Genomic DNA, 57,671 nt, shown 5'->3' with positions numbered 1-57,671 from the left:
CTCCGGCGACGTTCGCGGTCACGTTGCTCGCGTACGCGCTGTTCTTCATCTATACGATGGCCGCGGTCGTGATCGGCGGGCGCTCGCCGGTCGCGGCGTTGGTCGAGTCCGCGAGCACGGCGCTGGCGAACGTGCTGCCGACGCTCGGCGTCGTGGCGCTGATCGTGGTGATCGCCATCGCAGGCGGCGCGCTCGGCTCGCTGGCGGGCCGGTTTTCGCAGTTGGCCGGTTGGCTGGTGGCGGGACTCTTGCAGCAGGTCATCGTAGCGTACGCCTCCCTCGTGGTCGCCGGGGAGTATCTGCAACTAACCAAGCGACCCACCTTGTTGTAAAGAAGAACGCTATGGCCTCCGGTCTCGACTCCATCGTTATTAAGGGCGCGCGCGAGCACAACTTAAAGAACGTCGATCTCACGCTGCCGCGCAACGCGCTCATCGTCGTGACCGGCCTCTCGGGCTCGGGCAAATCCTCGCTTGCCTTCGACACGATCTACGCCGAGGGTCAACGGCGCTACGTCGAGTCGCTCTCGTCGTATGCACGGCAATTCTTGGGTCAGATGGAGAAGCCCGACGTCGATTACATCGAGGGGCTCTCTCCCGCGATTTCGATCGATCAGAAGTCGACCTCGCGCAATCCGCGCTCGACGGTCGGCACGGTTACCGAAGTCTACGATTACCTGCGTCTGCTCTACGCGCGCGTCGGCACGCCGCATTGCTACAACTGCGGCCGGGAGATCAGCTCGCAATCCAGCGAGCAGATCGTCGATTCGATCATGGAGCTGCCCGAGGGCGCGCGCATTCAAGTGCTTGCGCCGTTGGTGCGCGGTCGCAAAGGCGAGTACGCCAAGCTCTTCGAGGAGATCGCCAAAGAAGGCTTCGCCCGCGTGCGCGTGGACGGCGAGATCAAGGAACTGCGCGAGAAGATCGTCCTCGACAAGAAGCGCAAGCACACGATCGAGGTCGTGGTCGATCGTCTGGTGATCAAGCCCGAGATTCGCAAACGTTTGACCGACTCGATCGAGACGACGCTGCGGCTCTCGAGCGGCATCGTCACGATCCTCATGGACGAGCGCGAGCTTACGTTCAGCGAGGCGTTCGCCTGCGTCTACTGCGGGCTCTCGTTCGAAGAGCTCGCGCCGCGTCTGTTCTCGTTCAATTCGCCGTACGGTGCGTGCCCGGCATGCAGCGGTCTGGGCGAGAAGATCGAGATCGATCCGTGGAAAGTGATTCCGGATCGCACGAAATCGATCGCCGGCGGCGCGATTCTCCCGTGGAGCAAGAACATGGGCAGCGGGCGCTTCCCGTCGATGAACCCGTATTACATGCAGCAGCTCGAACGCGTGCTGCGCAAGTACCGGGTCAAGACGTCGACGCCGGTCGAGGACCTCTCGGACGAGGTACTCGACGTCATTCTCTACGGCACCGACAAAGAACAGGACTTCGCGTATACTTCGCGTGCCGGGAAGACGTGGGAATACCGCTCCTCGTTCGAAGGCGTGATCAACAACCTGCAGCGGCGTTACAGCGAAACCTCGAGCGAGTACGTCAAGGAAGAGATCGAGAAGTACATGTCGGCCTCGATCTGCCCGGTCTGTCACGGCGCCCGGTTGAAGCCGGAAGCGCTGGCGGTGACGGTCGGCGGCAAGAACATCGACGAAGTGACCCGGATGTCGATCGAGAACGCCGAAGCGTTTTTCCGCGCGCTCGAGTTGACGCCGCGACAGGAGCAGATCGCGCACCAGATCGTCAAGGAGATTCGCGCACGGCTCGGGTTCTTGACCAACGTCGGATTGAACTATCTTACGCTGGCGCGCTCGGCCACGACGCTCTCGGGCGGCGAGTCGCAGCGCATCCGTTTGGCGACGCAGATCGGCAGCGCGCTGGTCGGCGTGCTCTACATTCTCGACGAACCGTCGATCGGCTTGCATCAGCGCGACAACGACCGGCTCCTCGCGACGCTCAAGACGCTGCGCGATCTCGGCAACACGCTGATCGTGATCGAACACGACGAGGACACGATGCGCACCGCCGACGTGATCGTCGATATCGGTCCCGGTGCGGGCGCCGAAGGCGGCGAGATTCTCACCGCCGGGACGCTCGAGGCGATCCTGGCCAATCCCCTCTCCGAGACCGGTGCCTATCTCTCTGGCCGCAAATTCATTCCGATCCCGAAGATCCGGCGTACGCCGCGCGGCTGGCTCGACGTGCGCAAGGCCGCCGCAAATAATTTGCAAGGGGTCGACGTGCGCTTTCCGATCGGCGTGTTGGCAGCCGTAACCGGCGTGAGCGGCAGCGGAAAGTCGACGCTGGTCAACGCGGTGCTCGTGCGCGCGCTCAACCAGCACCTGCACGACCAGCCGGCCGGCGGAACCTACGGTACGGTCAAAGGCGCGCAGCAGCTCGACAAGCTGGTCGTCATCGACCAGTCACCGATCGGCCGCACGCCGCGCTCGAATCCGGCCACGTATACCGGCGCGTTCGATCACATTCGCGAACTCTTCTCGATGGTGCCGGAAGCGAAGATACGCGGCTATTCGCCGGGGCGCTTCTCGTTCAACGTGAAGGGCGGACGGTGCGAATCGTGCGAGGGCGACGGCATCATCAAGATCGAGATGCACTTCCTCCCCGACGTCTACGTGCCGTGCGAGGTGTGCAAGGGCAAACGCTACAATGCGCAGACGCTCGAAGTAAAGTACAAGGGCAAGACGATCGCCGACGTGCTCGAGATGCGCGTCGACGAAGCCTCCGAACTCTTTGCGAGCATTCCGCGGATCCACAACAAGCTCAAGACCATCTGCGAGGTCGGCTTGGGTTACATCAAAATGGGGCAGCCGGCCACGACCCTCTCGGGCGGCGAGGCGCAGCGGGTGAAGCTCGCGACCGAACTCTCGCGGCGCTCGACCGGGCGCACGTTCTACGTGCTCGACGAGCCCACGACCGGGCTGCACTTTGCGGACATCCACAAACTGCTCGAAGTGCTGCAGCGCCTGGTGCAAACGGGGAATACCGTGCTCGTGATCGAGCACAATCTCGATGTTATCAAGACCGCGGACTATCTGATCGATCTCGGGCCCGAGGGCGGTGATCGCGGCGGGACGGTCGTCGGCACGGGGACGCCCGAGGAATTGGCCGCCAATCCGGCCTCGTATACGGGCGCGTATCTCATTCCGGTGCTCGAAGACCAGCGCGCCGTCGGCCATCACCGGCCCGACAGCATCGCGCTCGAGCGGTTGGAACGGGAAAACATGCAGGCGCTCGGCGAGCTGGCGAAGGGTGACCGCGTCGCCGTCGAAGCGTAGCTTTCGTGTTCTCGGTGGTGATGCTGGTTTGCAACGACCTCGCGCGCTCGCGCGACTTTTATCGGAACGTCATGGGGCTGCGGGTTCTCGTCGACCGCTCGCCCTATTGGATCGAGTTTGCACTGGCGAACGGCGTCAAATTCGGGCTGCATCAGCGCAGCGATCTCCTCGCCGTGCGGCCGGGGTCGCTCCAACTCGGCTTTACGGTCGAGAGCGTCGATAAGTTCGTCGCCGACTGCAGCGCGCTCAACGTGCCCGTGCTCCAATATCCTTACGACGAAGAGGGCATGCGCATCTCGGTGATCAGCGATCCCGACGGCTATCCGATCCAAATCGGATCCAAGAATTAGTGCCCTCCCTCCGCAAGCGCGCGGAGGAGTTGCGCGCGCAGATCGAGGACGCCAACGAGCGTTACTACATCCTCGACGATCCGGCGATCAGCGACGCCGAATACGACGGCTTGCTGCGCGAGCTGATCGAGATCGAGAGCGCGCATCCCGAGCTGCGCACGCCGGATTCGCCGACGCAGCGGGTCGGCGCAGCACCCTCGGAGCGCTTTGCTCCGTTCGAACATTCGGCGCCGATGCTGAGCCTGGCCAACGCGTTCGACGAAAACGAATTACGCGCGTTCGACGAACGCGTGCGCAAGCTCGCCGGTGAGCCGGTTTCGTACGTCTGCGAGCTGAAGATCGACGGTCTTGCGATCGCGCTGGATTATCGCGACGGTGTGCTTGCGCGCGGCGGAACGCGCGGCGACGGGCGGACCGGCGAAGACGTCACCGCCAACCTGCGCACGGTCGCGAGCATCCCGCTGCGCCTCTTCCCGTCCACCCCGAGCCGCTCGAAGGGCTTTCTCGAGGTTCGCGGCGAGGTCTACCTCAAGAAGAGCGATTTCGAGAAGCTCAACGCGCGGCGCGAGCGCGCGGGACAACCGGTCTTCGCGAATCCGCGCAACGCGGCGTCGGGCGGCGTGCGTCAACTCGATCCGAAGCTGACCGCGCAGCGCCGTCTCTCGTTCTTCGCCTACGCGGTCGCGCACGGGCCGGCGCTGAAAACACAGAGCGAGGCGCTGGCATACCTGCGCGCGGCGGGTTTCAGCGTCAACGATCACATCGAGAGCGTCGCCGACGTGGAGGAGGTGATCGCGTTCTGCCGCCGCTGGGAGCGCGATCGCGACAGCCTCGACTACGAGATCGACGGGGTCGTCGTCAAAGTCGACGATCTCGCGTTGCAGGAGCGGCTCGGCGCGGTCTCACGCGATCCGCGCTGGGCGATCGCGTTCAAGTTCAAACCGCGCGAGGCGCGAACGAAGTTGCTCGGTATCACGATCACCGTCGGCCGCACCGGAACCCTCAATCCGAATGCGGTGCTCGAGCCGGTGCAGATCGGCGGGGTCACCGTCAAAAGCGCGACGCTGCACAACGCCGAGTACATCGCGAGCAACGACATTCGCATCGGCGATCGGGTGATCGTGATGCGCGCGGGCGACGTCATCCCGCGCGTCGTCGCGCCGATTCCGGCCGAACGCACGGGCCAAGAACGGCGTTTCGAAATGCCCGATACCTGTCCGGTCTGCGGCAGCGCGGTCGATCGTCCGCCGGGCGAGGCGATGTCGCGCTGCACCAACGCCGCCTGTCCTGCCCAAGTCTACGAACGCGTCCGCCACTTCGCGTCGCGCGGCGCGATGGACATCGAAGGATTGGGCGACGTGCTGGCCGAGCAATTGACCTCACTGGGTCTGGTACACGACATCGCCGACATCTATGCGCTCGATACGGCCGCACTCGAATCGGTCCCGCGGATGGGCGAGAAGAGCATCGCCAAATTGCTCGCAGCCGTCGGCGGCTCGAAATCACGCGGGCTCGCGCGCGTGCTCACGGGCCTGGGCATCCGGTTCGTGGGCGAGCAGACGGCCGCGATTCTCGCCGGAACCTTCGGTTCGATCGACGCGCTCGCGCAGGCCGGCGAGGCGGATTTGCAGCGGGCGCCGGGGATCGGACCCGAAGTCGCTGCCAGCGTGCGGCTCTTCTTCGAGCAGCCCGCCAACCGGGCGATGATCGAACGCTTGCGTGCCGCGGGGGTGGTGATGGAGGGCGCACGGCGCCCGGCCGCGACCGGCTCGCTCGCCGGAAAGACGTTCGTCTTGACCGGGACGCTGCCGACGCTCACACGCGAGGCCGCGACGGCGTTGATAGAATCACGGGGCGGCAAGGTCACCGGGTCGGTCAGCAAGCGGACCGATTACGTGGTCGCCGGGGACGAAGCCGGAAGCAAGCTGGCGAAGGCCCGCGAGTTGGGAATTGCCGTCATCGACGAGGAGGGGTTGCGGGCAGCATTGGAGGAGTAGCCTGCTTACGACCTGTCAGTGCGGGGGTGGAGTACCATGGTCGCAACAAGATCGGAAATTTCGCAACGGCACGCGCAGCTACACGAAGGTGCGGCGTGCCTTTTTCGCGCGCTCGACGAGCACGACGGCCAGACCGTTACCACGGCGTTTCGCCGCTTTACCGATGACTTGGAAGCGCATCTGAGCATCGACCTTGCGGTCGGTTACCGGTTGCTGCTTCGGCATCCCAGCGATTCCGTTCGTCGAATCGCCGAACGCGTCATCGACGAACAAGAACATTTTCCGCAGCAGTTCGAGGTGTTTTCGGCACGCTGGCGGCGAGCAGATCGTCACATGTTTCTCACCCAAGCGTTCCGCGACGAACTCGAGACGCTGGTGAGCAATCTGCTCAAGCGGATCCGCATCGAAGAGCGCTTGTTGAGCGCGCTCTCAAGCGTAGCGTAACAGACTCGAGGGCGGAACGCGCGGCGGAAGCGCTCCCGCGAGCGCTTCGGGTAAGTCGCCGGCAATCACGCCGACCGGCCGCTGCGCCGCGCAGCGCCGGGCCGCCAAGCCGTGCCAGTACGCGCCGGCGCGGGCTGCGTCGACCGGTGAGAGCCCTTGCGCGAGCAGCGTTGCGATGATGCCGGTCAGCACGTCGCCCGTTCCCGCGGTGGCGAGTGCACTGGTCCCGGTCGGATTGATATGCGTGACGTTGCCGTCGTCGATCAGCGTCGCCGGCCCCTTCAGCAGCGTGGTAATGCCGGTGCGCGCCGTGAATTCGCGCAGCCGCTGCACGCGCGTTCCGGGCGCGATCGTTCCCAAACCGGATAGGCGCGCGAACTCTCCCTCATGAGGTGTGAGCACGCAGCGTTTGCCGCGAAGAAGTTCGAGCGCTTTGGAAAAATGAAAGAGCGCGCTCGCATCGATGACCATCGGCAGCTCGCAGCGCTCCGCGAAACCGCGCACGATCGCTCCGGTTGCATCGTCGAGCGCAAGCCCGGGTCCGATGCCGGCCGCGCTGTTGCGCTTGGCGGTATCGAGCAGATCGTCGCGCGCCGCTTCGACCGGCTCTTTCGCAAACGTCACCACGACCTGCTCGGTCAGGTGCGCGTGCAGCGCCGGCGCGGCTTGCGGGGTGCTTGCGACCGTCACGTAGCCGGCGCCTGCGCGCGCGGCGGCGCGCGCGCAGAGCACGGCCGCACCGGGAAACTGCGCTGAGCCGGCGATGATCAGCGGCGCGCCGGCGCTGCGTTTGTCGGCGTCGCGGGCGCGTTTTGGAAGCAGCTCGAGAAATGCGGCGTCATCGAGCGCGGCAAAGGTCTTTGCGTGCGCGCGCAGCGTCGAGGCGTCGATACCGATGTCGGCGACCCAGAGTTCGCCGCAATACGCGCGTGCCGGTTCGAAGAGCAGCCCGGGTTTCATCGCGGCCAGCGTGATCGTCGCGGCGGCGCGCACGGCTTCGCCCGGAACGGCACCGGTGAGTGCGTCGACGCCGCTCGGAATGTCGAGCGCGATCACGCGCCGTTCGCGGGCGTCGAGCGCGCGCACGGGCGCAAGGTAGCGCGATTCCAGCGGCAGACGCGCGCCGGTTCCGAAGAGCGCGTCGATTGCGCAGGCGCAGCTCTCGAGCGCCGCCCGCGCGGCGGCGTCGGTTTCCGGTAACGGACGCAGGACGACGCCGGCCGTTCGCGCCGCTTCGATCGCTTCGGCGCGCGCCGGCGATCCGGCGATCTCGTGCGGGCCGTAGACGATGCGCTCGTAACCGCCGTCGAGCTGCGCGAGCGCCGCATAGGCGTCGCCGCCGTTGTTGCCGGGACCCGCGAACGCGACGATACGTCCATTCGCCGCCACGCCGCGAATGTAGGCGGCGACGTGCGCTCCGGCTGCCCGCATGAGCACGGGCGCGCCGACGGCCGCGGTCGCTTGCGCGTCCGCGTCGCGCATCTCGCTGGGCGTGAGAACCTCGATCACGATTCGAGGATGACGACCGCCGCTGCCGTCGTGACCGAGTGCGTGATGGTCAGATGAACCCGAGTGAGGGAGCGCGCCGCGGGAAGCCGCTCCGCATCGCCGTAAAAGCGCACCACCGGTTTTCCGCTGCGCTCGTGCGAAACGCCGACGAGCCGCCAGGGTATCGCGTGTCCGAACGCTTTACGCGCGGCTTCCTTCGCGGCAAAGAATCCGGCCAGACGCTCGGGCCAGTGGCGCTTGCGCATCGCGTACGCCATCTCTTCTTCCGTATAGACTTTGCGCGCGAACCACGCGAGTTCGCGCTCGTCGAAGCGATAACGTTCGACCTCCGCGAGATCGATGCCGATGCCGACGATCATCAGGACGCCCTTCGCAGCCGGGAGGCGCGCACCTTTTGGTCGAAGCGCCGGGTGAAAATGGAGTCGCGTATCCGCATCGTCCCGATCAACGCCATGGATGGCCTTTTTCTCGACCGGCTGGCCCCGTGTTTGGAAGAGCGGTTTCTTTCGACCGTGCAGATCGAGCGAGCGCTCGCGGTGCCGCGCAGTTCGCTCAACGCGACACGCGCGCAGTTGTTTCTCTCGACCCTCGTCGCTCGCGTGCGCCGTGCCAATCCCGACGGCGCCGGCACGTACCTCGCGCTGACGGAGTACGATCTCTACAAGACGTCCCATCGCTTTATCTACGGCGACGCCGACGAGGCACAGGGTGTTGCCGCCGTATCGCTGCACCGGCTGCGCTCGGAGTACTACGGCGAAGAACCCGACCCCAACGTGCTCTTCCAACGCACGCTCAAGGAATGCGTGCATGAGCTCGGCCACGCGTTCGGACTGCGCCACTGTTACAACGCGCGCTGCGCGATGTATTATTCGAATTCCATCTTCGAAACCGACAATAAGATGTCGCATTTTTGCGAGGCCTGCGACAAACGCATCTCGCGGGCGCGTAACGAACGCTGAACGTTCCGTTAAGGTTGCGATAACGCCGGCTTATCGGCGCCTTCACGTCGCACCACTACGCTTCTTGTGTCCTGAGTTAGAAGTTCGCATATGAGGTGCTTGGGTGGTGGGTCTTCGCGCGCGTCTGATCGCGATGCTCGTAATCGTCATGGTTCTCGCGTTCGTCTTGCTGCTCGTCGGTGTGAACTTCGGATTGCGCAACGACGTCAAGGCGCTGGCCTCGCAAAGCGTCGAGGCGGGGTCGAACGCGCTCTCGAGTGCGGTGGCCTCACGGGTCGAGCAAACGCGCACGCTGATGCTCCAGGCAGCCGCGCAACCCTCGCTCGCGCGGGCGCTTGCCGAACGCGACGTGAATGCGTTGCAATCGATCGTCAACGATACCGCGATCTCGGGCGGGCTATCGTTCGTCGTGGTCACCGATGCCAAGGGGAAAGTGCTCGCCGGAAATCGCCCGGCCGCCGGTTCGCTTGCCGGCGACGGCGTCGTGAAGAGCGCGCTCGGCAATTTTTTGATCGGCGGCCCCAAGCTGCTCGACGGCCCCGAGCTGATCGCGCTCGGTGTGTCGGCGAACGCGCCGGCCTTAGCGATCGTCACCGCCTCGCCGGTGAACCTCAACGGCGTGGTTCTCGGCACGCTCTACGGCGGCACCGTTCTCGATTCGACGACGAAGTTCGTCGATGACGTGAGTCATCTCACCGGCGGTCAGGCCGGCATCGCGGTCAACGGGTCGCTCGTCGCGACCTCGATCGCGACGAAAGAAGGCGTCAAAGAAGTCGGGCTGACCGTTCCGAACGCCAACGCGGTCGCGAACCGCAACGATTTCACCGGGGAACAGAAGATCGACGGTGTCGATTACTACGTGATGATCGCGCCGCTCGCTTCGTACGACGGCAGCGTCATCGGCGCATACTGGTTCGGGATCCCGTTCGCCCAGTTCGATGCGGTGGTCAACCACACGCTGGGACAAATCGTGCTGTGGGGTGCGATCGGTCTGGTCTTCGCGCTGATCGCCGGGATGTATTCGGCCTCGCGCATCGGGCGTGCGATCATCCGGCGCAGCGAAGAGGTCAACGAGTCGGCCCAAGAGCTCAAGGTGTTGGTGGTCGGCGGCGAAGTCTCAGGCGATCACGTGGTCAAGACGCGCGCCACCCTGGAGGAGATTCGTTCGATCGTCGTGGCCGAAGCGGGCGACGGGGCGCGGATCACGCAGCTGCGCGACCTCGCACATCGAGCCGTCGACGACGTCGTGGTCATCGACACGCTGACCGCGGAGCTTGCGGCCCGCATGCGCGATGCCGCCGCCCGGGTGGAGCGGCTCAGCGAGGTTGCTCGGGCGCTGGACGAACTCGTTGCCGGCGCGCGGCCGAGCAGAAATTAGCCTAAAGGTCACGGCGTTTTCGACCGTCAATCCTTAGTATCCGTCGATTCGCCACCCGGAAGGGGGAGTCGTGATCTCTGGCTACCTTGCCGGTCTCCGGGCGCAGATGAGTCTGCCCGCCCGTGTAGTCTCGGCACTTCTTGGCGTCGTGGCGTGTGGGCTGGTTGCCTGGTTCGGGTCCTCCTTCCCGATCGAAGCCCCGCTCATCGTCATCGTCGCGCTCGTCGCGGCCGCAGCCGGATTCTGGGCCGGCTTGCCGCTCTCATTGCTGGCGGCCGTCGCCGATTACACCTCGCGCCAGCAGCACGGCGGCGGCGATCCGCTGGTGAGCGCGCTCTTCGTACTGATCCCGGGCGTCGTCGTCAGCGCCCTCTTCTACGGCGAGATCGAACCGCCTGACGGGTCGAGCGAGACGGCTCCCGGCCAGTTGGCATTCCGCGCGACCACCCGCGTGGCGCTTCCGCGCGGTGAGACCAACGGCAGTTCGTCCTCCGGCAGCCTGGCGGCGCTCGCCGCCGGCATTCGCGAAGTTTCACAGGGCGACTTCACCAAGAACATCGCGGTGAGCGACGCCGCGCTCCAAGATCTCGCGATCGCGCTCAACAAGCTGATTTTCGGGATGCGCGAGTTCTTGCGCCAGCTGCACGCCAACGCGGGCAACTTGGGCGAAGCCGGAACCGAACTGCGGACCACCGCTTCGACCGCGCTTGCCGTCATCGAAGGCGCGTCGGTCGCACAAGGTCAACTCGATGAGGGGATTCAGGAGCAGTCGCGCATCGTCGAGGAAGCGACCTCGAAGGTGGGCGTTCTGACCGAGGCGATCACCACGATTGCCGCGGCGGCAGAGGAACAGACGCGCAGCCTCGACGAGACGGCGCTCGCCGTTTCCAACATGGCAAGCTCGATCGAAGAGGTCGCCGCGCAGGTCGATTCGCTTTCGAGCATCTCGACCGAAACCTCGCGCACGGCCGAACGCGGCGGCACCGCGATCGGTACGATCATCGACGGCATGCACACGATTCGCACGACCATCAGCGACCTGGGCGAAGACATCAGTCAGCTCGGCAACAATTCGGAGCAGATCGGCGACATCGTCAAAGTCATCGACCGGATCGCCGAGCAGACGAATTTGCTCGCGCTCAATGCCGCGATCGAAGCTGCGCGCGCCGGCGAGCATGGCCGCGGGTTCGCCGTCGTCGCGAGCGAGATTCGCAAACTCGCCGACGGCAGCGTGCAGGCAACAAAAGAAATCGCCGGGCACATCACCTCGACGCAGGCGGTGATCTCGGAAGTCGTCGGCGCGATGGAACGGTTGACCGAGCGCGTCGAGGAGAGCACGGGCAGCACGAATTCGGCTTCGGGAGCACTGCAAGAGATCGTCTCGGCCGTTCTCACCGCCAACCAGCAGATCAGCGAGATCAGTTCGGTGACGCGCGCGATGAGCGCAAACTCGTATCAGGTGATCCGGCAGATCGAAGAGATCACGAAGTCGGTTTCGCTGAACCTGAAGGCGACCCAATCGATGACGCGCCAATCGGACGACGTCAGCAAGGCGTTCTCCGACATCTCGTCGATTTCGCAGCAGAACGCGTCGTCGGTGGAAGTGCTGACCTACGTCAACAAGGAAGTTACCGATGCGGCACAACGCATGATGGAGTCGGTCGACCAAATGAACGATCTCGCCGGGAAGATCGATTCGCGTCTTGCCCAATATAAAGTGAGCGAGTCCGGCACGGAGGGGGTAACGGCATGAGGATGAGTCTACGGGTACGCCTCCTAGGTACGATCGTCGCGACGATCGTCTTCTTTTTCTTGGTGAGCGTGATCGCGTCGCGTGTCGTGCTGCAGCGCGACCTTACCGCGCTCGGGAAGACGCAGGTGACGAATGGATCGGGCGCGTTCCAAGGCTATTGGGACTCGCGTAAGGACCAGATTCGTCTGCTTGTCGCACAAGACGCGGTAAGCGACACGCTGCGCAAGAGCGTTCAATCGCATAACGTCGGTTCGCTGACCGATCAACTCGCCAACGCGGCGCGTACCTCGGGACTCTCATTTCTCACCGTCACGGACGTGAACGGAAATGTGATTGCGCGCGCAAACGGTGCGCAACCGGGCTCGCTCAAGAACGATCCGCTCGTTCAGCGCGCGCTGACCGGCGAAACCGTGAGCACGGCGACCATCCTCGGACCGAGCGTCTTGGCGGGCGAAGGTCTGGCGCCGCAGGCGCAGGCCAGCATTCGCTCGAGCGACGGGAAAGGCACCGCGGAGCAGATCGACAAGGGCCTGGCGATCATTGCCGCGGCGCCGATCAGCGACGAGAACGAGCGCACGATCGGCGTGGTGTACGGCGGCGTTCTGCTCAACCACTTCTACGATTTGGTCGATCAGACGACGGCGGCGCTCGGCGGCGCATCGGCGATTCTGGAAGGCGATGCGATCATCTCGAGCACGATCCAAGAGCCGGATGGGACCCGCACGGTCGATCAGCAGGTCGCCCCCGCGGCCAATGTGGTCGCGAGCGGCCAGCCGTACGTTGGGGTCGATACCGAGGGCGGCACGCAGTATCTCGTGCGCATCGATCCGATCGTCGACGATCAGCAGCACGTGCTCGGCGCGCGCTGGTACGGGACGCCGCTGGCGAACCTGACCGGTATCATCAATCACACCACGACCACGCTCATCTTATGGGGCGTGATCGCGATGATCATCGCGATCATTTTCGGCGTGCTGGTCGTGCAAGTGCTCTCGAATACGCTCGATCAGCGCAGCAAGCAGGTTCGGCGCGCCGCCAAGGAGCTCGGCGTGGTGATCGTCGGCAGCGAGGTTTCGGGCGACCACGTTGCGATGACGAAGGCCGCGGTCGAACGCGCCGGTGCATTGATCGATGAAATGGCAGCCGAAGGAAATCCGTCACCGAAGCTCGGGGAGCTGAAAGCGGTCAATCAGGAGATCGAGAGCGACGTTACCGTGATCGATACGCTTTCGCAAGAGATGAGCAGCCGCATGCAACAGGCCGCAAATCGCGTCTCGGAGCTGAACGAGGTCGCGGCCGCGCTAACACAACTCGTAACCGGAGAGGCGGGCTAGGTTCCAAGGTCATGGCGGACTTGATTTTGTTTTTCGGCAGCAATGCCGATACGATGATTGCCACCAAGGCGCTCAAGGATGCGGGGATCTCGGCCAAGATGATTCCGAAACCGCCCAGCGTCAACACTCCTTCGAATCTTTGCCTCTCGATCGACGGCGGCGTGGAGGTGCAGGCGAAGTCCGCGCTTTCGGGTGCAGGCGTTTTGTTGGGCGGCGTCGTTAAATAAACGGAAGATATGCAAGCACGACATGTTCTCGCCGCTCTGGTCGGCGCGCTTTTCGCTGTCTCGTCGGTCGCACAGGCGGCTGACGCGCCGGCCACACCCTCTCCGTCGGCGCACGTTCCGCGCTCGGAGACGGTATCGACGCACCACGACGTCACGATCGGCGGCCGCACGATCGCGTACACGGCGACCGCGGGAACGATTCTGATCAAGACCGACAAAGGTGCGCCCGAAGCCCGCGTCTTCTACATCGCCTACACCGAAGACGGCGCCGATCCGAATCGGCGTCCGGTAACCTTTCTCTACAACGGCGGCCCGGGTTGCGCCAGCGTTCCGCTCGACATGGGCGCGCTCGGCCCGCGCCGGGTGGAGTTTCCCAACGCCGGGCACAACATCGGGCCGCCGTATCATCTGGTGAACAACGAGTACAGCCTGCTCGATAAGTCGGATCTGGTGTACATCGACGCGCCCGGTACCGGCTATAGCCGCTTGATGCCGAAGGTCGATCCGAAGACGGTCTATGGCATCGATCAGGATGCGGCGGCGTTCGGCGCCTTTATCTACCAATATGTGACGCGCAACGGCCGCTGGAACTCACCGAAGTTTTTACTCGGCGAAAGCTACGGAACGCCGCGCTCGGCGGTGCTCGTCAACTATCTGCAGAGCAACGATTCGATGGCGTTCAACGGCGTGATCTTGCTCTCGTCGGTGCTCGATTTCGACACGATCATGCCGGGCCCGGGTAACGACCTCGCTTTCATCACCTACCTTCCCACCGAAGCGGCGGTGAACTGGTATCATTCGAAATCGCCGAACAGGGGCACGCTGCAGAGCGTCGTCGATCAGGCGCGCGCGTTCGCGAACGGGCCGTATGCTTCGGCGCTCATGCAAGGCGATCGCCTCTCGCACGGGCAGTTCACGCAGATCGCGGCGCAGCTTTCACACCTCATCGGCCTGAGCACGCACTACATCGAGCAAGCCGATCTGCGCGTGCTGCCGTGGCGCTACGAGAAGGAGCTGCTGCACGAAAGCGGTCAACTGACCGGGCGGCTCGATGCGCGCTACGTCGGGTACGACATCGACCCGCTCAACGATTCGGCGACCTACGATCCGGCCGACGCCGCCACCGATCCCGGATTCCAGGCGGCATTTCTCTCGTACGTGCGCGACGAGCTGGGCTGGAAGAGCGACGAGACGTACACAGAGTGCGACGGCGACATCAATCAACAGTGGGACTACACCCGCAAGGGAACCTTCCCGTGGATCGCACCGACCACGAGTTCGGACCTTCAGCAGGCGATGACCCAGAATCAGAATCTGCGCGTCTTCGTCGGCGCGGGCTACTTCGACATGGCCACGCCCTTCGGCGCCGCCGAATGGACGTTCTCGCATCTCGGGCTTGAACCGGCGCTGCGCTCGCACGTGCAGTTCGGGTACTACGAATCGGGCCACATGGTCTACTTGCATGTCCCATCGCTCGCGAAATTCCACGGCGATCTCGACCGCTTCTTCGATCAGACGCTCGGGCAATAGCCCTTGTTTAACGCAAAGCGCGCGCGTCGGCGAGCGAAATGGTTTCTCGACGACCGTCGTCATGCTGGACGATGAGTCCGCCGTTATTCGAGAGACCGAGAGCGGTGACGTCGATCGGTTCGGTTTCGCCGTCTTTGAGAATCGAATAGCGCTTTGGCAGCCCGGCCCAGCGTTCCCAGACGCGGGCGATGCGCTGCGGCATCTCGAGCTGGTCGCTCCACACTTCGTAGTTCAGCAGAACATCGCGCAGGAGCGTAGCGCGATCGACGTTCGGGTTGACGTCGTCGCAGAAGGCCGGCGGGGGCGCGATCGAGGCATCGGCATCCGCCGGGCGATGAACGTTGATGCCGACGCCGGCGCCAACCCACGCCTCGTCACCGGCGATGCGCGAAACGCAGAGGATACCGGCGATCTTCTTCCCGCCGGTGAGCAGATCGTTGGGCCAGTGCAGGTCGCTGGGAATTCCACTCACGTGCAGCGCGCGGCGCACGCAGATTGCGACGCCGAAGGGAACGACCCAAAGGTGCGATGCGGGGATCGAGCGGGGCAAGATCGTGGTAACGAGCAGCGAGCTGCCCGGCGATGCGATCCAGCTGCGGCCCTTGCGGCCCGCGCCGTGCGTCTGTTCTTCGGCGACGACGGACGTTCCGAACGCGCCGGAATCGCCGAGCAGCGCGGCGGCATCTTCGTTCGTGCTCCCGGTACGGCGCAGGTAGCGGATACGTGCAAAGGCGGTCCCACGCAATTCGCGCTCGACGCGCTCGTACGGATGTTCGGCCGCCTCCATAGGTGGAGCTTGCGCCTGCGACGTATTCGGGGCCTGCTATGGCATTAGAAACAACGCTGATCCTCTGTAAACCCGACGCCGTTTCGCGCGGACTCGTCGGCGAAATCATCTCGCGCATCGAGCGCCGCGGATACATCATCATTGCGATGAAGCTCATGCAGCTTCCGGGCGACAAAGCGCGGGAGCACTACGCGGAGCACAAGGACAAACCGTTCTTCGGCGACCTGGTGAGCTTTATCACCAGTGCTCCGCTGGTGGCAATGGCGGTCGAGGGCGAGAACGCGATCGAAGCGTGCCGCCAATTGATCGGCGCCACCAATCCGGTTACCGCAGCGCCGGGATCGATTCGCGGCGATCTGGCACAAACGATCGGCCGTAACCTCGTGCACGGCAGCGACAGCAAAGGCGCGGCCGAACGGGAACTGAAGATTTTCTTTGCCCCCAACGAGCACGTCTCGCGTAAGCACGATCTCGAACGCTGGATCAAGGAGTGAGTGAACGATGACGATCGAATTGCTCCGCGGCGGCGGGCGGCCGCTGATCGAAGGCGTTCACGCGCGTGAAGTGCTCGACTCGCGCAGCAATCCAACGGTCGCGGTGAGCGTCGCCACCAGCTTCGGCTCGGTGGAGGAAGCGCTCGTGCCCTCGGGCGTGTCGACCGGTGCCAACGAAGCGGCCGAATTACGCGACGGCGATCCCAAGCGCTACAACGGTAAGGGCGTCCGCCGCGCGGTCGCCGCCGTCAACGAGACGCTCGGGCCCGCGCTCGAAGGCCTCGACGCGACCGCGCAGCGCGAAATCGACGAGCGGCTGATCGAATTGGACGGAACGACGAACAAATCGAACTACGGTGCGAACGCGTTGGTCGGATGTTCGCTCGCGGTTGCGCGCGCGGCCGCTTCCAGTCTCTCGCTGCCGCTCTTCCGCTATCTGGGCGGCCCCACCGCGGCGACGCTTCCGGTTCCGCAAATGAACGTGATCAACGGCGGGAAGCATGCCGATGGCGCGCTGCAGTTTCAGGAATGCATGATCGTGCCGCTCGGTGCGCCGACGTTCGCCGAAGCCGTCCGCTACGGCGCCGAAGTCTTCCACACGCTGGGCGGACTCTTGCACGAGCGCGGGCTGCCGACGCTGGTGGGCGATGAAGGCGGCTATGCACCGCCGCTCGATTCGATCGACGATGCGCTGCAGCTGCTCGTGCTCGCGATCGAACGCGCGCACTACAAACCGGGAACCGACGTCGCGATTGCGCTCGATCCGGCATCGAGTGAGTTCTACAAAGACGGCAAGTATTACGCCCACGACAAACAGCACGGCTTGAGCGCGAGCGAGATGGTCAAGCTATATACGGAGCTTTGCGCGCGCTATCCGATCGTGTCGATCGAAGACGGCCTGGCCGAAGACGACTGGAGCGGCTGGCATACGCTCACCGAGGCACTCGGCTCGAAGATCCAATTGGTGGGCGACGACATTTTCGTGACCAACACGGAGTTTCTCTCGCGCGGCATCGCCGAGGGCGTGGCGAATTCGATTCTGATCAAGGTCAATCAGATCGGCACCCTTTCGGAAACGTTCGACGCAATCGAGATGGCGCACAAGGCCGGTTACACCTGTGTCATCTCCCATCGGTCCGGCGAGACCGAGGATACCACGATCGCGGACATCGCGGTTGGGTCGAGTGTTGGCCAAATCAAGACCGGGTCGCTCTCGCGGAGCGACCGCATCGCGAAATACAATCGCCTGATGGCGATCGAGGAGCAACTCGGCGCCGCGGCGCGCTACGCGGGGCGTTCGGTCTTTCGCAGATGACCGCCGGTGAAGCGAAGGCGCTGCGCAAGCACGTTCCGCGCGGCGCCTTCGCGCAGTGGAAGCCGGCTCCCGACAGGCGCGATCCGGTCGAACTGCTGCACGAAACGGAGCGCGGGCGCATTCCTGCGCTCCTCGCGCTTCGGCACGAGCGCATGCGCGCCGACGTGTTTGGATTTTATCGCGGTGGTGCGGCGCTGATGGCGGCGGATCTTGCCGGGCGTCCGGTGACCGGCCTGCGCGTGCAGTTGTGCGGCGACGCGCACTTTCAAAACTTCGGCGGCTATGCAACGCCCGAGCGCAACCTGATTTTCGACGTCGACGATTTCGACGAGACACTGCCGGGCCCGTGGGAGTGGGACGTGCTGCGGTTGTGCGCGAGCGCACCGCTCGTCGCGGCGATTCGTTCCTTTGGAAAACACGCGGGCGATGAGGCCGCGTACGCGGCGGCGCGCGGCTACCGCCGCTACATGGCGAAGCTCGCGACGCGATCCCCGCTAGAGATCTGGTATTCGCGCGTCGACGTACGCGGAGAGCTGGCCGAGGAGCTCACCCCGCCGCGCACGGCCGAGCACGTCAATCCCACGCCCGAGCACGTCGAACTCGCGCACAGCATGCTGGCGATCTATCATCAGTCGCTTCAGCCGCACGTGCGAATGCTGCTCGAACGCTATCATGCGGTCGAGCTGTTCGAACATCCCGTGGGCGTGGGGAGCGTCGGGCTGTTGACGATGGTCGCACATCTCGAAGCGCGCGAGGGCGAAGCGCTCTACCTCCAGATCAAAGAGGCGCAGGCGTCGGTGCTCGAGCCCTACCTGCGCCGCTCGGTGTACGATAATCACGGCGAGCGGGTGATCGCCGGTCAGCGGTTGATGCAGGCTGCGACCGATCTCTTCGTTGGGTGGACCAGCGAAAATGGTCACGATTTCTACGTCCGTCAGTTGCGCGACGGAAAGGCGTCGCTCGATCTCGAGAACATCGACGCGGAGCAACTCATCGACTTTGCGCGGCGCTGCGGAACCGTACTCGCGCGCGCCCATGCCCGCACCGGAGATCCTCAGGCTATCGCCGCGTACCTGGGCCGGGGCGACGCTTTCGAAGAGGGGATGGTCGGCTTTGCGCGCGCCTATGCCGCGCAAGTGGAACGCGACTACGAAGAATTCTGCCGAACGTTTTCATAAGCGTACGGTGCCAGAACCATGGCCTCGCCCGGCATGTTACCGATATCGGGTCACGCTCGATGTACGTGTTACGCTATGATACGAGCAACCTTGCGCGACACGGAGGCAATCATGCGCTCGACGTTCACCGTGCTCTCAACCTTGGCGTTTGCGGCCCTGATAGGGGCCGGCGCAGCGAACCCTTCACCCGCTTCCGATCCGTCGACGAAGCTCGGAATCTGGTCGGGCCGCTGGAACTTCAGCGGTCAGATCTACCAAACGAAATACAGCAATGCTCATCCAGATACGGGCGTTGCCGATTGCACGTGGACCGCGAATAAGGGCTACGTCATATGCGATTACTTTTCGGATAACCCGCCGCACGACGATCTAGCCGTGATGAGCTACAGTCCGTCGGCCAAGACATACACGCTCGTCCAAGTCCATAAGGATAGGCCGGTCTCTTCGGAAAGATTGACGCAGAACGGAAACACGTGGATCACCTTGCGCAACGCTCCCGACAACGGGAAGACGCTGGTCGTCCGGACGACGTTTGTCTTTCTCACACCCGACAAACAAACGACGACGGTTCAGCTCTCCGCGGACAAGGGCCAAACCTGGACCACGACCGTTCGGGTTACTGCCGTGAAATCGGCTTGAGCCGCCCTGACGCGGGAGGATCCGGTGGGCTTATGGAACCTCGCGCGTCGGTGCCTCGTCGATTGCTTTTGATACACGTCTCCGCAGGGGCCTGTAGCTCAGCGGTAGAGCGGCCGGCTCATAACTGGTTGCGCGTAGGTTCGAATCCTACCAGGCCCACGTGTCGCTACGTCGCGATGGAGTTACGAAATGATTCATGTCGGCGATCACGTGATCGTGAAAGATCAGGACGAAGAGGCGGTGGTAACCGCCGTGCATCCCGACTCGCAAGTCGAAGTCGAATTCCTCGAGGCGTCGGAAGGCGGACCGCATCGCCGGCGCTACGCGGTTGAGGCGCTCGAAAAAGTTCGATGAAGATCGGCACGCTCGAGATGAAGATCGCTCGGGTCGAGGGCTTTCAAGTGCGCGTGTCTTATCCGGACGGCCGCAACGTCCGCTCGGATCGCGAGGGCATGCCGCCGTGGAATTGGGAGAAGGCCGCGCGCGATAACTGGACCGTCGCGCGCTGGAAGCAGGAACGGTTCAAGAGCGTCTATCCCGGCTTCGAAGTCGAAGTGCTCGACGGCGACGGAAATTTCGTTGAGTACGGGAACACGCTGCTCGAAACCGTTCGCGACAGCTACGACTAAACCGCGGTCAATTCTTTTCCGCGCGTTTCCGGTAAGAAGAGTACGGCAAAGACGGCGATCAGATAGGCGATGATGGCAACGATCGTCATTGCGTTGCCGATCGGCGCGACCTTCGCGAGCCACCCGATCAAGAACGGCCCGAATCCCGCCACTCCGCGCCCGAGATTGTAGCAAAATCCTTGAGCCGCGCCGCGCACGTCGCTCGGGAAGAGCTCGCTGAGGTACGGTCCGAAACCGCTGAAAATTCCCGAGGCGAAGTAGCCGAGGATCGGACCGGCGATGATCAACTGCCAATCGGCGACGACGGCATAGAGATAGAGCGGCACCATCGCCGCCGAACAGAGCGAGAAGATGATGAACGTGCGCTTGCGTCCGATCGCGTCGTTGATGTAGCCCGCGGTGATGTAGCCGACGTACGAGCCGGCGATCAAGAGATAGAGAAGCGATCCGCTGGTGACGGCGGAGATGTGCCGCTGGGTGGTGAGATAGGTCGGCATCCAGGCGAAGAGCGCGTAGTATCCGCTCTGCACGCCGATCGCCAGCAACGAGGCGAAGAACGTCGTGCGCGCGACCCGCGGTGTGAAGATTCCGGCCAACGACCAGCCCGGCGCCTTGCGCGTGGACGTATAGACCGGCGCGTCGGTCACGCCGCGACGAATGTAGAGGATCGAAAGCGCCGGGATGATGCCGAGGAAGAACAGGTACCGCCACCCCGCCTCGAGTCCAATCGTCGCCGCGATGATCTGGAAGGCGAAGTTGGCCAGCAGCCACCCGATCGCCCACGATCCTTGTACGAATCCGAGCGCGCGGCCGCGCTGCGGCGCGTTCGCCCATTCGGCGATCAACACCGAACCGACGGCCCATTCTCCGCCGAAGCCCAAGCCTTCCAGCGTACGATAGAGCGCGAGCGTGCCGTAGTTCTGCGCGGTGCCGCTGAGGAACGTGAAGATGGTGTAGCACGCGATCGAGATGATCAGCGCGTTGCGCCGTCCGATACGATCGGCGATCGTTCCCATCGCGATCCCGCCGATCGCGCTCGCGACCAGCGTGTACGTCGCTAAGAGCCCGCCCGCGGCCTTACTGAGCGAGAACGCCGTCAGGATTGCCGGCAGCGCGTACACGTAGAGGTAGAAATCGAACCCGTCCAGACCCCAGCCTAGCCCCGACGCGAGCATCGCGCGTCGCTGCGGCGCAGTCGTTGTCAGTGCAGCGGACATGGAAACCTCCTATTTGAGGCGGTCGTCGACTTGTGAAAACCCCGTGAGTGAGAGCGTTGCGGTGATGCCATGCTCGGCCAGATTCGCATCGAGCATCCCATAGGTCACGCGCAGGTCACCTTTGCCGGCGCGCATCGCTGCGAGCAGGTCGGCACTGACCGTGCCGGTTGCATAGCAGCCCTGCGGCGAGCACGTCAAAAATGGGAAATTCTGCGAGGGTCCTCCGTTCACGCTCACACCGACCGGCGTTCGCACCGCGGCACCGAGCGGGACGTTCATGGTGAGCACGGTCTTGCCGTCGGCCGCGGCGGAGAAATTGAGGCTGATGACCAGCGCGCCGTTGGAGGCCGAGACGATCGAATCGAGGACCCGGCACGCGAGGGCGGCCTTACCCGGATCGCACTCCAATCGCCACCCGGTGATGGTTACCCGCGCCGACGACGTGGAAGGCGTCGTTGCCGCGTAGGCGGGCGCGGCGAAGCACACGATCATGAGGGCGGCGATAAGGCTTCTCATGCGACCGCCTTCGCGCTCGGGAGGGGGCGCCCTCTGGCGTTGACAGGCCTTGCCCGGTCCGGTAGTGTACCTCGATGGCACGGCGCCATCGTCTGGCCCGAGCGTGTCATCCTGAGGTGCCAGCACGTCATCCTGAGGTGCGAGCGAAGCGAGCCTCGAAGGACGGAAATCACGGCGCCATCGTCTATCGGTTAGGACATCGCCCTTTCAAGGCGGAAAGACGGGTTCGATTCCCGTTGGCGCTACCACTTGGACCCTCGATTTTTCAAGGGATTCCGCTGATTTAGACGATTGTTGGACCCTCCGTCTAACAATCGTCTAACAGAATCTAACGAGACGCCTTAGCTGGCGAGCTGTTCGAACACAGCCGCCGCCTCGGCGTCTCGTTCTTTATAGACGTGCAGATAGCGCTCGGCGGTGATACCGATTGTTGCATGGCCGAGTCGCTTCGATATGACCTCCAGCGGCACACCGTGCTTGCCGAGTAGACTCGCATGCGTGTCGCGGAGATCGTGGAGGCGAATGTACGGAACCTTCGCCCGATCCACTAGATAGCGGAACGACGCGGTGAAGCTCCAGGGTAGGACCGGCGATCCGTCGGGCGCGGCGAAGACGAGATCGTCGTCTTTGTATGCGCCCTTGAAAACCTCGCGATCTTTCTGCTGCTCGCCGCGGTGCTTGCGCAGCACCTCGACGAGTGATGTGGGGAGGACGATCGTGCGGTGCTTACCGTTCTTCGGTTCTTTGAATTGCACACCGCCGGCTTTCGTCTCCGTAAGCGAGTGACGGATGGTTGCCGTTTTCGCTTCGAGGTCGAGATCACGCCACCGAAGCGCAAGCGTCTCGCCGCGACGAGCACCGGTATAGGCGGCGAACCACACCGCCGGTGCAAACCATGACTGCGCGCTCACGACTCCGTGCTTGCGCGCCCAATCCGTCGGCTCCCATGAGGATGCAAGCAGTTGCTTCAGCTGCTCCTCGGTGAGCGCCACCGGCTCGGGCTTCTTTACTTTCGGAAGATCCTCCGCGACGAGCGTCGCGACGTTGTGATGGATGAGCCCCTTGCGAAGAGCATAGTTGAGCATCGTTCGAATCAGATCGTGGACATGACGAACAGTTCGCGCGCTCAACGCGCGACCGCTCTTGCCCTTCGAGAGCCAGGACGCGTATGCGTCCGTCAGGTGATGCTGCTTCAGCTTGCTCAACGTCATCTCGCCGAACCTTGGATCGATGTAAGCTGCGTAGAGCGTTCCGTAGCGTTCGATCGTCTTTGGAGCGCGCTGCGCGACCGTCTTGGCTCGGATGAACCTTTCGAAAAGCGTTGATACCGTGACGTCGTCGGCAACGAACTTGCCGATCGCAACGGCCTCTTCGCGCTTCGCGAGGATCAGCTTCGCCTGCGCCTTGGTGACTGGAAAGAGCGTTTCGGTTTTTTGACGTCGCCGTCGTCCGTCGGACGGCGTCGCGTCATAGACTATTCGCCATTTTTTCTCGCCAAGTTGTTTGAGGTATCCCACGATTGTTTCCTTACCGTGGGGCCCCGGCCCCGGCGTCTTCGTCGCGGCACTCGATGAAGTCCCGCAAGGCGCACCTGGGGATGAGGAATTTTTGGCCGACTCGGCGATTGCGAATGCGCTGGCTGTTCAGCAAATCGTAGACGGCGTTGCGCCCGAAAATACCGCGTAGGTATGCGACCACCTCGGCGGCGGTCAAAACCTCGGGCAATTCGTCGAGTTGTATTCCTCTATTCGGGCGCATGGTTGCAATGATGGTGCGGTTTTGCCTGAGTTGCTGAAGCGAACGACGCCTAGGACACTTTCCACTTGGCGGCGATCACCGAGGAGATCGCGTCGTCGATGGTGAGTCCTTCGGGCATCGAAAGGCGGAAGTGCTTACTCAGCGACAACGGAACCTTCGTCGGCGTGGTGGTGACGTTGGGATGTTGGAGAAGGAACGTAAAGCCGAGTGCGACGCGGAACATGCGTGCCTTCTCGCGATCACTCGGCGTGAACATTTCACGCTTTCCCTTGACCGTTGCGTTCATGCTGCTGCGCCACTGCAGGGCACCTGTGCGCCGATCGAAGTCGACGCCCCACGCGCGAATGTCGACACCGTTGAGCCCCGGGCCAGTCGCCGAGACGCGTTCCACAACGAGCGCACCGTGGTTTGCGAATCCGGCGAAGAGTAAATCGGTCCGGTATTGGTAGCGGTTGTCGTCGATCGTCGAGAACCAGGCGTTTCCGTCCACGTAGATGACGAAGGCTTGGTCATTGGGTATCCATCGCGTGTCGATGCGATCCCACATGGCCCCTTCGAGTTCGAAATATTGCTCTGCCGTGAGGTGGTACGACGGTGTAATGGGGACGATATCGTCGAAGACGGCTGCGAGCGTCGGGTGGCTGAATGCGCACACGTTGCCGGAGGGTCCGTCGAGTTGACGGATCATGCTGGCTTGCAGGTCGTTCCAGCGTTTCGGGTCGGCGTCCTTGAGCGACTCGCCGTCCGATAGGACGGGATAGTTGCCGAAATACTCGACCGTGTGTTTCCCCGTCCATGCCTGATCGGGCTCGGTGGTGTTGTGCTTGTGTACCTCGCGTTGCAGATCTTCGAAGAACTTCTTCGCGGGCGAGGTATCGGAGCGGATGCCATACCACAGGCCATCTAGGCACGTACCGGTGATGAGGAGCGCGCGCCCAACCGAGTAGGCTGATTTGGTGTCCTTCAGACCGTCCATGCGCTTGATGCCGGTCATATACCGTTCGCAGGGGCCGTTCGTATCGGTGATGACGCCCATGCTTTCGAGTTCCATAATGTCAATAAAGCGTTGTCCGGTGATCCCGGCGCGAAACGCTTTGTCGATCATGTGCGCGAGGTTATCGTGATCTCCCACTTGTGACTTTCTCTTTCTCTTCCAATACCTTGAGGCGAGCTGAAAGCTGGAAGAATTGGCGGCGGACATCGGCAATCTCGCCGTCCGTAGATTCGGTGGGAGCCACAGCGGCGTCGCTTTCCGCGTCGCCCTGACATAACAGGGCGAGGAGATCGTCGGTCGTCACGCCTAGCGCTTTGGCGAGGTGAAAGACCAGCTTGGACCCCGGATCAGCGATGAGGCCGTTTTCCAAGCGCGAAACGACAGCTTGATCGACGGTGCCGCCGATTTTCTTCGCGAGTTCATCCTGCGACCAGCCGTGGTGCTGGCGCTGCTGTCGAATCATCATGCCAAGTAGTGTTGCGCTCATAGCTGTTTCCGTGCCGTCCTCCGGAACGGGTATTTCAGCGACGCCGGGCGCCCCCTTGCCAGCAGCATAGCACATGATGTATGGTTAATCAACATAAATTATGCGTTTGCTTGGCCGTTTGAGTTTACAGTCAGCTAGGCCTAACGCCGTTCGGCCTAAGTATGGGGAAGCAAGGTAAGCGTTTGGGGTATCAGCCCAGGCTCTCCCGAGCCGAATCGGAGGAGGCTTTTCGCCTTATTCACGATGTGATGGCTCGGATCGGGGTTCGTTCAGTTTACGCGCTCGTCGCGATCACACCCGATCTTAACCCGTCGACGATGTATCGGTGGTTTGCGGATGTTGAACTTGGAAGGGTAGTTGAGTTGCCGATACGAGCGGTCCGCGAACTTGCGGACGCGTTGATTGCCAAAAATGAAACTGAGGGCCGCTCCGGCGAGCTAGAAGCCCTCCTCGAAACGGCCGAGCGCCGCGAATCGCGCAGTGCGGAATTGATAGCCGAGTTCCGAGCTCACCGAGTACCGTACGGTCGCGCATTGGCGGCGATTCGTGCTGCTCGTCATCGCCTCGTTCCCATCGACGAAAGCGTTCAAGAGTAGCTCGCCATCGTAACTCTTTAAGCCCGCGCGCTCATAATCGCTCGATCCTAGCCCGGCGTCGCTCTTCCGACGCAAGGGCCGCTTACGCTGTGAACCCCTTGCCGTCGTCGCTCCACCAGGCTTGTCCCGGCTCATCACGAGTCGGCCGCAGGCCAAGGAGTTACGATGGACAGCAACCTCTACAGCGCACTCATCCCTTCGAGCACCGCGAAGGTGCAAGCGCAAATCGTTTCGGTGCTAAGCGCATTCCCCGAACCGATCGTTCGCCGCGTAGCCGACGTCGGTTCCACCGTCCGAGCGCTAAAGCCGCATGAGCGCTATGCAGATGCTTCCCCAGCTTTGCGACGTCTCGGCATCGACGTTGATGCGTGGCTGGCACCTCCGGCAGGGCTGTTCGTCGTAGAAGAGCGGACGGTGTACCTCCGTGGCCGCTCGCCCATGACGATCGCGCACGAATTCGGTCATGCGATCGACTGCGCGCTGGGCGGCGGTGTCTACCTCTCCGGAGTCATGCCGGAGATTCGCAGCGCCTTCCTCGGTGCGCGCAAGTTCGTTACCCCATATGCCGCGACGGGCATCGACGAATACTTCGCCGAGTCCGTTCGCGCGTATGTCGAGGTGAACGATTCCTCATCGCAGTGGCCGGTGGCCACGAAGGCTCGCTTGAAGGGTGCTGACCCGGCGATGTACGGCATCGTCGACACGTTGCTCCGCTGCGCGACGTAGGTCGCGCAGCTTTCTACAGACCGTAGTGCTCCGGTATCGCCGTCACGATGCTCTCGCTCGGGTCGAGGGATCCGAGCGTAACCACATCGGTCATCATACCCTCGTCCGTGCGAATGAAGGCGATAGCAGTCGCCGACTCGCGTTGCGCTCGCAGCGTCCGCCAGATGGAACCATCGAGGGCATCCTCACGCTGTTCGCTCGTGCTCTCGCTTTGCGAGGTTCCGCGCGAGCTATGCGAACCGCCGTTCAGCGCTCCGGTCGCGGAGGTTCCACTCGTCTTCGTCTTGCCTTCGCTCGTGCCGCGGCGGATGACCGTCGTTTTGCCGACAATCTCGTTGGCGAGCTCTCGCGTTGCCTTGTCGTCCGTATCGAAGAAGAACTTATTCGAGAAGTTAGCGACGATCGCATCAGCAGCACGTTGATCGCCGATCTGTTTGGAAAGCGCGCTAAGGCTCGTCAGACCAACCGTCGCGATGAAGTTGCTTTCGCGGATCGTATTCCATGCTTGAACGTGGCCGCCAGCTGCGTAGTTTGCGTACTCATCGCAGATCAAGAGAACCGGGTCGAGGCTGCCGACGCGATTGCTTGCCGTGCGTTCGCGCGCCATCTGCACGACGCGCCGAAAGAGCATGCGGACGACCGTGTTGACGGCCCGCGGATGCTCGGCCTCGTCGATTTCCACAAGGACGATATGCCCTTTCTCCACGAGCGCGAGGTCGATACCGTTGCGATCGCAGAACGCCCGGCGGACCTCGCCGCGGGCAAAGGGCTGAAGCTGCGGGAGGGCCGATTGGCGAAGTTCCTCGGCGAGCTTCGGATCGCGCTTCAAGAGCGGAACCACGCGACCTTTCACCTCACGGAGCAGCGTGCGGAGTTTGGTCGCTTCGTCACGATCGGTGACTTCGAGCTGCGCGGCGCGCTCATGCGCGTACGCGAAGACGGCGTCGAGGAGGCGCCCGTCAAGCGTGATGAGGTCGAGCAGCGTCGGCAACGTGTCGCCAAAGTCGAAGGTGTAAGCATCGCCCCCGGGTTCGAGCTTTCCGTCGTCGTCGGTAGCGCCTGGAACATTGATGGTCGCCGGGCGAAGTGCTTGAATCAGTTCTACGAACCCCTCGACGAATGCGGACGGTCCCTGCCTCCAGAACTCCGAGTGGGACTCGCCGAGACCATCTCTGATCGCATCGCCGATCGATTCATGGCTCATGCCCGCCGTGACGTCCGTCGTCGCGCGACCCGGGCCGATGCCCACGACATGAATCTGATCCGGACGCCGGAAGGTTCGCGCGATGGCGAGGAAGTCGTCGGTCGCGCGTTTCTTGGTGATGAAGACGATCGCGCCGGCGCGTTTCGATGTGCGGAGTCCCCAGTAGAAATCCGGGTAAACCTTAGAGCGGGTTTTCGATGATCCGGGCGCACCTACGACGAGCGTTCCGCGATTCGCGCTGCGCTCGCCGTACAGGAGGATCGCGCCCTTTTCCGGAGCACCGGTCGCGAGGTTGCGCTCGCGAAACACGCCTTGCGCGACTCCGCCGCAAAGCGCAAGCTGACCCGTAAGGGAGCTCCAGCGTCTACGGTTTCTCATCGCGACACTCGTGTTCGTCGCTGCAGCACCCATCGCGCCCCAGGCCGCGACGCCGAGATCATGTAGGCCGAAGCATATCGCGAAAGCGGCCAGGACTAGGAGTACGATCGTCCCGTCGTAGTCGGGGAACCGATCCTGGATCGTAACCCATTGCATCGCTACGGGGACATGCGATGCAATGACGAGCGCGATGCCCGCCCAGAACGCAAGGTAGCGCGGTTTCGACGCTTTGAAGAACTCTCGATCGACGCCGAAGCCCCGGGATATCGGGATGACGATCGCCATGACGCTGGAGGCGATCAGCGCGTAGCCGACCCACAGAGTTACGGCCCAAGCTACGTAATGGAAAGGCTGCTGCCGCATCCATGACTCGATAATCGGGCGCAGCTTCGTTAGGAGCCAGAGGCCGGCGAAGACCGTAAGGATGGGATCGATAAGGGCAAGGCAGAGCGCGGTGAGGCGATCGTGCGATTCGCGGAGGTGGTAGGCGGTCATTTGCGATTCCTTTCATAGATGATTCCGTCGTGGTAGCCGGAGCGGTAGCCCAAGTCGAACCCGTATCCGGAACCGGCGTTATAGCTCGTCCAAATCGCTCCAAACGCAACGACGAGCGCGAGTGCGAAGGAGAAGACGAGTGATGAAACTGGCGCGAAGGCGCGTTTGCGCGCGGTATTGCGCTGCTCGGATTCGAGTGAACGGATGGCGCGCACCGATGCATCATGGACGCCGGTGATGCCATCCGCTAAGGCTCCAATGACGCGCTGATCTTTAGCGATACTCGAGCCGACCGCCGACGAGAGACGATCGGCAAATGCCTCGTTGGCGAGAACGGTGTTTGTACCGCGCGTGAACTCGCGTACCGACTGTTGCATTTCATAGAGGAGCAGCCACATCGGATCGTCATCGGGGATGCGGGAACGCTCGGCCAGGCGCCGCGCATTCAGCTCGGCGTCGGCGCCGAGGGACGACAGGTACAGATCGCGTGCAGTGCCGCTCACCGCGGCACCATGTGCTCGGGGAGTTTGCCGTCGAGATCGAGGGACGAATCGCGAAATGCCTCGGCGACTGACGAGAGGTACATCTGCACGCGTGCGGCACCGAGGCGCCCCATGCGTCCGACACCGTCCGCGCCGGCAGCCTGAATGAGGCGAAGCCGTTCGGCGTCCGCCTGGGCCAAGAGCCTGGGCGGCATGGAGGGGAGGAACACCGTCTCGGCGCCGGCACTCGCGGCGAGATCGCTCGTTGCGCCATATCGGCGCATGCCGTTCTCGTTGATGCCGTCGTAGATCACGAAGTCATCGGCATTTCCAAAGCGGCCGTTCTTGACGATGACGATGCGCGCGGCGGTGCCGGAAAATGTGTTGAGGACTACCTGTGCCGTCAGGGTTTCGGCCACCATTGCGCCGATAGGGTTGACGACGACGAGCTCTCGACCCGACGCTTTGACCGCCGCCACGAGTGCTTCCGTTCCGTTGTTGCCGAACGTGCTCAACAGATCGTCGATGCGGCCGCCGGGAACGTCGATGAGAACATCGTCGAAATCGGCTTCGTAGCAGTCGTCGAGCCATGACTGTACGCTGCTGTTTGCGTTGAGATCGAACGTCTTAATCGCGTCGTGGTAGACCGCGAACGTTCCGGTAGCTGCGTCGAGGTCCCACGAAGCCACGCGGCGTCCGTGGGTCGGAAGAAGATCGTGGAGAAGCTTCGAGATGAACGTTTTGCCGACGCCACCCTTTGGGGCAACGGTCGCTACCACTCGTCGTGCGCTCATAGCTTCAACCCTTTTGCGCCGAAGCTCGCGTTCGTGGTCGCGGACAGAGCGGGCTTTGCCGATGTCTGCTGCTGCATCGGATGCTCCGTTACCGGTGCGCCACTCACACGACGCGAGCGTCGACGCGGCGACCGTTTCATGCAGGCCGCGCGCAGGAGATCGGCGCTGATACTCTCGCCCATCGCTGTCGATAGTTCTCGGGCAAGGGAACGCCACGAATACCCACGCTGGTGCAGCGTTAGGATAAGTTCGCGCGCATTTACGAGGAGCTGTCGCTTCGCGCTAACGCGCGATGACGGAGCGGCTTCCTGGAGCCGTTTTAGAATCGCTTCGAGTTCAGATGCTGTCACCGTGTACCTCAGTCAGAAGGTGCGTAGTGGCGACAGTTTAGCGGATTTGCAGGACGGATTGAGTCCCGCATTATGTGTACTCGCTGGATTACTCTCACCGAGCACACGCTCATCGGACCCATCTTTGCTTCATGCTGTGCGATAATCCACGCCATCGCAGTAACCGGCACGCAACAAGACGTGCGGAGCGCATTCACAACGACGTCAAATAAGGATGCAGGATGGTGCCCAAGGGCAGACGAGAATCAAAAACGCAACGACACGGCGGGCGCGTCGTACTATCGCTCGATGTAGAGCCGCGCGTGCGCGACGCACTACGCGAACGCGCGGCGCTAGCTGGCGTTTCGATGGCGGAATATGTCAGCGTCGCCCTCGCTCAACCGAGTCGCGCGTTCGCGACGACGTCGGCCGAGGTAGTGCAGCCGCTCGCGCAGCTTTCATATCGAATCTCGCGTGCACAGCACGCTGCCGCGGCAGGCGATCATCAGGCCGCAGCTACGGAGCTTGAATGCGCAAGGCGCATTGCCGCGGAGGCTATGCGTCCGCTAGCTGCCCCGCATGCCGACGAGGTCCGATCGGCCGACCGGCGACGCGCTGGCGGCTGGAGCGGCTGATGGTTGGCAAGCTTTGTGCGGCTCCCGCGAAAGGCGGCGCAGCGTCAGGCTTGATCGAATACCTCGTCGGGTACGCGATAAGCGAGAAGGGCGCGACGCGCCAAGAGATCGCCGACGCGCTCGACGGCGTGTACGCTGAATCGGAGCAGCGCCCGGACCTTGGGGTAGACGCCGTGTGGCGCCCGGAAGTCGGCGGCGGAACGCGGCCATCGTCCATACTCGTGCGGAACTGCGCCTCGTTCTCGACCGCGAGCCTGGAAATCGACGCGGACGGAGCGCGGAACCCCGGCATCCGATCGAGCGCGATGCACTTCGTTTGGTCGTGGAACGAACGCGAGAGCGGCTTGCTGACCGATGAACAGGCGCACACATATGTTGGACAGATTCTCGAAAAGCTTGAGTTGAACCATTATCGGAGCGTAGCTGTCGTTCACCGCGATACCGACAATCTGCACGTCCACTGCGCTGCTGGTGCTGTCGACCCGGGAACGGGGCTCGCTTACGATCGCACGGGCCTTCACCGGAAGATGGCGTGGGCCGAACGCGAAGTCGAACTCGCCAACGGCCTCGACCACGATCGCGGCCTAGCCGTCGTTCAGGACTCCGGGCTTTCTACCGCTCATGTACGCTGGGCCGATAAATTCGAACTTGCTGCGTGGCGAGCGGAACGACGCGAGGAGCGCCTCGTTCGTCAGGAACGCCGTTCGTTCGAGGGGTACCGCGAGCGCGACGGAGCATTCAGTCGTTACGTCGATGCGACGTTGGGACCTCGTCTATTGACGGCGCTTGACCTCGATCGACAGCGCGGCGTTACTGATTCCTGGGCAACGCTGCATGCCGTTGCAGCACGCTATGGATGCGAGCTTTCGGCGGGGCAAGATGGCGCCGTAGTTGCAAGGGATGTCGGCGTTGGCGCGATGCGCACAGCGCATGAACAAGAACGACGCGATGTGCGCGCGGCGCTGCTCGCTGAGGGGTTAGATAGCGGCGAGGTCGACGAACGGCTTGCGGAGTTGCGGGCGAAGCACGTGGCGGAAGAAACCATTGAGCGCGATCGCAAGAAGGTCTCGGGAGTCGTCGCTGAGTTGCCATCATCGCTGCGAGAACGGCTGCGGGATCTTCCGGGATTTCAAGATGCCGAGCAATCGGAGCGATCCGTCGTCGAGCGGGTCGAGCGCAAGCCGGCGCTTGTCCTCACTGCGATTACTGCTCAAAGCAGCACCTTCACGCGCGAGGACATCGATCAATGGCTCTCGGCCCGATTATCTGATCCCGATGAGATCGAACGTTTAGGGGACCTAATCGTCCGCGCGGATGAGGTTCGGGTCCTGTCTGCCGATCCGGTGCAGCCGCTGATGACGACGACGGAAATCGTGGCGATCGAGGAGGCCTTGAATGCGGATGCTCGTCTCCTGGCGGCGACGGCATCGGGTATCACGCCGTCTGCGGTCGACAACGCGATTCGCTGCTACGAGCAGCAAGAAGCCTCGCGTCGCGGACACGCCTTCCGGTTGTCCGATGAGCAACGTGCCTCATTGCAGCAAATCTCGCGCGCTTCGCTCGTCGCCATCGAAGGTTTGCCGGGAGTCGGCAAGACCACGATTCAGGGCGCGGTTCGCGTGCTCGGAGAGCAATTGGGCCGCGAGGTGGTTGGACTCACGCTATCGCAGGCAGCCGCGGAGCGTCTCGAAGCTGAGGCCGGCTTTCGGTGCGTCAATACGGCACGAGCTCGAATACTTGAGGAAGGCCACAATCCGGTAATCCCGCACAACGGTATCGTGGTCGTCGACGAGGCCGCGATGGTGGATTCGCGCGCGAACGGAAAGATTTTGGAGTTGGCGCGCACGCGCGGATGCGTTGTGGTGGAGATTGGCGATGTGCGCCAACTGCAACCGATCGACTTCGGTGCGTCCTTCCGAATCGTCAGAGATGCGGCGCGCGACGTTGGGACGTACTGCGAGCTTCGCGATATCCAACGACAGGAGCGCGGATGGCACCGTGAAGCGGTGGTGCAATTGGCTGATGCGATTGCCGAGCGCGACGGAAACGCGCGTCTCGTTAAGGTCGGTGCTGCACTTCGGCTCTTAGAAGATCATGGCGCCATCACGTGGACCGATGATCGTGACGCTGCGATCGACGCGGTTATCGAGTGTTCCCAGATGCGTCGCGGAGCTGGTCTCGATACGTTGACGCTCGCTTCCGATAAGGACAGCGTTCGCCATCTCTCGGAAGAGGATCGGCGGCGCGACGGGCGCGATGGGAAGGGGCGACGATATACGGCCGATGGTGGTCTTCGGGAGTTCGCGCCCGGCGATCGGTTGATGTTCTTGGAGAACAGCCTCGGTCGTAACGGTCTCGGTGTTCGTAACGGAGATCGCGGGACTGTACTTGAGGCAAAGCCCAACCGAATTACCGTGCAACTCGACGGCAAGAACGAGCAGACGATGACGTTCTCGCCGAAGGCCTATCAGGCGTTTGATTACGCGAACGCCTGCACCGTTCACAAAGCGCAGGGAGCCAGCGTCGATGCCTGCGTTTCGTTGATCGATCGAAGTGCATCGGCTGAGTTGCTGTTTGTTGCGGCAAGCCGATCGCGACGAGAGCTGGATATGATCATCCCCCGCTCGGCATTCCGGGACGTCCACGAATTAGCGGAGCACGTCGCCGAGCGGATATCTCTGAAGACGACGACGAGAACATACGACGAACTGCTAGAGCGAACCGGCGGCAGGCAGACGATTCGTGTACAGAACATCGAAACGCAACGCGAAGCACTGCCGCTTCGTCGCGTCTATGAGGCAGACGTCGTCGAGCCGCTTCGGGCCTTGCAGTTGGAACGCGTCGAGCAGGCTCGCGAAGCCTATCGGGAGCGCAAGAGCGAGATCGAGGAGTCCGGGCTATCGATGGAAGATCGGTTGGACGCCGGCCGGGATGCGCTGCGCGCAATGAGGACCGCGATGATTGCCGCCTACCGCGAGCTTCGTCCGCAGCCATTCGGCGAGTGGCTCCAAGAGCGCGAAGAGCGCCGGGAGCGGGTCCGGCCGTCGGTCGACCGGCAGCAAGAGCAGGCGGTTCACCGGGATCGGCGTGAGCGAACCATGACCGGCGTGTTCTCGCAAGCGGAGGAGATGTCGCAAGGCACGGGGATCGATCGAGGGCGATAGCGATCGCTCTAAATAGCAAAGCCGCCTTGCGGCGGCTCGCGCCCTCGCTCCTAGGATTGAGGGGGGATACCCTATTACGATATCAGGGTGGTCAAGAGTGGGACTTGCCATGTCACGTTTTTATATAGTAAAATGTGACAATATGGCCGCCAAGACCGCAGCGGACGCCGTCCGCCAATACCTCAAGAGACTCGAACCTGGGACCGTTTTCACCCCGGCGGAGCTGGTCCATGCTCGGCTCGGCTCTGAGGATGCGGTTCGCCAGACACTACGCCGGCTCGCGACCACCGGGGACGTCCGGCGCCTATCCAAGGGCTACTATGATGTCCCACGGGTCAGCCCGCGGATCGGCGTCCTTAGTCCGACCCCTGAGGCAATTATCGCTGCCCATGAGCGCAAGACGGGAGCTACCATTGAGCGCCCGGAGCTGGAAGCCGCAAATAAACTCGGCCTGACGACCCAGGTTGTGGCTCGACCGATTTATCGCACGAATCTCTTCTCGCGCGAGTTGAAGATTGGCGGCCAGCGCATTCGACTGCGCACTTCCGGGCCGCGTTCCCTTGCACGCGACGACGACCCGTCCGAACTCGTGATCGATGCGCTTAGTACCATCGGAAAGGCGAATATTACAGATATCGAGATCGCTAAACTCCGTGCGTTCGTGCGCGAGCATAAGCTCGGCAAGAAGCTGTTGCAACGTTCAAAGCGTGCGCCGGCGTGGATGCTGCCCGTTATCGACAGCATCCTCGCCAAATCGGAGGGCGCTGATGGATAGCTTCGCGCGATTACCCTCGCGCGATCGACGCGAGGCTTTTGAAGAGTTGGCGCGGCGACGGCAGATCGAATTCACGATGGTCGAAAAGGATTTCTGGGTCTGCTGGGTCTTGAAGTCGATTTTCGATCTGCCTCATGGGCATCCAACGATGACCTTCAAAGGAGGCACGTCACTGTCGAAGGCGTACGGGCTGATCGATCGTTTTTCGGAAGACATTGACGTTGTTACCGATCCCGGGTTCTTCATTGCTCAGGGGATCGCGACCCCAGAAGAGGCGGGAATCAGCAGGCCGCAACGTAAGAAGCGCATGGCCGAACTCGACGTTGCCTGCGGATCGTACATCAAGGGGCTCCTTCTCAACGAACTGCGTAAGCAATTTGCGTTTCGACTCGATTCTTCAGATGACTGGAGTATCGGTCTCGATCCGACAGATCCTCATGCTTTGCTGTTCGCATATCCACGAAGTAACCCGGAACATGAAGAACACCCGTATGTTCGCAGATTCGTCAAGATCGAGTTAGGTTGGCGAGCGAAATCCGCTCCCTCTGAGACGAGATCGATCGAACCATATCTGGCTGACATACCGTTTGCGTTGCAAAACCCGATCGTTGCCTGTAATGTGCTTGCCCCGGACCGGACCTTCTGGGAGAAGGTGACAGCCTTGCATGCAGAGAGTTTTCGCGACGGAACAAAGCCATTCTTCGCGCGCCATTATTCCGATGTTGCTACGATGCTGCAGACGCGAACTGGAAAAAACGCGTCTTATGACCTGGCAATGCTCGAAGACGTACGCGCGTTCAAGGAAGTTTACTACTACTCTGCTTGGGCGCACTACGACCTCGCCAAACCAGGTTCGTTGGTTGTGGTTCCTAACGCAAAGAAGCTTCGCGATCTTGCAGGCGACTACAATGGCATGGAGCAGATGTTTCTCCATGATCCGCCGTCGTTCGACTGGGTTGTCGAGCAGCTGCGGAGCTTCGAGGCGGAAATTAATAAGTAGGGGACGAGGAAGGTCGCGCTGAGCGAGCAGTCATTCGCGCGTACTTACCTCCTCCTAGCCTGCATCTCAGGCGGCACGCTTGCGAGCGACGTAACCCACCGAAGCGAACACATGCATCCAATCTCTTGGCCCGGTCTGCTGATCTCATCCAGGTAGCCAGCTTGACCAACTTTCATAAGACCCTTCGCGATAGCCCAACTGCCACGTACGGCATACACGCGGCCGGCGCGTTGCTGGTGGTTGTAAGTCATCTGGTATTCACCCTGCGCGTCCAGGTCGCTGTATTCCCAGATTGCGGCAAGTGGGTCGTGACTTGCGAGTACAAAGAGATATTCGACCTCGGCGGGAAAGCTTCTCGCTTTGTACGTGTAAAACAGTCGGTTCCATTTTACTAAAAAGCGAAGCTCTCTCTTGATCTCTGCAATTTTGCTCTTAATGGTCTTGTCTCTTGTTCCGCCATCTGGAACTTGGTCGAGAAACTCTTTCAACATGGCCTGCAATCGCGCGATCTGATCCTCTAGAAAACTGCTCGCCTGAGAACGATAGTTCTCAACGCACCACTCGAACCGCTCGATGATAGATGGAAGGAGCGCATCAAAAGTTTCTCCTACGTGGCTCCCGCTTGGACTCACGCTCTGCGCTTGCCGCTCGTCACTGCCAGATATTGCTCTGAACGGCATACCCTTGACCCGAATTACTTCGTCGAGAAAGTCTTTGCAGGCGCGCTCATAGCTCGCCGTTGCAGCCGCGCTGCTCGGTGCCATCGCACGAGCCGATTCTAAGAGATCGACGTAAGTGTCTTCACGATGGTCGGGGCTCTTCGGGCCTGATTTTAGGAAGGTCGCTAATGATTCCCCGATGGCGTTAATCGCCTCCCTCGTATCGATGCCCGGCTGCGAATCCACTGTCGTACCGCGGTCGAAAAAGGGATTGGGAATGCCATCTTTGGTTTCATCGGTCGGGTCGGTCACGTTGGTCTCCATCATCGGGCGGTTCGAGTGGTGCTTTGAGCCTATGGCCCGGGGCGGTAATCTACTTTATCGCGGTTGAAAAGCTCCGAGGGCGGTTTCTTTGGGATTATCTATGCCAGGCCCCTGGCATCCGCGTGGGCTAATATGCCACCAGGTTCCAATTTACAAAGGGAGCGGCGTACAGACGCAATGGAAGAGCGACCTCGAATTTTTGTGGAGTCTTGGTCTGCTGATTATGGCTCTCCGATGCAGATTGACGAGAGCGATTCGGTCAACGGCACCGCGCATCTAATCGACGAAGAAGGCTTCGATTTCATCGGGCCCCGTGATATGGAACGGTCAGCGCTCGCATTTGTGGATGGCGTCCGTCGCCAGGAGGCCGCACTCTCCCAATGGCACGAGGAGCACGTCGTTCCTGGCATCGCAGGCGCTTATGCTGTTGGCGCAGTCGTTGCTCTACCTGGGGAATCCCCGGTCTTTTTCCGCGAGATCGTCGATCGGCTTGTAATATGGTCCGGCGGGTTGTGCGGTAGCCTCCCGACAGGTTCCAGCGGATGGTCTTGGCGCGAAGATTCCACTCCCGACCCTAACCCAGCCGCACCGATACGGCGCCTCCAGGAACTGATGCGTCGGGCGGAAGCGCGGCTTGCCGATAATCTGGCTGCAGAAGGCCATCTGGTTGTCATGGATGGGACGCTCTGGTTTGCGTCCAGCTATGACAAGCGCAACATTGCGGGCTACGTAAAAACGCACCACGTGCGCCTTTTGCCAGAGACTGAGGCGCGGCGTCTCCCGGAGTTGCCTGCTGGACATCGTACGACCATTTTTCGCACCGATGCGAACCGCTATGCGTGCTACCTGCGTCTCGCGTCACGCCCAAAATTTCATGCGCCGATGTCCGGCATCGTGCGCCTTGAGTTTTCCGGCTCACTCCCTTTGGATGAAGTGAGGGTAATGGCGGATCGTTTTACGGCTACACTTCCCGCCTTTGCCGGCGCTGCGCATGTGGATCCACGTGCGCCTCAAAATCTGCAACCAATTGGCGCACTTGAAATGCGCCTAAGACATCTTCTTGGCGACGTCGCCCTTGCGGAGCGCGCCGTTCGAGATGCAGTTGCTGCTCTCACTCAAGCAATAGAGGTTTAATATGGATCTTCCGGAGACCATCGGTTATGTGGACGGATCGGTAGAATCGACGACCCAGCGGTTTGAGGTCGTCTTGAATGATGACACGCTCGTGCAACTCGACGACCTCGTTGTCTCCAGACAAGACCTTCCCGGCGACCGCGGCACGCTAGCCCACTATGGCATTGTTGTTGAAGGCACGGGCATGATTGAGGGCGCGCGTATGGCCAGTGATACTAAACGTATCTATGCTACGCAAACGATGCCTGGGCAGCGCATCAACACGGTCACCGTTCAGATCCTGCGCACAGATCCCGAGCTCTGGATGCCACCGCAGCCCGGCGCCAAAGTGGAATTGGCACGTGATGCACATCGCGCCATTGCGCTCTTTCAGGATCGCATGGAAGGTAACCAATTGCGACTCGGCCTTGACCACGCAAATGAACCGGTCTCCATCGACTGGACCTTTCTCAACGGCGAGAAGGGCGCACACATTTCCGTTAGCGGTATCTCCGGTGTAGCCACAAAGACATCGTACGCGCTCTTTGTGCTGTACATGCTCCTAGAGACCGCTGAAGGCCGAGCGCTTCTCGGGCGATACGTTGCCGATACAAAGGCCGTCGTCTTCAACGTGAAGGGTGAGGACTTGCTGCATATCGATCGACCGAACAGTAAGTTCGCCGACGACGCTAACGCAGCCGCGATGTGGCAGGCACTGGGCGTGAATCAGCCAGCGCCGTTTCAAAACGTTGGCATTTTCGTGCCGCCTGCGCGGGGCGGCGTTGACATCGTTGCTGCGAGCGTCGCGCACAGACGCGACGACGAATACACAGTTTACGGCTGGACGCCGCTCGAATTTGTGAAACGTGGACTTTTGCAATTTGCGTTCAGCGATGCGCGTGAACAAAATCAGATTTCGTTTGTTGTGGATCACATGCGATCGACGCTGGTTCGCCACTCCGTCCCATCAGCGCATACGCCAGGAGCCGTAATAATACGAACCACTCCAGCCCACGCAGGGCGCGATTTTGAACGCGCGGCGATGCAGCTATCGTCCTCGCATCCAGAGGAAGCCGCAGGTGACCCCGAGGTTAAGGACTTCGCCGATCTCGTTGACGTATTAATTCAAAAGATTGAGACCGAAGATCCGTTATGGGTTCCGCGTACCGCGCAGGGAACCAATGAGGCGTTTCTGAGACGGCTCGTTGCCATGAGCAAACGCCTCGGGCATCTAGTAACCGTGCACGCCGCGCCCCTGACGCTGGGCAATAACGTCAACGTTGTCGATATTCACGCGCTCCACGATGACGCGCAGCGATTCGTCGTCGGCGCGGTGCTCGATCAGATCTGGCAGGAAAAGCAGGCCCGCGGACGCCAGCCGCTTCGGTTCGTAGTTCTTGACGAGCTGAATAAGTACGCCCCGCGCGAAGGCCGCAGTCCGATCAAAGAGATCCTGGTAGATATCGCCGCTCGCGGCCGCAGCCTGGGGGTGATTCTTATTGGTTGCCAACAGAACGCTTCTCGCGTTGAGGCGGCCATCGTCGATAATGCGGCAATTAAAGTCGTGGGACGGCTTGACGCAAGCCACGCAGACGAGTACAAATTCCTATCGCCCGAGTTGCGAGCGCGCGCAACACGCTTTCTTCCGGGAACGATGGTTCTCGACCAACCCGTCGTGCCGGCGCCCATCCCGATCGTATTTCCGTTCCCGCCGTACGCGACCAACGTGACGGAAGACGCCATCGGCGCAACGGCCACGCGAGATGGCGTCGATCCCGTTGATAAAGTGCTGGCCTGATGCGAGCGCTGCACACCTCTGATTGGCACATAGGCGTCAATCATCACAAATTGGACCGAACACCGGACCACGATCACGTATTCTCGCAGCTGAAGAGAATCGCGATCGAAGAGAAGGTTGACTTCATTCTAAACACGGGCGACCTTTTCGATTCACCGTATCCGAGCCTAGAGGTACTGCGATACGGATGGAGTGTCCTAGAAGAGCTGGCATCTGTCGTACCCGGCGGGGTCGTTGTCCTGTGCGGCAATCACGACGGCGCAAAGCTCTTCGAGCTGATGGGGACGATTCTCAAGGATCGATTGAAGATATTCTTCGTCGATCCGACGTCGCTCCGGAAGCGCGAAGGCAGCATCGTGCAGATCCCGACCGCGGATGGCGAGATCGTTAAAATCGGAGCGGTACCATTTATCAAGAGCGCGAGCTATATTAGGGACTATTTGGCGTCTGGCGCCGAGCGCGCGACTGTTACGTATGCGGATGAAGTCGGATCGCTCGAATATTATGTTGGGGAATGGCTGAATGGCGGATATGACCCAACGCGCGATATCCGCATTTTTGCTGCGCATCTGTTGCTGGACGGGGCGGAGGTTTCCGGCAGCGAGTACCGCTTGTATGTAGAACGCGACTTCGTCACGCGACCAGAGCGGATTCCTGTTGCCGACTACGTGGCGTTCGGGCACATCCATAAGCCGCAATACATCGTTGGCCTCGACAACGGGCGGTATGCTGGTTCGCCTATTCCGATCGACTTTGGCGAGCGCGAAGATCGCAAACTAGCATATTTGATCTCCGGCAAACCGGGTTATGCGCTCAAAATTGAAGAGCGATACCTGGATATCGGTCGACGGCTCATCGAGATTCGTGGCGATCTCCCGACGATCAGGACGAACCGCGAAGCATATGCGGGTGCCGTCGCAAAGGTTTACGTTGAGCTTGACGCTCCGATTTCGGAGCTTGAGACTCAAGTTCGCGAGATCCTACAGGACACCACTGTTTGTACCGTCGTCGGGCAATATCGCCGCGCCCAGGGCGAGATGATAACGATTGGCGAGCGCGTAGAGCGGGAGCCAACGCTACCCGAAATGTTCGCAACCTATCTCGACAGTGCGAGTAGCATCGGCGATCCTAAACGCGTATTAAGGTATTTTGACCATCTGCTCGGCCAGGTTCAACAAGGAGGGGATAGCGAGAACGCCTTTCCCGAGATTGACGAGGTCGTGAGGTGAAGCCAATTCGCCTCCAGATTGAGAATCTGCGGAGCTTTCGCGCGAGGCGCGACATAGACTTCGATGCGTTGCAGATCGTCGCTATTGTAGGAGATACGGGTGCCGGAAAGACGTCGATCCTTGAGGCAATTACCTACGCCCTGTTTAATCGCTCCACATGGAGCGGCCGCAATGTCAAGGAGCTAATAACGCGCGGCGCGTCGACCATGACTGTGTCGTTTACGTTCTCGGTTGATGGGGTCAAGTATGAGATTTTGCGGATAACCAAGGCTCGTGGTGCTTCGCAGCATCGGCTGTCTTGCGAAGAACGGGGGATCGATGTCAGCGGCGAGGCAGACGTGGAGAAGGCGGTTCGCAACGCGCTACACTTGGACGATACAGCATTTTTGCATACCGTGTTGCTGCCGCAAGACAAGCATGCGGAGCTCTTGACAAAAGACCAGCGCGAAAGGAACCGGATACTAAGCGAGCTGTTCAGGTTGGACGATCTCGCAAAAGTGGGTGAACTGGCCCGTACGCACGATGCGCGCGCTGATATGGCACTTTCTGGATTACGGCAACAGCGAGCTTTATATGGCGATGATCCTAGTGCTGCTGTCACCGAAGCAAAGCGAGCGGTTGAGCTTGCGGAAGAAGCATTGCAGCGCGCGAAAGCGGCAGTCGATGCCGCGGAAGCGATTGACCTGCAGACGGCCACGTGCGATCAAACTGTGGCGCAACATCAGCAACGTCTCGACTCGATTGCGCCAACGCAGGATGTGCTCGGTAAGCTCGAATATCTCGATGCAGTCGAGAAAAAGTTGTCACCTCTAGCAGCGCAGCAGGAACAGGCACGCGCCGGGGCCGAGGCGTCGAAAAAAGAGGCTGAAGTGGAGGCGCAGCGATTGCGCGACGCAGGGCGCGATTCTACAACGCTAAGAGGCGTGAAGCGTTCTCTCGAAATTGTCGCAACCGAGCTGCGAGAAGTCGAAGACGAGCGTACCCGAGAGAGCGAGGCAAAACTAAAACGTGCCGATGCTTTCAGACGCGTCACCAATACGAAATCTGCGTTGGCAGATGCTGAAGCTAATTACGTCGAAGCTGAGGCCGCGCGCGCCCGCGCGAGCGACACTCTGCGGGGGCACGAGGCGCGAGCCAACGGCCTTGAGTTGGCCTTGACCGATCAACGCAATACCTTCGGACGCCGCGACACGTTGCTAACGCGGTCTAATTTGAAGAAGCAACGCATCGAAGAAGCGCGCGCCCAGGTAGAGAAGGCCGAGGATGTGCTTATCGCCGCTCAACAGAGCTACGATGAGGCGACTAAAGCACGAGAGCAGGCTCAAGTTACGCAGCAGGCAGCCTACGTGGCAAGTCACCTGCACCCCGGGGACGATTGCCCTGTCTGTCATCGTGCACTTCCCGATGGATTCAGCGCGCCAGCGATTTCGGAGCTGAGTGAGGCACAAGAAACAGAGCGAAACGCGCAAAATGCCCTCACTGATGCCGCGGCACAAAAAAACACATTCGCGGAGCGTCTTAGGTCCGAGAGCGATGCGCTGCATCAACTAGATCGGGATTTGGTCGACACGGAAAAGGAGGTGCAGGACATTACGGCGCGTTTGCAAGCGTTGCTCTTGTTGCCTGATGACGATCCTCAAGCTTTCCTAGAGACTTGCAAGCGGAGCGCCGCTGATGAACAGCAACGTCTCGTTGGATTGCGCGAGTCCGTAGCGGAGTGCAACGACGCCCTATCAAACGCGCGTGTCGAGAGTGCGTCTGCAGAGACGGATCACCGGCATTACTCCGAGTCGCTGGGACAAGTCACAGCTTCGATAGCGACGCGCCTGGAGCGATGTAAGAGTGTTTGCTCTTCTATACCCCAACCATTGCGGCCAATACTCGATACTAAGTCGGTTGAGGGCCGCCTAAGGGATGTCGACGAGCTTACGCGAGCTGCGGAGACTGTAGATGCCCGCATTGTAGATGCAGTCGAAGCAATCGCGGCGGCGGTAGACGAGACCAGCGCTTTGCAGCAGCGCATCACAAACGAAGTGCTGGTGCCGCGTACCGCATTATACGAACAGTTGCGCGCCGTAAGCCATTTGCTTAACGTGCCGACGATGCCCGCAAGGGAGGACGCGCGTCCGAATTGGGCTCGGTCCGTTGATCGAGCAGCGAACGGCGAAAGATCACGACTGGCCGGCGCTATAAGGGAACTGGGCGCGCGCCGCGAGGCGCTTTTAGTAGAACGAGAGGCCATAGTATCGAAGGCGGGAGGCGAGCCAAGAGCAATGGCATCGCAGGCACTGGTGGAAAAGAGAGACGCGGAGCACGCGGTTGAGGACGCGACCGCGAAAGCATCTCATGCCTCTGCGATCGACGTGAAAATTGCGAAGCTTGAGCCAGTCAGGATGGGTCTCAGTAGTTTGCGTGACGCTCTGGGCGCGAGAGAATTTCCCGCTTTCGCGACCCAGCAACGACAGAGAAGGTTGCTCGAAGAGGCGACAATGATTTTCCGCGAGATGACGGACGGTCGCTATGGATTCACAGAGGAATTCGAAATCTTCGATGGTGAGACAAACGACGCGCGATCGCCGCACACGCTCTCCGGTGGGGAAAAGTTCCTTGCGAGTCTGGCCCTGTCTCTTGCCGTCGTGGAGATTGCCTCGAACGCTGGCGCAAAGATCGAAGCACTCTTCCTTGATGAGGGGTTCGCTTCACTCGACGCCGCTACGTTGGAGCAGGCGATGCTAGAATTGCGGAAGCGCTCTCGATCTGGTCGCATGATCTTCGTCATTTCGCACTTGAGTCAAGTAACGCAGTTTGTAGATGATACCATATTGGTGGAAGAAACTGCCGAGGGAAGCAAGATCGAACGACAAGTCGGACCGCTCGAAGATGATGCATCTGCAGTCGAGGGTTTGGTGTCACACCTTGCCACGCACCTTACTTAGCGTTCAGGAGAAAGCCAAGTGAAGTGGCTACATCGCATGCTCGGCGAACGTAATCCCGTGCCGGGGAATGCGGTCGCTCAAAACGAAGCCGTTGTGAACGACCTGGCTATTGGGCACGCTCCCAACCTGGTTGACGGCATGAATGCGCTCTCGGCTTACTACAGATATCTAGAGGCCGCGGCATACAATGCGGAGCTCAAGACGGCTCGGGATCGCCGTAATTTCCGCGACGAATTCTTGCAGCGCATTGAAGCACTATTGTCCTACCATTCTGATGGCGAAGCACAGCGCCAGATTCAGCGCGAGATCGACAAAGAAGCCGCAGCTTTCGGGGCCGGTCGGGCTTCCAATCGCTCCAGCGATGTTGCTTCCGAAGCACGTTCACGGGACGCCGAAGGTTATGCGTTACTGGCCCTTTCGACGTCATTGACTTGGGACTCGCTTCGCGCCGCCTATCGAGCAGCCGCGAAGAGGTACCATCCGGACGTGGGCGGCGACGACGCTACCATGCAAAAGGTCAACAATGCGTACGCACTATTCACTGCGATACTAAGGCGATCTGGAGCGCAGGAGGCCGTTGCGGATGGCAGGTCTTTCGTCGCCGTTGACTCGGTGAACAGCCTGTTTAGTGAGATCTTATTGGCGAAATTTTCGTTGCTGATCGACGATCTCGCGGGCGACGTCGCATACGATGTCTATAAGCTGCTGACGCTGCAAGATATTGAAGAGTCGTACGGCGTAGAGCTAGTGGCTCGACTGTGCCGATTGTTGGCGGCGGCTGGGCGGAAGGACGACGCCACGACGGTTCTAGCAGATCTGCAGAAAATGGTCGAATGGGGGACGGCGCGCCAACTTAATTATGAACCTGTATACATTAACGCGTGCGACGCGGTAAAAGACCCGAAGCGCATTCGCTTTATTCCAAATCACGATCGGCAAGCGAGTAATCTCTTACGGCTCGGAATCATTGATAAGATACGATACGAGTCATTGCTTAAGCGAATCGACGCTGCCGAAAGTCAGGTTAATCAAGGTGAATTGGAATTCACCGAATATGTACGAGCGCGCCAATTCATGCGCCTCCAAAATGATCCACTTCCCGACGATAAGCCGATAGATGGCCTTGTGCCGGCGCCTGGATATTTTTCGCGCGTCGAGACGCTGTCACCGGTACAGCTGCGAGAATATGCTAAAGCGTTTCATGCTCGTGCATGTGAGCTTGTGTCGAAGTATTTCGTCGTAAGGCTGGATGCGCTGCTACGGGAACCGTTTATCGGCGGTCGCGATATCGACGCTGTGCTCGACGAGCTTCGCTTCCTTTCAAATGCCCCGGGGCTGCGCGGCTCGCAGCCGACGCTTTCCCAGGAGGCAATTACCGTCGTCCAGTTCTTGGCAAATCTCACGCCATCGGAAAGAGAAAAGCGGATTTATCTCTTGAATTCGTTGGATGGCCTTCCAGGGAAGATGGAGATTGTTATAACTGTAGGTTCGCCTTGTATAACCGGCGGACCACGACTTCCGCGACCAATTTTCCTCAATGCCCAATTTACAAAATTTGCAACTGGTCCTCTTGAGCGCATCGAGCGGTACGCCCGCACTGGCTCCGAGGAGACTGCCCAGGAGCGAGAGAGCGAGCAGAAGCGCCGGCAGGACTCCCGCGCATTCCACGAGTCTGAAGTATACAAACGTGCACGCGACGTAACGTGGGCGAAGCAAAAGGACCCTGCGGAAGTTGTAGCCGCAGTCGGTGCCCTGTGCGAAGCGATGTACGAGCGTGCCGCACAAGGGGACAGCACAATGGAGATCGGCTACTGGACTAATGACTTGACGATCAATCTTGTAAAATTGAAGCGCTATGACGAGGCGCTTCGGTGGATTGACCGCTTGTCCACGACATCGAGCGAAATCCAACAGCGAACGCCGGGTAGTGTTGTAGCGGCGCTTGCAAAGCGGCGAGGCCGCTGCTTAAGCGCATCGAGCGAGAGGTGATCTACCAATGGCACCAATATGCTATGTGCAAGGATGGTTGTGATGTCTGCAGATCCGAAAGAAGCGCCGGGCGAACGCCTCGATTCAGACGGTGGAGACCTAGGTGAAGCTGCGCTCGGACGGCTAAGGGCCGAAGGATTTCAAGTTTTCAGAGCGACTCGCGGCGAGCGTCCGAATAACGACTTCGTATTCAAGAGTCCGTCGGAGTTTCTGTCGTGTGCGCGTGAGTTAGGCATTCGTGTGATGTTCCTCGAGGCTGTGAGCTTCGAGGAGGGCGAATTCTTTCTTGAGGATGCCTTGCCGGCGGAGGATATAGGCGATGGCGACAACGTCGTAGATCTTCGCGATGTCAGTGACGGCTTACGAGTCTTCCAGAGGCATGTTGGGGAGTGTCAGTTAGTTGTCTTGACGGGCTGCACCGGCTCCACGTCTATTTCGTATGTCGAAGCAGCGCATTGGGTTGAAGGATTTGATACGCAAAGAGAGCGCGCAATTCGGTTGGTCAGGGCTTCATCGGAAAAAGCCGAGGAGCTGTGTGAGCGAGAACTGGAGCGGAGAATCCAAGAGGTCACTGAAGTGATTGCGAAGCTGATCGAGGACGCTCAATTCAATGATACGTTTTCTAGCGGGAGGCCAACCCAAGGCGCCATCGTCGCCTATATCCGAACAACAATCGCTGGCGCAGAAGACTTGCCATCAAGGACGCTACGCGAGGCCGCGAACCATCTGCGCGATCGGCTTCTACTGAAGCGTTGAACTCCGGTGCGCGGTCCGGCGGAGCAGAGAATGCCGTGCCAAAGGTCCCACAATCCTGTTGCACACGTCCCGACTATGCACCGGTCCGCGGTCGGCCCGAGCGAACCGGGTGGATGCCGCGGGGGTTTCGAAATAAAGCGGATACTGCCCCACCGTGAGAGAGGCATCTGCGGCGTATGGACGATAGCGAAAACAGGGTAGAGCGCGATCGAATTTCGCGTCTATTTCAGTTCGTTCGCGCCCTTAACGAACTGCGCAACCCTGTTCCGCGGCAGATCCGCGAACTCCAATGGTCGCTGCCTCTTGTTGACCTACCGCATCATGAATGCGTGATCCTCGGCGCGCCAACGTCGACCTCGAACGATGATGAGGGAGATGATGGCGATGACTTTATATTGCGTGTCAAGCGTCCTCCGCCACTTGAGCCCGTTCCATCGCCGCCGCCGGAGATCGCCGACTGGATCGAAGATGGGTGGCAGAAATACGAGGGTTCAGTTTCTGTTCGCGAGACGCGGCCCAAGCTGGGTTCTACCAGCCAGGCCGAGACAGAACGCTTTGGAGAGGACGCGTCCCGAGTTTTGGCCCTCGCGCGTTGGACTGCTTTGCGAGTCAGTTTTATAGCTGAAAATATGCCAGCGCTAGGGGCATTTCGCCTGTTTGAACGACTGTACGAACTTCACGGAGCGCTGGAGCGCGACGCGGAGCGTTACGATGTCATGCTGGGTGATGGCATCTTGTGCTGGAGCGTTCCCAAGGGGAGCATTCGATTCCCGATCGTTTTGCAGAAATTAGAACTCGAATTTAACCCTAGCGTTCCATCCTTTACCTTAACGGATGCTGCCAGTCCGACGGAATTATACTCGACGCTCTTTAGAACTATTGATACGGTTGACGGCAGCGTCGTCGGCGCGATAAAGAAAGAGCTGGATGCGGGGCAATATCACCCGTGGTCCGCAGATGATCTGACCGCGTTACTGAGAAGTATACCGCCCCGACTGGCCGCAAATGGCCGCTACTTAGATGAAGCTCCAGCACGTGAGCCGAGCGAGCCATCAATATACCGAGCGCCCATCATATTCCTGAGAAAGCGTACACTCGGAATAGCGGAGGCGCTCGAAAAAATCATCGCGGATATCGCAGCCGATGGGGCTTTGCCGCAGAGCCTCATCAATATCGTGGGCGAGGGAACGCTCGCGCCAAACTCGACGCTAGGCGAGCCTTCTGATACGTCGTCGGAGGCAGAGGACCAGCGCGATGTGCTCTTCACCAAGCCTGCAAATGTGGAACAATATCGGATTGCGGAGGCTCTGGCGCATCATGCCTGTGTGCTCGTACAGGGGCCTCCGGGAACCGGAAAGACTCACACCATCGCCAATCTCCTTGGGCACCTTCTTGCCGAGGGTAAAAGCGTGCTTGTAACGAGCAGCACAACGAAGGCACTGCGTGTTCTTCGAGAAAAAGTCGTTGAACAGTTACGCCCGCTATGCGTTAGCGTCCTCGAAAGCGATTCTCAGAGTAACGATCAGTTGAAGGCCGCTGTCGACTCGATCGTTGAGCGCCTCAGCTCCGCAACGGAGTCGGGTCTCCAAAACCAAGTGGATCGACTGACACACGAACGCAAATCGTTGTTAGCGGACGTCAGTGGCACGCGGCAGCGTCTCCTTCAGGGGCGTTCGCAGGACAGCCAGCCCGTCCAAGTTGGTACTGATTCGTATGATGCTCTCGAAGCGGCACGAACAGTTGCAAACGGACGCAATGACCATTCTTGGATTCCGATGCCTATCGTTGGTGGCAGCGCGCTAACCGTTACATCTGAGGAAATCCGATCGCTCTACCGCACGAACGCAACGGTTCCCTTAGCCGTCGAGGGCGAATTGGCTCAACTGCTGCCGAATCCGGACGAGCTTTTGCGACCATCTGAATTAGCTGCCGCCATCCAAGAGATCAGCCAGATCGATGCCGCTGAGAAGACTGGGCTGCGCTATTGGGAAGTCGATAACCTCGACGCATCGAGCCAGACGGCGGTGCAAGGTCTGATGTCGGCGCTGCCGGCCATCATTCACCCTTGGTTGGAGGCGGAAGACTGGCTCTTCGCTGTCGGATACGACGGGTTTCGAGGCGGAGGCCATTTGGAGGCCTGGACGGCGCTTTTCCGAAGCGTTCGCGAGCTCGAAGAACTCTGCGCCGAAAGCCGTGAATCGCTTGTACGTTACGGGCCAATGCTGGACCAGGGCGTTGATGTTGATGAACAGCGCGAATGCTTGAAGGATGTGTTGCTTCATCTGCAAGCCGGCGGCAATCTGAAGTTTCTTGCTCTCCTCCTTAAACCGAAGTGGAAGAACCTTCTCGCTAAGGTGAAAGTGAATGGAAGATCGCCGCAATCAGCGGAAGAGATTAAGGCGCTTTATTTGCTCGCCTCTATTGAATGCGAGCGAGCATCTCTCCGTACGCGCTGGCAGCGCCAAGTTGGAGAAATCGGTGGGCCAGTTTTGCCAAATGCAAGACCCGAAGAGACAGCCGTTCATTTGATAAAGAGCATTCAAGCTGCACTTGAGTGGAGCGAACGGGACCTTAAACCTATTAGGAACGGCATAGTTGCTCAAGGTTTCGACTGGTCTAAAGCCCTTAGTGACCTCCTGGTCGCAAACGAACATCAGGCTGAGTTTCGCGCAAATGTTCGCCTCTGCAGCGATGTGATCCCTGGGGCGCTCGATGCGAGGCTCAAACAGTTCCTTGTGAGGCAGCATACCGCGGCTCTTGATGATCTACAGAGCGCTTTGTCTCGCTTCTCTGGGGAGACCAACGATCGACTCCTGACGGCGGTTCGGACGAGATCTTCCGAGATGTATGATGCGGCCTTCAAGTCGCTACGAGCGCTCTTCGTATCTATGGAAGAGTTGCGACTCCGGCGGGATATCTTAGGGAGGCTGTCGCAGATCGCGCCCGCATGGGCCGACGCGATTGCGAAGCGATTGGCGCCGCATGATCGGGAGACGCCCCCGGGAGACGTCAGATCGGCGTGGTTGTGGGCACAACTCGCGCAGCAACTGGAGGACCGGGATAAAATCTCCATCGACGACCTGCAACGCGGCCTGCATTCGAAAGTGGAGCTTCTTCAACAGAAGACTGCGCAGCTGGCGGATGCGTGCGCATGGTTAGCGCAGAGGCGACGGACAGGGCTGGCCGAGCAGCAGGCGCTTACAGGCTGGCAGCAGGCCATCAAGAGGATCGGCAAAGGTACGGGCAAGAGAGTGCCTACGCTTCGTAAACATGCGCGCGAATTGATGGATCGCGCTAAGACTGCGGTACCTGTGTGGATCATGCCGATGATACGGGTTGCTGAGAACTACGACCCTCAAACCACAAGATTCGATGTGGTAATCATCGACGAGGCTAGTCAGAGTGACGTCACAGGCTTGATGGCCCTTTACTACGGTCGGCAAGTTGTAGTTGTAGGAGATGACGAGCAGGTAAGCCCCGAAGCTGTTGGACAGCGAATCGACGAAACGCAGCATCTCATCGATGAATACCTCTATGGCATTCCAAACGATCAACTTTACGATGGTAAGTCATCAATTTACGATCTGGCAAAACAGGCGTTTGGTGGGACGATTTGCCTTCGTGAGCATTTCCGGTGTGTTCCTGATATCATCCAATTCAGCAATCACTTGAGTTACGACGACAAATTGATTCCACTGCGCGAAGCATCCGAAAGTACGCTCCTGCCTCATGTTGTCGCACATCACGTGCCGGGAACGGCAAGCAACAAAGTCAACGACGAGGAAGTCGAGGAGATCGTCGCCCTTGTTATGTCGTGCCTCGAACAACCAGAATATGATGGCAAGACCTTCGGCGTCATTTCGCTTGTCGGAGAAGAACAGGCGGCCGCGATCGAGACGCGCCTTCGTAGGCTGGTGGAACCAAAGGTGCTTGAGGAGCGGCGCCTTCTTTGCGGAAACTCGGCTCATTTTCAAGGCGATGAGAGGGACGTAATTTTTCTTTCGATGGTCGATTCATCTAGCGGGATCCCGTTGAAGATGCGCGACGACTCGATGTTTAAGAAACGGTTTAACGTAGCAGCGAGCCGAGCCCGCGATCAAATGTGGGTGGTCCATTCCCTTGACATCGCTGATCTTCAAGCCAGGGATCTGCGGCGGAGGCTAATTGAGCACGCGCTGAACCCTAAGGCATTGCAGGTTAAGATCGATACGAAACTGTCGAAGGCTGAATCGGAATTCGAAAAGGACGTACTGCGACGGCTGATCACCGCCGGATACTTGGTGAAACCACAGTATATAATCGGGCCGTATCGAATCGATATTATGGTCGAGGGTCGGTCACGACGGTTAGCGGTGGAATGTGACGGAGAACAGTTCCATACGATCCTTGACTTACAGCATGACATGGAACGTCAAAGCCAACTTGAGCGAGTTGGACTGACGTTTTACCGAATTAGGGGTTCGCGCTACTATCGGGATCGGGAGCGGGAATTTCAGAACCTTCTCGATCGGCTTTCGGAAATGGGCATCGGGCCTGACCGGACGGAGATAGATCCTGTAGTCGATGTCGGCGAGCTTCTACAGCGGGTGCTCTTTCGGGCGGCGCAGATCCGTAAGGAGTCTTCGGACGATCATGATATCGACTTTTACCGTAAACAGTGGTCGACGAGCTCACGCGTTATCGTCGATGACCTAAAGCCAGTCACCAAATTGGGGATGCCGCATGGAGGCGGCTCCCATGCAGATGGTGTTGCCGGAGATGAGGGCGCCGATACCACGCGCCTGAGCGAAAGGATCTCACCAGAGGCTGGCGTCGATTCTCGCATTTCAGTACTTGATGATAATGCGAACGTTTCATCGACGAACGGTGAAAGGTGTACCCGAAAGAGGGAGCATCACGAAGCCAAGGAAATTGCGGATAGAGTTATCGATTTGCTGCTGCGCAGTGGAGTTGAGAGGAGCGACGTCATCGATAAACGCGATCACGAGAGAGGGTCGCTGTGGGTTATCGCTGATGAGTCGCAAAGGGATCTTTTTGAGTCTTTGGCTCGCCGGGGCGTTCGCTTTACTTTTGCGCCTGAAGGCGGCAGGGCAACAGGGCATCGTCCAGCGTGGTGGATGCGACACAACGAGGAATAGCTTGGTTCCGCTTTAGACAGAGGACCGTCTAACAATCGTCTAACAGACCGGCCGGAAATGGCCGGAATCGCTCGGGATCGGCCGGGAGCGAAAAGTGCGGAATCCCCTGAAAATCGAGGATTTTGGTAGCGGCCGGGACCTGCCGGGACCCCACTTCGAGAATTCGATTCCCGTTGGCGCTACCATTAGAAACCCTGGTTCTCCCAGGGTTTCTCGTTTTTCGACACTTCGCTGCTGCTTATTTTGTTGCTTATGGGCAACCACGCGCCAGCGTGACGCGCTACGCGCCGACATGAAGATGTCGGCAAGCGCAGGCCTAATTTGAAGCACCAGCAAGGCCATGATGCCCGCGACCTTCTCGTCGGGGAGCTCAGGTAGCCTTTCAAGGGTGTGTGCAACCTTTGCCGGTTGCTCGGCGGGTGTTAGTTCGTTCTCTGGCTCGGAACTCGACATCTATTCACCTTTCGTTGTCAAGTTTTCGGGAAGAACACGTCACGCCCGATGGACTATTCTCGCGATTGGCGCTCCACTGTAATCTCGTTTCGGAAAATCTCATCGCGCTCGGCCGCGGAAATTATTCCAGTGAACGGGGATGCTGACCGAAGTTCCGTTGCTCGCTCCCCGGTGTCGCGCAGCGTTCGTACGACAGCCGCGACGCCAGCGCGAACGATTGTCTCCCACTCTCGCAGCAAGACGGAATCGCCGCATTTCTCACGCATGAATTCAACGTTACGTATAACGTGACTGAGCAGCGACGGATCTGCCTCGATCAGCTCGGCGACCCGGGCATGGAGGGCATAACTAAATCTCTCGATGCGTTCATGACTTGCCATATTTTGAGTATATAGGGAGTTGGCTAGGATAGAGCATTTATCGTCGGACCGCGATCCAATAGATCCTCACTCCGGATTCTGCCGTCGCGACCTCGAAAGCAACTCTCAGCGTATCGACCCAGGGCTGATGCCCAGAGCCGTGAGCCATACGGACCATCATTAAGCGTTTCCCGGCCCGAAGGAGGAGGCGCTTACCCTCCTCGGGGCTGAAAGCAGTCCCCGTGGGATCGCCGGCGACCGGAACGCCGGCATTGGACGATATCATTGTCCCAAGTCATCCACTACCTAGTACGTTATCGTGAGAAGCGCTTAAGAATGGCAGTCAAGGCCGGTGGCTCTCCCCGTCAGCAGATCGTAAACTTTCTCTTTGGTCCGATCGGCTTTGCGTTGCTCCTCGGCTTGATCACGGCTGTGCTGGCTGTCGTCGTCAATCTTTTTGACCGCGACTTCATCGCCGCGGCGATTCGGTGGTTTCATGATGCGAGCCCCGGTCCCGATTCGAGCACTGCGCTGCTTGCTGTCGGCAGCATCTCTGCCGTCGTCTGGACAGGAGCGTTGATCGCGTTCCAGCTGAAAGGCACCTCACCTCGGCTTTCGGGCGCGTTTTCTTTGCTCGAATATGCATTTATTGCACCGCTGGTAGCCCTTCTTATGCAGGGCGGGACACTTCGCGTCGTCGCCGTCATCGCAACGCTCGCATTTATCGCACTGAGTCTGCGGCAAGTGCTACTCTATTTCCTGATCGAGTTCGTCAGGCGAAAGACTGCTGCGGGCGATCCTGATCGCGAGTTTTTTGCAACAGACCTCGGCCGCAGAATGTTCAAAGGCGTCGCTGGAGTCACAATCTTTCCGATAGGCTACGCCGGCGCTTGCGGCCTGGGCAGCCTCATCGTTGCCGTCCTTACAAAAGAATATACCGCCGCGATCACCAGCGTCGGAGCCCTCTGCTTTGGGCTGTACTACATTCTTGTCACCTTGAAGGAAAACAAGGTCCCACCAACGCCGGCACAACGTGCGACCGCGCAAAAAGCGTTCGCCGATATGATCGCGATATTTAAACGGCGTGCGGAAGAGCTTACGGCGAACGCTTCTACGGGCGATGAGGCCGCCGGTGCGCCGACGCCACAAGACGTATCTCCGCACGTCGTTGACAGTACGGAAATCGACGATTCTCGCGCGCGGCAAAAGGCGGAGCGGCTAGCACGTATAGCTGACCTAAAAGAGGTCGTGGCATTCTTAGATCCTCTTCGCGATGAGCAGCCCCGGCCGGGCCTCTTAACCCAAGAACAAGTCGAGAAAGCGAGGGCGGTCCTGTCGTACGCTATGAACAAAGGCGTGAACGACGAAAACGCCTTCAATCTGGCGTTGGGTCTGAGCCAATTCCTGGCCGCAGTCGCTCCCGAGGAAAGAAATAATGCTTCGTGATATTCCCCCGCGCGGATCGGCACGCCGGGCGCCTGATCGAGTCTTACGTCATTGGCGTCGGCGTTCTGCCCGGCGGTTGGCGTGACGTCCGTTCTCATTCCGGAACAGCCGCTCGTCCTGAGCGGACCCGTCGAGGCCATGATTGATCGCGCAATGCCCGGCAATCGACGCGGCCATTCGCGCTCACCTCGTTCCCGCGACGTAGCGGCGAGATGAACATCCCGGCCGAGATCGTTAATAATGCTCCGGCGCTTTGGGAGCACGGAAGCCAATGGGTGCTTTCGCATCTGCAAGGTGAAGTCGGCGACTTCATCTGGAAGCAGTTCACAAAGGCGATAACGCGTCGCGTTGCGCCGTCCATTGCCGATGCGGATCCTGCCGAATTGGCAAAGCGCTTGTCGCGCGCGGAAGACGCGATCGACGGGATGCAAGACGAGCTGCAGGTCTTGGCTATGCGCTTTCCGGACCATCAGGTCGCAAGGGAAATGCTCGAACCGGCGGCCCAGGACTTCGTGTCGGATGCGTTCTTGGCGGTGATGGAAAGTCCGAGTCCTGAAAAGCGTACGCTTCTGGGCCGTCTTATTGCGCAGCGGCTCTATGCGAAAACGGAGTCATCGAACGAACTCTATTTGCGCCAAGCCGAAATGCTGACGCGTCGGATGAATACGAGTCATCTTTGGGTGGCTGCGACGGTCTACCTCGTTCACAATGCGCCGCTGCCGCAAGGGTACAAGCGCGATGACGTTTACGGTTGGATGGATCGCAATCTTTGGCCGGTGTTTAGCGTCGTGTGTAAAAACGTGCCGACCTATGACGAACTCGACTATCTTTCGTCCTTGGGCGTTGTCACGTACGACCGTAGTGACCGGTCGGATAATTTGTCGCTATCGAGCCATGCTCCGTCGCTCGAGCAGCGTTTACTTCACGCGTCGAACGAACATTTCGAACAATTTGCCGTGGTCCGTCGCGGACGCTTCTACGATCGCGCCGTCGAGTTGGACGAAGGGAAGTTCTCTAAGGAGCATGGGCAAGAGCTAATCTCGCTTGCGCCATACGCGCTGACCGTCCCTGGATTAAGAATTGCTGAGACGATGGTCACACAGATCCACGAGGAACTCGTCGCGCCGACCGTATTTGACGGCGGATTACCCTCGTTCGAGGTCGTCGTTTACGGGCTCGGGTGAGGCCGAGGCCCGACTAGAGCCATTCAGGGCGCTCGCTCAGCGATTCTATTTGAGGCTCAGGGCGTCCACTGTGGACGCGACCACGTGAGTTACAAGCCGCCGGCGTCGACGCGATGGAGATGAGGACGCTCGGTCTGCACATGGGCGGGATCGACTTGGCAGCCAATCGAACTAGCGTTCGCCGCTTGGCGGCTAATGCAGCCGGACGCCTGAGTCGATATTCCCATAGCGCAGGACCGCGCGTGGCGCTACACTAAGGATAGCGCTCGTTTCGAAGGCATTGGAGGCTACGTTGGATCGTTTGTTGCTTGAAAAATTACTGCCGAACCAGGATGACGTGTCGCTCGCGGCGATTGAGCAGGCGGTCACTTCGTATGATGAAGCAGTAGCAGCGATCGGTGAGGTTCAATACGTTTCCGTCACTCAGCCGATTGCGAATGCTGATGTAACCTACGGCGCGCCGTCGTTCGTTCCACCTGCAATGGTGCAGTATTCCTAAGTGGGTACGTACCAGAAGGTTATCGACAAAAACTTAGACGCCAAAAAGGCGGAGCAACACCGACAGGAACTGATCAAAAAGATAGAAGCCGCCACAGAAAGGCGGCTTCTTGTGTATGTTGCAGACATAAAAAAGCCACAGTCCAGTCTAACACTTGAGGATAAGACAGGCTTTTCAGACTTGATCGATGGAGTGGAGGTCGACGGGGTCGACGTGCTCGTCAACAGCCCCGGCGGCTTTGCGGAAGTCGCCGAGTCGATCGTCGAGATGTTGCGTGCGAAATACAAAAGCATTCGCTTCCTCGTTCCTAATGCGGCGAAGTCAGCGGCGACCCTAATGGTGCTGTCCGGAGACGAGATTCTAATGGATCATCGCAGCGAGTTAGGGCCGATCGACCCGCAAGTTCAATACACTACGAAGGACGGGCTGAAGCAGGAAGCCGCTGAGGCGATAATCGTCGGGTTTGAAGCCGCAAAGGAAGCATTAAGTAAAAGCGATCCCGCGGCCATTCGCGCATACGTTCCGCTGCTTGAAAAATACACGATTGGTCTCCTGCAGGGCTGTCAAAACGCGATCGAGCTGTCGAAGACGCTCGCAGAAACATGGTTGCGCACGTATATGTTTGACGGCGACGAGAAAGCCAAGGAACCTACCAATGCCGCTGCATACCTCGGAAGCCACAAGCTTACACTATCCCATAGCCGTCCGATCACGATCGATAAGTGCAAGAAATTGAATCTCAAGATCGTCGATCTGCGCGAAGCGAAGTATAGAGACTTGCAACAGCTACTTTGGGAGCTATGGTGCATGTACGAGCTCCACTTCGAGCGCACGCCGATCACGAAAGTCTACGAGAATTCGAGCGGAACACTGTTGCAAAAAGTCCAGGCGCAGATTATCGTCCAACAGGTCAATCCAGGCTTGCCGCAAATTCCGCAAATACCAATTCCGAAGCAAACCCCACCGGGTCCGCTTCCAGGTCTTCCGGGTGGGGGCGGTTTGCGACCAAAGAAGACGTAGTGTTCAACGGATTACCTGCTGGACGCGTCCTCAATCGATGCCGTGTCTTCCCTGTCCCCGGCGTAGCTGCCGCCTCCACACCCGCGGCCGGGGCGGTGTCAAGATTTCCCGCAGATCGCCCCGAGCTGCTTATTCGTTGCTTATGGTGAGCCGTCGGCGCGCCCCCACACTCCCGCGAAGTCAAGCCGAAGGGGCCGGAAGACATCAATAAACAATGGCATGGGCAGATATGGCGAGGCACCGCCAATCATGGTTTCAAGGGGTTCGATTCCCGTTGGCGCTACCACGTACGCCCCGTATTTACGGGGCGTTTTTCTTTGCATGAAAGAGCAGCTGGACACAAAGTGGACACAAGTCTTAGGAGTCGCCCTAGTTTTCAAGCCCGCGCGGCGAGTGTTTTCCTCAAGGTATCAGGCTCGCCATGCGGAGGGGGACGGTACAGAAACCGTGGGCATCGTTTAGGATGTACCAATAAATCCCCATGCCTGCCAGCATCGTTGCTGCCGCCCATCTCCTCTCCGAGACTGCGAGTGCTCCGACAGCGCCCAACGTAAGGAAAACCACTTCATCGAAGAAGGGGCGTATGTCTGTTCTCGGCGCGTAGTGATGGGCAATTCCTATGAGCACTGCAACTTTCATCGCGAAAAGCGTCAAACACATCCAGCAAATGATCGCGAGTGCCGTTGCTGGGATGACATTTTTGAGCGCCTCAGGTCGTGAATAGTTTTTGAAGATCGACGGTATCGCGATAAGGGCCCCCGCCGGTAGCAGTAATAACCAAAGGTCGGAGACCATGCTGCCGGTGATCATCCAATGCGCTTGAAGCGTCGCGAGGACCAGAATTGAGGACGCCCACATCCCAGCGAATAGCTGGAAGCGGACTCGGTCCCAACCTCGAATGCGAAGTGCTCCGGGCGGAACAGTGATTCTGACAAAGGGGCTGCCCGAGCCAATCAATGTCGCAAAAACGAGTCCAATCCAGATCGCGCCCGTCGATGAGATGCGAGGCCATGCGCTGTCTATCGGCGCCGAAAAGCTAGCGACTGTTTGTGGATCGCTTGCGAGATACCCGCCGATAAAGGCCCAGCCAATGGCCGGAAAGACGACGGCAAGGATCGCGAGAAGGTCACGGACACGTTTGACGATCGACCATCTATCGATTGGTTGTTTCGGAGAAATGATCATGACGGGCCTCCAGTGGCCAAAAAAAGTTGGCAGATCAGCGGTGTTAGCGCCGGAGTAAAATTGACCCACCCCGCCGGTTGAAAATTGACCCACCTGAACCCTCGGCGAACTACGGTTCGCATGCTGAAAAAGGAGCTTCAGGTGGAAATACAGGTCCTGCACCGGCAGGGCAAGGGCATCCGCGAGATCGAGCGCGAGACCGGCCACAGCCG

The 57,671-nt window shown here is 60.2% G+C and carries 46 protein-coding genes and 2 tRNA genes (1 of these 48 running past the window's edge); 35 read left to right on the top strand and 13 right to left on the bottom strand.

The annotated features are described in order from the left end of the window. The 5 genes in view from VMF11_08615 to VMF11_08595 are tightly spaced (at most 36 nt apart) and all read left to right on the top strand, a layout consistent with a single transcriptional unit that may run on beyond the window. Positions 1–332 carry the 3' portion of a hypothetical protein gene (locus VMF11_08615; protein ID HTU70373.1) on the top strand. It extends 325 nt beyond the left edge of the window, so 332 of the gene's 657 nt are visible here — the last part of the coding sequence; its start codon lies off the left edge, out of view; the stop codon is at positions 330–332. A gap of 11 nt (positions 333–343) precedes the next feature. Further along, positions 344–3,298 (top strand): excinuclease ABC subunit UvrA, encoded by a 2,955-nt coding sequence (uvrA, locus tag VMF11_08610; GenBank protein ID HTU70372.1) that lies wholly within the window; start codon positions 344–346, stop codon positions 3,296–3,298. A 5-nt stretch (positions 3,299–3,303) separates the two neighbouring features. Further along, a complete protein-coding gene (locus tag VMF11_08605) occupies positions 3,304–3,648 on the top strand; it encodes a VOC family protein (GenBank protein ID HTU70371.1) in 345 nt (114 codons plus the stop codon). After that, a complete protein-coding gene (ligA, locus tag VMF11_08600) occupies positions 3,648–5,645 on the top strand; it encodes an NAD-dependent DNA ligase LigA (GenBank protein HTU70370.1) in 1,998 nt (665 codons plus the stop codon). The genes VMF11_08605 and ligA overlap by 1 nt, the downstream gene beginning before the upstream one ends. 36 nt (positions 5,646–5,681) lie before the next feature. Next, positions 5,682–6,089, top strand: coding sequence for a hypothetical protein (locus VMF11_08595; GenBank protein HTU70369.1), 408 nt, complete (start codon positions 5,682–5,684; stop codon positions 6,087–6,089). On the opposite strand, the gene VMF11_08590 is transcribed toward VMF11_08595, so the two are convergent. Together VMF11_08590 and VMF11_08585 are read right to left on the bottom strand one after the other, a co-directional pair. Beyond that, positions 6,075–7,598 (bottom strand): NAD(P)H-hydrate dehydratase, encoded by a 1,524-nt coding sequence (locus tag VMF11_08590; protein ID HTU70368.1) that lies wholly within the window; start codon positions 7,596–7,598, stop codon positions 6,075–6,077. The two genes, VMF11_08595 and VMF11_08590, sit on opposite strands and share 15 nt — an antisense overlap. Further along, positions 7,595–7,957: a holo-ACP synthase gene (locus VMF11_08585; GenBank protein HTU70367.1), complete on the bottom strand. Its 363-nt coding sequence runs from the start codon at positions 7,955–7,957 to the stop codon at positions 7,595–7,597. The genes VMF11_08590 and VMF11_08585 overlap by 4 nt, the downstream gene beginning before the upstream one ends. 57 nt (positions 7,958–8,014) lie before the next feature. On the opposite strand from VMF11_08585, the gene VMF11_08580 reads away from it, so the two are divergent. From VMF11_08580 to VMF11_08555, 6 genes are all read left to right on the top strand, one after another. Further along, positions 8,015–8,557, top strand: a complete 543-nt coding sequence (locus VMF11_08580; GenBank protein HTU70366.1) for an archaemetzincin family Zn-dependent metalloprotease — start codon at positions 8,015–8,017, stop codon at positions 8,555–8,557. 103 nt (positions 8,558–8,660) lie between these two features. Continuing rightward, positions 8,661–9,935 (top strand): cache domain-containing protein, encoded by a 1,275-nt coding sequence (locus VMF11_08575; GenBank protein ID HTU70365.1) that lies wholly within the window; start codon positions 8,661–8,663, stop codon positions 9,933–9,935. A gap of 70 nt (positions 9,936–10,005) precedes the next feature. Beyond that, positions 10,006–11,688 carry a methyl-accepting chemotaxis protein gene (locus tag VMF11_08570; protein ID HTU70364.1) on the top strand — a complete coding sequence of 561 codons (1,683 nt, stop codon included), beginning with the start codon at positions 10,006–10,008 and terminating at the stop codon, positions 11,686–11,688. Between the two features lie 2 nt (positions 11,689–11,690). Then, positions 11,691–13,022: a cache domain-containing protein gene (locus tag VMF11_08565; protein ID HTU70363.1), complete on the top strand. Its 1,332-nt coding sequence runs from the start codon at positions 11,691–11,693 to the stop codon at positions 13,020–13,022. Between the two features lie 11 nt (positions 13,023–13,033). Continuing rightward, a complete protein-coding gene (locus tag VMF11_08560; GenBank protein HTU70362.1) occupies positions 13,034–13,249 on the top strand; it encodes a putative Se/S carrier-like protein in 216 nt (71 codons plus the stop codon). Positions 13,250–13,258: 9 nt separating this feature from the next. Then, positions 13,259–14,779 (top strand): hypothetical protein, encoded by a 1,521-nt coding sequence (locus VMF11_08555; protein ID HTU70361.1) that lies wholly within the window; start codon positions 13,259–13,261, stop codon positions 14,777–14,779. 7 nt (positions 14,780–14,786) lie between these two features. Here the strand turns inward: VMF11_08555 and VMF11_08550 are convergent, their stop codons facing one another. Continuing rightward, entirely contained in the window at positions 14,787–15,566 is a 780-nt protein-coding gene (locus VMF11_08550) for a biotin--[acetyl-CoA-carboxylase] ligase (GenBank protein ID HTU70360.1), read from the bottom strand. 38 nt (positions 15,567–15,604) lie between these two features. Between VMF11_08550 and ndk the strand changes: the two genes are divergently transcribed. The 7 genes from ndk (at position 15,605) to VMF11_08515 (ending at position 19,821) form a co-directional block, all read left to right on the top strand. After that, positions 15,605–16,060, top strand: a complete 456-nt coding sequence (gene ndk / locus VMF11_08545; GenBank protein HTU70359.1) for a nucleoside-diphosphate kinase — start codon at positions 15,605–15,607, stop codon at positions 16,058–16,060. 7 nt (positions 16,061–16,067) lie between these two features. Then, positions 16,068–17,375 carry a phosphopyruvate hydratase gene (eno, locus tag VMF11_08540; GenBank protein ID HTU70358.1) on the top strand — a complete coding sequence of 436 codons (1,308 nt, stop codon included), beginning with the start codon at positions 16,068–16,070 and terminating at the stop codon, positions 17,373–17,375. Continuing rightward, a complete protein-coding gene (locus VMF11_08535; GenBank protein ID HTU70357.1) occupies positions 17,372–18,553 on the top strand; it encodes a DUF2252 domain-containing protein in 1,182 nt (393 codons plus the stop codon). The genes eno and VMF11_08535 overlap by 4 nt, the downstream gene beginning before the upstream one ends. Positions 18,554–18,628: 75 nt before the next feature. Beyond that, on the top strand, positions 18,629–19,192 hold the full coding sequence (locus VMF11_08530; protein ID HTU70356.1) for a hypothetical protein: 564 nt from the start codon (positions 18,629–18,631) through the stop codon (positions 19,190–19,192). Between the two features lie 87 nt (positions 19,193–19,279). Beyond that, a tRNA-Ile gene (locus VMF11_08525) sits at positions 19,280–19,351 on the top strand. 30 nt (positions 19,352–19,381) lie between these two features. Next, positions 19,382–19,546 (top strand): hypothetical protein, encoded by a 165-nt coding sequence (locus VMF11_08520; GenBank protein HTU70355.1) that lies wholly within the window; start codon positions 19,382–19,384, stop codon positions 19,544–19,546. After that, on the top strand, positions 19,543–19,821 hold the full coding sequence (locus VMF11_08515) for a hypothetical protein (protein ID HTU70354.1): 279 nt from the start codon (positions 19,543–19,545) through the stop codon (positions 19,819–19,821). Before VMF11_08520 ends, VMF11_08515 begins: the two co-directional genes overlap by 4 nt. Here the strand turns inward: VMF11_08515 and VMF11_08510 are convergent. Together VMF11_08510 and VMF11_08505 are read right to left on the bottom strand one after the other, a co-directional pair. Beyond that, entirely contained in the window at positions 19,818–21,038 is a 1,221-nt protein-coding gene (locus VMF11_08510) for an MFS transporter (protein HTU70353.1), read from the bottom strand. The two genes, VMF11_08515 and VMF11_08510, sit on opposite strands and share 4 nt — an antisense overlap. A gap of 9 nt (positions 21,039–21,047) precedes the next feature. Next, positions 21,048–21,554, bottom strand: a complete 507-nt coding sequence (locus VMF11_08505) for an invasion associated locus B family protein (GenBank protein ID HTU70352.1) — start codon at positions 21,552–21,554, stop codon at positions 21,048–21,050. A 173-nt stretch (positions 21,555–21,727) separates the two neighbouring features. On the opposite strand from VMF11_08505, the gene VMF11_08500 reads away from it, so the two are divergent. Further along, positions 21,728–21,802 (top strand) — tRNA-Glu (locus tag VMF11_08500). Between the two features lie 93 nt (positions 21,803–21,895). On the opposite strand, the gene VMF11_08495 is transcribed toward VMF11_08500, so the two are convergent. The 3 genes from VMF11_08495 to VMF11_08485 form a co-directional block, all read right to left on the bottom strand. Then, positions 21,896–23,071 (bottom strand): site-specific integrase, encoded by a 1,176-nt coding sequence (locus VMF11_08495; GenBank protein ID HTU70351.1) that lies wholly within the window; start codon positions 23,069–23,071, stop codon positions 21,896–21,898. Between the two features lie 290 nt (positions 23,072–23,361). Beyond that, positions 23,362–24,444 carry a hypothetical protein gene (locus VMF11_08490; protein HTU70350.1) on the bottom strand — a complete coding sequence of 361 codons (1,083 nt, stop codon included), beginning with the start codon at positions 24,442–24,444 and terminating at the stop codon, positions 23,362–23,364. Beyond that, the gene (locus VMF11_08485; GenBank protein ID HTU70349.1) at positions 24,428–24,793 is read right to left on the bottom strand and encodes a helix-turn-helix transcriptional regulator; all 366 of its coding nucleotides are present in this window, start codon (positions 24,791–24,793) and stop codon (positions 24,428–24,430) included. The genes VMF11_08490 and VMF11_08485 overlap by 17 nt, the downstream gene beginning before the upstream one ends. A gap of 182 nt (positions 24,794–24,975) precedes the next feature. On the opposite strand from VMF11_08485, the gene VMF11_08480 reads away from it, so the two are divergent. Continuing rightward, entirely contained in the window at positions 24,976–25,389 is a 414-nt protein-coding gene (locus tag VMF11_08480) for a hypothetical protein (protein ID HTU70348.1), read from the top strand. Positions 25,390–25,554: 165 nt separating this feature from the next. Beyond that, entirely contained in the window at positions 25,555–26,115 is a 561-nt protein-coding gene (locus VMF11_08475; protein HTU70347.1) for a hypothetical protein, read from the top strand. Between the two features lie 13 nt (positions 26,116–26,128). Here VMF11_08475 and VMF11_08470 read toward each other — a convergent pair whose 3' ends face one another. Genes VMF11_08470 through VMF11_08460 form a run of 3 tightly spaced genes read right to left on the bottom strand, consistent with a single transcriptional unit; the run spans position 26,129 to position 29,468 of the window. Continuing rightward, positions 26,129–28,192 carry a TraM recognition domain-containing protein gene (locus VMF11_08470; GenBank protein ID HTU70346.1) on the bottom strand — a complete coding sequence of 688 codons (2,064 nt, stop codon included), beginning with the start codon at positions 28,190–28,192 and terminating at the stop codon, positions 26,129–26,131. After that, positions 28,189–28,695, bottom strand: a complete 507-nt coding sequence (locus VMF11_08465; protein HTU70345.1) for a hypothetical protein — start codon at positions 28,693–28,695, stop codon at positions 28,189–28,191. The genes VMF11_08470 and VMF11_08465 overlap by 4 nt, the downstream gene beginning before the upstream one ends. Then, on the bottom strand, positions 28,692–29,468 hold the full coding sequence (locus VMF11_08460; protein HTU70344.1) for a hypothetical protein: 777 nt from the start codon (positions 29,466–29,468) through the stop codon (positions 28,692–28,694). The genes VMF11_08465 and VMF11_08460 overlap by 4 nt, the downstream gene beginning before the upstream one ends. 963 nt (positions 29,469–30,431) lie before the next feature. Between VMF11_08460 and VMF11_08455 the strand changes: the two genes are divergently transcribed. From VMF11_08455 to VMF11_08445, 3 genes are all read left to right on the top strand, one after another. Next, entirely contained in the window at positions 30,432–33,596 is a 3,165-nt protein-coding gene (locus tag VMF11_08455) for an AAA family ATPase (GenBank protein ID HTU70343.1), read from the top strand. Between the two features lie 142 nt (positions 33,597–33,738). Then, complete coding sequence (locus VMF11_08450) at positions 33,739–34,371, top strand: DUF6088 family protein (GenBank protein ID HTU70342.1); 633 nt, start codon at positions 33,739–33,741, stop codon at positions 34,369–34,371. Next, positions 34,364–35,371, top strand: a complete 1,008-nt coding sequence (locus VMF11_08445; GenBank protein ID HTU70341.1) for a nucleotidyl transferase AbiEii/AbiGii toxin family protein — start codon at positions 34,364–34,366, stop codon at positions 35,369–35,371. The genes VMF11_08450 and VMF11_08445 overlap by 8 nt, the downstream gene beginning before the upstream one ends. Before the next feature lie 44 nt (positions 35,372–35,415). On the opposite strand, the gene VMF11_08440 is transcribed toward VMF11_08445, so the two are convergent. Further along, on the bottom strand, positions 35,416–36,357 hold the full coding sequence (locus VMF11_08440; GenBank protein ID HTU70340.1) for a hypothetical protein: 942 nt from the start codon (positions 36,355–36,357) through the stop codon (positions 35,416–35,418). A gap of 231 nt (positions 36,358–36,588) precedes the next feature. Between VMF11_08440 and VMF11_08435 the strand changes: the two genes are divergently transcribed. The 11 genes from VMF11_08435 (at position 36,589) to VMF11_08385 (ending at position 56,274) form a co-directional block, all read left to right on the top strand. Continuing rightward, positions 36,589–37,488 carry a hypothetical protein gene (locus tag VMF11_08435; GenBank protein HTU70339.1) on the top strand — a complete coding sequence of 300 codons (900 nt, stop codon included), beginning with the start codon at positions 36,589–36,591 and terminating at the stop codon, positions 37,486–37,488. 1 nt (position 37,489) lies between these two features. Next, on the top strand, positions 37,490–39,265 hold the full coding sequence (locus VMF11_08430; GenBank protein ID HTU70338.1) for an ATP-binding protein: 1,776 nt from the start codon (positions 37,490–37,492) through the stop codon (positions 39,263–39,265). Beyond that, entirely contained in the window at positions 39,265–40,494 is a 1,230-nt protein-coding gene (sbcD, locus tag VMF11_08425) for an exonuclease subunit SbcD (GenBank protein ID HTU70337.1), read from the top strand. The genes VMF11_08430 and sbcD overlap by 1 nt, the downstream gene beginning before the upstream one ends. After that, on the top strand, positions 40,491–43,430 hold the full coding sequence (locus tag VMF11_08420) for an SMC family ATPase (protein ID HTU70336.1): 2,940 nt from the start codon (positions 40,491–40,493) through the stop codon (positions 43,428–43,430). The genes sbcD and VMF11_08420 overlap by 4 nt, the downstream gene beginning before the upstream one ends. 36 nt (positions 43,431–43,466) lie before the next feature. Next, positions 43,467–45,419, top strand: coding sequence for a hypothetical protein (locus tag VMF11_08415; GenBank protein HTU70335.1), 1,953 nt, complete (start codon positions 43,467–43,469; stop codon positions 45,417–45,419). Positions 45,420–45,461: 42 nt separating this feature from the next. Continuing rightward, entirely contained in the window at positions 45,462–46,175 is a 714-nt protein-coding gene (locus VMF11_08410) for a hypothetical protein (GenBank protein ID HTU70334.1), read from the top strand. 176 nt (positions 46,176–46,351) lie between these two features. Then, positions 46,352–51,313: an AAA domain-containing protein gene (locus VMF11_08405; GenBank protein ID HTU70333.1), complete on the top strand. Its 4,962-nt coding sequence runs from the start codon at positions 46,352–46,354 to the stop codon at positions 51,311–51,313. 1,148 nt (positions 51,314–52,461) lie between these two features. After that, positions 52,462–53,571, top strand: coding sequence for a hypothetical protein (locus tag VMF11_08400; protein ID HTU70332.1), 1,110 nt, complete (start codon positions 52,462–52,464; stop codon positions 53,569–53,571). Between the two features lie 425 nt (positions 53,572–53,996). Next, entirely contained in the window at positions 53,997–54,755 is a 759-nt protein-coding gene (locus VMF11_08395) for a hypothetical protein (protein ID HTU70331.1), read from the top strand. A 292-nt stretch (positions 54,756–55,047) separates the two neighbouring features. Continuing rightward, on the top strand, positions 55,048–55,254 hold the full coding sequence (locus VMF11_08390) for a hypothetical protein (protein HTU70330.1): 207 nt from the start codon (positions 55,048–55,050) through the stop codon (positions 55,252–55,254). Continuing rightward, a complete protein-coding gene (locus VMF11_08385; protein ID HTU70329.1) occupies positions 55,255–56,274 on the top strand; it encodes a hypothetical protein in 1,020 nt (339 codons plus the stop codon). Between the two features lie 402 nt (positions 56,275–56,676). Here VMF11_08385 and VMF11_08380 read toward each other — a convergent pair. Beyond that, a partial coding sequence (locus VMF11_08380) for a hypothetical protein (protein HTU70328.1) occupies positions 56,677–57,671 on the bottom strand: 995 nt, incomplete at its 5' end.

This window comes from Candidatus Baltobacteraceae bacterium, from assembly GCA_035502855.1.
Classification (GTDB): Bacteria; Vulcanimicrobiota; Vulcanimicrobiia; order Vulcanimicrobiales; family Vulcanimicrobiaceae; genus Aquilonibacter.
Note: the sequence above shows the minus strand (reverse complement) of the source record. Positions and strands in the feature narration are given on the sequence as shown.

Excerpts from the sequence above, each read along its gene's own strand:
- VMF11_08565 (HTU70363.1), top strand. The coding sequence starts at position 11,691 with ATGAGTCTACGGGTACGCCTCCTAGGTACGATCGTCGCGACGATCGTC.
- VMF11_08555 (HTU70361.1), top strand. The coding sequence starts at position 13,259 with ATGCAAGCACGACATGTTCTCGCCGCTCTGGTCGGCGCGCTTTTCGCT.
- VMF11_08485 (HTU70349.1), bottom strand. The coding sequence starts at position 24,793 with ATGAGCGCAACACTACTTGGCATGATGATTCGACAGCAGCGCCAGCAC.
- sbcD (HTU70337.1), top strand. The coding sequence starts at position 39,265 with ATGCGAGCGCTGCACACCTCTGATTGGCACATAGGCGTCAATCATCAC.
- VMF11_08445 (HTU70341.1), top strand. The coding sequence starts at position 34,364 with ATGGATAGCTTCGCGCGATTACCCTCGCGCGATCGACGCGAGGCTTTT.
- VMF11_08400 (HTU70332.1), top strand. The coding sequence starts at position 52,462 with ATGGCAGTCAAGGCCGGTGGCTCTCCCCGTCAGCAGATCGTAAACTTT.
- ndk (HTU70359.1), top strand. The coding sequence starts at position 15,605 with ATGGCATTAGAAACAACGCTGATCCTCTGTAAACCCGACGCCGTTTCG.
- VMF11_08440 (HTU70340.1), bottom strand. The coding sequence starts at position 36,357 with ATGATGGAGACCAACGTGACCGACCCGACCGATGAAACCAAAGATGGC.
- VMF11_08395 (HTU70331.1), top strand. The coding sequence starts at position 53,997 with ATGCAAGACGAGCTGCAGGTCTTGGCTATGCGCTTTCCGGACCATCAG.
- VMF11_08520 (HTU70355.1), top strand. The coding sequence starts at position 19,382 with ATGATTCATGTCGGCGATCACGTGATCGTGAAAGATCAGGACGAAGAG.
- VMF11_08595 (HTU70369.1), top strand. The coding sequence starts at position 5,682 with ATGGTCGCAACAAGATCGGAAATTTCGCAACGGCACGCGCAGCTACAC.
- VMF11_08450 (HTU70342.1), top strand. The coding sequence starts at position 33,739 with ATGGCCGCCAAGACCGCAGCGGACGCCGTCCGCCAATACCTCAAGAGA.
- VMF11_08455 (HTU70343.1), top strand. The coding sequence starts at position 30,432 with ATGGTTGGCAAGCTTTGTGCGGCTCCCGCGAAAGGCGGCGCAGCGTCA.
- VMF11_08475 (HTU70347.1), top strand. The coding sequence starts at position 25,555 with ATGGACAGCAACCTCTACAGCGCACTCATCCCTTCGAGCACCGCGAAG.
- VMF11_08550 (HTU70360.1), bottom strand. The coding sequence starts at position 15,566 with ATGGAGGCGGCCGAACATCCGTACGAGCGCGTCGAGCGCGAATTGCGT.
- VMF11_08505 (HTU70352.1), bottom strand. The coding sequence starts at position 21,554 with ATGAGAAGCCTTATCGCCGCCCTCATGATCGTGTGCTTCGCCGCGCCC.
- VMF11_08435 (HTU70339.1), top strand. The coding sequence starts at position 36,589 with ATGCAGATTGACGAGAGCGATTCGGTCAACGGCACCGCGCATCTAATC.
- VMF11_08560 (HTU70362.1), top strand. The coding sequence starts at position 13,034 with ATGGCGGACTTGATTTTGTTTTTCGGCAGCAATGCCGATACGATGATT.
- VMF11_08535 (HTU70357.1), top strand. The coding sequence starts at position 17,372 with ATGACCGCCGGTGAAGCGAAGGCGCTGCGCAAGCACGTTCCGCGCGGC.
- VMF11_08580 (HTU70366.1), top strand. The coding sequence starts at position 8,015 with ATGGAGTCGCGTATCCGCATCGTCCCGATCAACGCCATGGATGGCCTT.
- VMF11_08510 (HTU70353.1), bottom strand. The coding sequence starts at position 21,038 with ATGTCCGCTGCACTGACAACGACTGCGCCGCAGCGACGCGCGATGCTC.
- VMF11_08530 (HTU70356.1), top strand. The coding sequence starts at position 18,629 with ATGATACGAGCAACCTTGCGCGACACGGAGGCAATCATGCGCTCGACG.
- VMF11_08410 (HTU70334.1), top strand. The coding sequence starts at position 45,462 with ATGTCTGCAGATCCGAAAGAAGCGCCGGGCGAACGCCTCGATTCAGAC.
- VMF11_08415 (HTU70335.1), top strand. The coding sequence starts at position 43,467 with ATGCTCGGCGAACGTAATCCCGTGCCGGGGAATGCGGTCGCTCAAAAC.
- VMF11_08585 (HTU70367.1), bottom strand. The coding sequence starts at position 7,957 with ATGATCGTCGGCATCGGCATCGATCTCGCGGAGGTCGAACGTTATCGC.
- uvrA (HTU70372.1), top strand. The coding sequence starts at position 344 with ATGGCCTCCGGTCTCGACTCCATCGTTATTAAGGGCGCGCGCGAGCAC.
- VMF11_08405 (HTU70333.1), top strand. The coding sequence starts at position 46,352 with ATGGACGATAGCGAAAACAGGGTAGAGCGCGATCGAATTTCGCGTCTA.
- eno (HTU70358.1), top strand. The coding sequence starts at position 16,068 with ATGACGATCGAATTGCTCCGCGGCGGCGGGCGGCCGCTGATCGAAGGC.
- VMF11_08515 (HTU70354.1), top strand. The coding sequence starts at position 19,543 with ATGAAGATCGGCACGCTCGAGATGAAGATCGCTCGGGTCGAGGGCTTT.
- VMF11_08470 (HTU70346.1), bottom strand. The coding sequence starts at position 28,192 with ATGACCGCCTACCACCTCCGCGAATCGCACGATCGCCTCACCGCGCTC.
- VMF11_08430 (HTU70338.1), top strand. The coding sequence starts at position 37,490 with ATGGATCTTCCGGAGACCATCGGTTATGTGGACGGATCGGTAGAATCG.
- VMF11_08460 (HTU70344.1), bottom strand. The coding sequence starts at position 29,468 with ATGAGCGCACGACGAGTGGTAGCGACCGTTGCCCCAAAGGGTGGCGTC.